This window comes from Streptomyces sp. SP17BM10, assembly GCF_036322405.1.
Classification (GTDB): Bacteria; Actinomycetota; Actinomycetes; order Streptomycetales; family Streptomycetaceae; genus Kitasatospora.
This window is the reverse complement of the sequence record NZ_JAQYXB010000623.1, coordinates 110,886-167,151: the sequence shown is the minus strand read 5'-3', so window position 1 is coordinate 167,151 and position 56,266 is coordinate 110,886. Positions and strand designations below refer to the sequence as shown.

The 56,266-nt window shown below is 73.7% G+C and carries 53 protein-coding genes (2 of these 53 only partly in view); 34 read left to right on the top strand and 19 right to left on the bottom strand.

Annotated features, from left to right (window positions below):
- Together PUR71_RS25235 and PUR71_RS25230 are read left to right on the top strand one after the other, a co-directional pair.
- Positions 1-42: the 3' end of an alpha/beta hydrolase gene (locus PUR71_RS25235; protein ID WP_329929389.1), read on the top strand. Its footprint begins 1,215 nt before the window's first position; the window shows 42 of its 1,257 coding nt (coding positions 1,216-1,257); its start codon lies beyond the left edge, outside the window; it ends in the stop codon at positions 40-42.
- Between the two features lie 232 nt (positions 43-274).
- Positions 275-1,249, top strand: coding sequence for a GNAT family N-acetyltransferase (locus PUR71_RS25230; RefSeq protein ID WP_329929388.1), 975 nt, complete (start codon positions 275-277; stop codon positions 1,247-1,249).
- Positions 1,250-1,327: 78 nt separating this feature from the next.
- Here the strand turns inward: PUR71_RS25230 and PUR71_RS25225 are convergent, their stop codons facing one another.
- On the bottom strand, positions 1,328-1,552 hold the full coding sequence (locus tag PUR71_RS25225) for a hypothetical protein (protein ID WP_329929387.1): 225 nt from the start codon (positions 1,550-1,552) through the stop codon (positions 1,328-1,330).
- Between the two features lie 269 nt (positions 1,553-1,821).
- Between PUR71_RS25225 and PUR71_RS25220 the strand changes: the two genes are divergently transcribed.
- Together PUR71_RS25220 and PUR71_RS25215 are read left to right on the top strand one after the other, a co-directional pair.
- A complete protein-coding gene (locus PUR71_RS25220) occupies positions 1,822-3,051 on the top strand; it encodes a hypothetical protein (RefSeq protein ID WP_329929386.1) in 1,230 nt (409 codons plus the stop codon).
- Complete coding sequence (locus tag PUR71_RS25215) at positions 3,035-3,805, top strand: hypothetical protein (protein ID WP_329929385.1); 771 nt, start codon at positions 3,035-3,037, stop codon at positions 3,803-3,805. Before PUR71_RS25220 ends, PUR71_RS25215 begins: the two co-directional genes overlap by 17 nt.
- Positions 3,806-3,850: 45 nt before the next feature.
- Here PUR71_RS25215 and PUR71_RS25210 read toward each other — a convergent pair whose 3' ends face one another.
- Both PUR71_RS25210 and PUR71_RS25205 read right to left on the bottom strand, forming a co-directional pair.
- The gene (locus PUR71_RS25210; protein ID WP_329929384.1) at positions 3,851-4,042 is read right to left on the bottom strand and encodes a DUF397 domain-containing protein; all 192 of its coding nucleotides are present in this window, start codon (positions 4,040-4,042) and stop codon (positions 3,851-3,853) included.
- Positions 4,039-4,896 carry a helix-turn-helix domain-containing protein gene (locus PUR71_RS25205; protein WP_329929383.1) on the bottom strand — a complete coding sequence of 286 codons (858 nt, stop codon included), beginning with the start codon at positions 4,894-4,896 and terminating at the stop codon, positions 4,039-4,041. The genes PUR71_RS25210 and PUR71_RS25205 overlap by 4 nt, the downstream gene beginning before the upstream one ends.
- 247 nt (positions 4,897-5,143) lie before the next feature.
- Here PUR71_RS25205 and PUR71_RS25200 point away from each other — a divergent pair, with 247 nt between their 5' ends.
- The 6 genes from PUR71_RS25200 (at position 5,144) to PUR71_RS25175 (ending at position 12,076) form a co-directional block, all read left to right on the top strand.
- A complete protein-coding gene (locus PUR71_RS25200) occupies positions 5,144-5,539 on the top strand; it encodes an ATP-binding protein (RefSeq protein WP_329929382.1) in 396 nt (131 codons plus the stop codon).
- A complete protein-coding gene (locus PUR71_RS25195) occupies positions 5,536-5,799 on the top strand; it encodes a hypothetical protein (RefSeq protein ID WP_329929381.1) in 264 nt (87 codons plus the stop codon). The genes PUR71_RS25200 and PUR71_RS25195 overlap by 4 nt, the downstream gene beginning before the upstream one ends.
- A gap of 201 nt (positions 5,800-6,000) precedes the next feature.
- Complete coding sequence (locus PUR71_RS25190; RefSeq protein WP_329929380.1) at positions 6,001-6,567, top strand: hypothetical protein; 567 nt, start codon at positions 6,001-6,003, stop codon at positions 6,565-6,567.
- Positions 6,568-6,862: 295 nt separating this feature from the next.
- A complete protein-coding gene (locus tag PUR71_RS25185) occupies positions 6,863-8,701 on the top strand; it encodes a sialidase family protein (protein ID WP_329929379.1) in 1,839 nt (612 codons plus the stop codon).
- 88 nt (positions 8,702-8,789) lie between these two features.
- Complete coding sequence (locus tag PUR71_RS25180; protein WP_329929378.1) at positions 8,790-9,533, top strand: ABC transporter ATP-binding protein; 744 nt, start codon at positions 8,790-8,792, stop codon at positions 9,531-9,533.
- Positions 9,527-12,076 carry an FtsX-like permease family protein gene (locus PUR71_RS25175; protein WP_329929377.1) on the top strand — a complete coding sequence of 850 codons (2,550 nt, stop codon included), beginning with the start codon at positions 9,527-9,529 and terminating at the stop codon, positions 12,074-12,076. The genes PUR71_RS25180 and PUR71_RS25175 overlap by 7 nt, the downstream gene beginning before the upstream one ends.
- Before the next feature lie 7 nt (positions 12,077-12,083).
- On the opposite strand, the gene PUR71_RS25170 is transcribed toward PUR71_RS25175, so the two are convergent.
- Positions 12,084-12,545: a GNAT family N-acetyltransferase gene (locus PUR71_RS25170; protein ID WP_329929376.1), complete on the bottom strand. Its 462-nt coding sequence runs from the start codon at positions 12,543-12,545 to the stop codon at positions 12,084-12,086.
- A gap of 197 nt (positions 12,546-12,742) precedes the next feature.
- Between PUR71_RS25170 and PUR71_RS25165 the strand changes: the two genes are divergently transcribed.
- Positions 12,743-12,967 carry a heavy-metal-associated domain-containing protein gene (locus PUR71_RS25165; protein WP_329929375.1) on the top strand — a complete coding sequence of 75 codons (225 nt, stop codon included), beginning with the start codon at positions 12,743-12,745 and terminating at the stop codon, positions 12,965-12,967.
- Between the two features lie 53 nt (positions 12,968-13,020).
- Here the strand turns inward: PUR71_RS25165 and PUR71_RS25160 are convergent, their stop codons facing one another.
- Both PUR71_RS25160 and PUR71_RS25155 read right to left on the bottom strand, forming a co-directional pair.
- A complete protein-coding gene (locus PUR71_RS25160) occupies positions 13,021-13,728 on the bottom strand; it encodes a response regulator transcription factor (protein ID WP_329929374.1) in 708 nt (235 codons plus the stop codon).
- Between the two features lie 544 nt (positions 13,729-14,272).
- Positions 14,273-14,971: a DUF3152 domain-containing protein gene (locus PUR71_RS25155; protein ID WP_329929373.1), complete on the bottom strand. Its 699-nt coding sequence runs from the start codon at positions 14,969-14,971 to the stop codon at positions 14,273-14,275.
- A 139-nt stretch (positions 14,972-15,110) separates the two neighbouring features.
- On the opposite strand from PUR71_RS25155, the gene PUR71_RS25150 reads away from it, so the two are divergent.
- The 5 genes from PUR71_RS25150 to PUR71_RS25130 all read left to right on the top strand — a co-directional run bounded on the left by PUR71_RS25150 (position 15,111) and on the right by PUR71_RS25130 (position 20,883).
- Entirely contained in the window at positions 15,111-15,839 is a 729-nt protein-coding gene (locus tag PUR71_RS25150; protein WP_329929372.1) for a rhomboid-like protein, read from the top strand.
- Positions 15,840-15,892: 53 nt separating this feature from the next.
- On the top strand, positions 15,893-16,981 hold the full coding sequence (locus tag PUR71_RS25145; protein ID WP_329929371.1) for a PP2C family protein-serine/threonine phosphatase: 1,089 nt from the start codon (positions 15,893-15,895) through the stop codon (positions 16,979-16,981).
- Between the two features lie 22 nt (positions 16,982-17,003).
- Positions 17,004-17,858 (top strand): NAD-dependent protein deacetylase, encoded by an 855-nt coding sequence (locus PUR71_RS25140; RefSeq protein WP_443077574.1) that lies wholly within the window; start codon positions 17,004-17,006, stop codon positions 17,856-17,858.
- 225 nt (positions 17,859-18,083) lie between these two features.
- A complete protein-coding gene (locus PUR71_RS25135) occupies positions 18,084-19,505 on the top strand; it encodes a family 2B encapsulin nanocompartment shell protein (RefSeq protein ID WP_329929370.1) in 1,422 nt (473 codons plus the stop codon).
- Entirely contained in the window at positions 19,492-20,883 is a 1,392-nt protein-coding gene (locus PUR71_RS25130; RefSeq protein WP_329929369.1) for a SufS family cysteine desulfurase, read from the top strand. The genes PUR71_RS25135 and PUR71_RS25130 overlap by 14 nt, the downstream gene beginning before the upstream one ends.
- A gap of 84 nt (positions 20,884-20,967) precedes the next feature.
- Here the strand turns inward: PUR71_RS25130 and PUR71_RS25125 are convergent, their stop codons facing one another.
- Positions 20,968-21,396 carry a hypothetical protein gene (locus tag PUR71_RS25125; RefSeq protein ID WP_329929368.1) on the bottom strand — a complete coding sequence of 143 codons (429 nt, stop codon included), beginning with the start codon at positions 21,394-21,396 and terminating at the stop codon, positions 20,968-20,970.
- 363 nt (positions 21,397-21,759) lie between these two features.
- On the opposite strand from PUR71_RS25125, the gene cseB reads away from it, so the two are divergent.
- The 4 genes from cseB to PUR71_RS25105 all read left to right on the top strand — a co-directional run bounded on the left by cseB (position 21,760) and on the right by PUR71_RS25105 (position 27,172).
- Positions 21,760-22,422, top strand: a complete 663-nt coding sequence (gene cseB, locus PUR71_RS25120; RefSeq protein ID WP_443077573.1) for a two-component system response regulator CseB — start codon at positions 21,760-21,762, stop codon at positions 22,420-22,422.
- Between the two features lie 5 nt (positions 22,423-22,427).
- Positions 22,428-23,699 (top strand): sensor histidine kinase, encoded by a 1,272-nt coding sequence (locus PUR71_RS25115; RefSeq protein ID WP_329929366.1) that lies wholly within the window; start codon positions 22,428-22,430, stop codon positions 23,697-23,699.
- Positions 23,700-23,818: 119 nt separating this feature from the next.
- Positions 23,819-24,589, top strand: a complete 771-nt coding sequence (locus PUR71_RS25110; protein ID WP_329929365.1) for an ABC transporter ATP-binding protein — start codon at positions 23,819-23,821, stop codon at positions 24,587-24,589.
- Positions 24,590-24,616: 27 nt separating this feature from the next.
- Positions 24,617-27,172: an ABC transporter permease gene (locus tag PUR71_RS25105; RefSeq protein ID WP_329929364.1), complete on the top strand. Its 2,556-nt coding sequence runs from the start codon at positions 24,617-24,619 to the stop codon at positions 27,170-27,172.
- Positions 27,173-27,230: 58 nt separating this feature from the next.
- On the opposite strand, the gene PUR71_RS25100 is transcribed toward PUR71_RS25105, so the two are convergent.
- Positions 27,231-28,025, bottom strand: coding sequence for an amidohydrolase family protein (locus tag PUR71_RS25100; protein WP_329929363.1), 795 nt, complete (start codon positions 28,023-28,025; stop codon positions 27,231-27,233).
- Positions 28,026-28,121: 96 nt separating this feature from the next.
- Here PUR71_RS25100 and PUR71_RS25095 point away from each other — a divergent pair, with 96 nt between their 5' ends.
- The 4 genes from PUR71_RS25095 to PUR71_RS25080 all read left to right on the top strand — a co-directional run bounded on the left by PUR71_RS25095 (position 28,122) and on the right by PUR71_RS25080 (position 32,085).
- Complete coding sequence (locus PUR71_RS25095; protein WP_329929362.1) at positions 28,122-28,490, top strand: MerR family transcriptional regulator; 369 nt, start codon at positions 28,122-28,124, stop codon at positions 28,488-28,490.
- Positions 28,491-28,614: 124 nt separating this feature from the next.
- The gene (locus PUR71_RS25090; protein ID WP_329929361.1) at positions 28,615-29,976 is read left to right on the top strand and encodes an MFS transporter; all 1,362 of its coding nucleotides are present in this window, start codon (positions 28,615-28,617) and stop codon (positions 29,974-29,976) included.
- A 25-nt stretch (positions 29,977-30,001) separates the two neighbouring features.
- Positions 30,002-30,715, top strand: coding sequence for a response regulator transcription factor (locus PUR71_RS25085; protein WP_329929360.1), 714 nt, complete (start codon positions 30,002-30,004; stop codon positions 30,713-30,715).
- A complete protein-coding gene (locus tag PUR71_RS25080) occupies positions 30,712-32,085 on the top strand; it encodes a HAMP domain-containing sensor histidine kinase (RefSeq protein ID WP_329929359.1) in 1,374 nt (457 codons plus the stop codon). Before PUR71_RS25085 ends, PUR71_RS25080 begins: the two co-directional genes overlap by 4 nt.
- 6 nt (positions 32,086-32,091) lie before the next feature.
- Here PUR71_RS25080 and PUR71_RS25075 read toward each other — a convergent pair whose 3' ends face one another.
- From PUR71_RS25075 to PUR71_RS25065, 3 genes are all read right to left on the bottom strand, one after another.
- Positions 32,092-33,054: a TAXI family TRAP transporter solute-binding subunit gene (locus PUR71_RS25075; RefSeq protein WP_329929358.1), complete on the bottom strand. Its 963-nt coding sequence runs from the start codon at positions 33,052-33,054 to the stop codon at positions 32,092-32,094.
- Entirely contained in the window at positions 33,051-33,230 is a 180-nt protein-coding gene (locus tag PUR71_RS25070) for a hypothetical protein (RefSeq protein WP_329929357.1), read from the bottom strand. Before PUR71_RS25070 ends, PUR71_RS25075 begins: the two co-directional genes overlap by 4 nt.
- Before the next feature lie 193 nt (positions 33,231-33,423).
- Positions 33,424-33,804 carry a winged helix-turn-helix transcriptional regulator gene (locus PUR71_RS25065; RefSeq protein ID WP_329929356.1) on the bottom strand — a complete coding sequence of 127 codons (381 nt, stop codon included), beginning with the start codon at positions 33,802-33,804 and terminating at the stop codon, positions 33,424-33,426.
- 145 nt (positions 33,805-33,949) lie between these two features.
- Here PUR71_RS25065 and PUR71_RS25060 point away from each other — a divergent pair, with 145 nt between their 5' ends.
- Entirely contained in the window at positions 33,950-34,918 is a 969-nt protein-coding gene (locus tag PUR71_RS25060) for an NADP-dependent oxidoreductase (protein WP_329929355.1), read from the top strand.
- A gap of 15 nt (positions 34,919-34,933) precedes the next feature.
- On the opposite strand, the gene PUR71_RS25055 is transcribed toward PUR71_RS25060, so the two are convergent.
- From PUR71_RS25055 to bioB, 4 genes are all read right to left on the bottom strand, one after another.
- Positions 34,934-35,392: a hypothetical protein gene (locus tag PUR71_RS25055; protein ID WP_329929354.1), complete on the bottom strand. Its 459-nt coding sequence runs from the start codon at positions 35,390-35,392 to the stop codon at positions 34,934-34,936.
- Between the two features lie 76 nt (positions 35,393-35,468).
- Positions 35,469-36,233, bottom strand: a complete 765-nt coding sequence (gene bioD, locus PUR71_RS25050) for a dethiobiotin synthase (protein WP_329929353.1) — start codon at positions 36,231-36,233, stop codon at positions 35,469-35,471.
- Complete coding sequence (locus PUR71_RS25045; protein WP_329929352.1) at positions 36,230-37,537, bottom strand: adenosylmethionine--8-amino-7-oxononanoate transaminase; 1,308 nt, start codon at positions 37,535-37,537, stop codon at positions 36,230-36,232. Before PUR71_RS25045 ends, bioD begins: the two co-directional genes overlap by 4 nt.
- Before the next feature lie 98 nt (positions 37,538-37,635).
- Positions 37,636-38,901, bottom strand: a complete 1,266-nt coding sequence (bioB, locus tag PUR71_RS25040) for a biotin synthase BioB (RefSeq protein WP_329929351.1) — start codon at positions 38,899-38,901, stop codon at positions 37,636-37,638.
- Positions 38,902-39,172: 271 nt separating this feature from the next.
- Between bioB and PUR71_RS25035 the strand changes: the two genes are divergently transcribed.
- Positions 39,173-40,015, top strand: a complete 843-nt coding sequence (locus tag PUR71_RS25035) for a hypothetical protein (RefSeq protein ID WP_329929350.1) — start codon at positions 39,173-39,175, stop codon at positions 40,013-40,015.
- Positions 40,016-40,089: 74 nt separating this feature from the next.
- Here the strand turns inward: PUR71_RS25035 and PUR71_RS25030 are convergent, their stop codons facing one another.
- Complete coding sequence (locus PUR71_RS25030; protein ID WP_443077572.1) at positions 40,090-42,582, bottom strand: DEAD/DEAH box helicase; 2,493 nt, start codon at positions 42,580-42,582, stop codon at positions 40,090-40,092.
- Between the two features lie 205 nt (positions 42,583-42,787).
- Here PUR71_RS25030 and PUR71_RS25025 point away from each other — a divergent pair, with 205 nt between their 5' ends.
- Together PUR71_RS25025 and PUR71_RS25020 are read left to right on the top strand one after the other, a co-directional pair.
- The gene (locus PUR71_RS25025; RefSeq protein WP_329929348.1) at positions 42,788-43,984 is read left to right on the top strand and encodes an 8-amino-7-oxononanoate synthase; all 1,197 of its coding nucleotides are present in this window, start codon (positions 42,788-42,790) and stop codon (positions 43,982-43,984) included.
- 49 nt (positions 43,985-44,033) lie between these two features.
- Positions 44,034-44,546, top strand: coding sequence for a hypothetical protein (locus PUR71_RS25020; protein WP_329929347.1), 513 nt, complete (start codon positions 44,034-44,036; stop codon positions 44,544-44,546).
- A 139-nt stretch (positions 44,547-44,685) separates the two neighbouring features.
- Here the strand turns inward: PUR71_RS25020 and ligD are convergent, their stop codons facing one another.
- The gene (ligD, locus tag PUR71_RS25015; protein ID WP_329929346.1) at positions 44,686-45,693 is read right to left on the bottom strand and encodes a non-homologous end-joining DNA ligase; all 1,008 of its coding nucleotides are present in this window, start codon (positions 45,691-45,693) and stop codon (positions 44,686-44,688) included.
- 66 nt (positions 45,694-45,759) lie between these two features.
- Here ligD and PUR71_RS25010 point away from each other — a divergent pair, with 66 nt between their 5' ends.
- Positions 45,760-46,821 carry an ATP-dependent DNA ligase gene (locus PUR71_RS25010; protein ID WP_329929345.1) on the top strand — a complete coding sequence of 354 codons (1,062 nt, stop codon included), beginning with the start codon at positions 45,760-45,762 and terminating at the stop codon, positions 46,819-46,821.
- Between the two features lie 57 nt (positions 46,822-46,878).
- Here the strand turns inward: PUR71_RS25010 and PUR71_RS25005 are convergent, their stop codons facing one another.
- Positions 46,879-48,219 carry a serine hydrolase domain-containing protein gene (locus PUR71_RS25005; RefSeq protein ID WP_329929344.1) on the bottom strand — a complete coding sequence of 447 codons (1,341 nt, stop codon included), beginning with the start codon at positions 48,217-48,219 and terminating at the stop codon, positions 46,879-46,881.
- A 623-nt stretch (positions 48,220-48,842) separates the two neighbouring features.
- On the opposite strand from PUR71_RS25005, the gene tdh reads away from it, so the two are divergent.
- The 5 genes from tdh to PUR71_RS24980 all read left to right on the top strand — a co-directional run bounded on the left by tdh (position 48,843) and on the right by PUR71_RS24980 (position 55,339).
- Positions 48,843-49,871: an L-threonine 3-dehydrogenase gene (tdh, locus tag PUR71_RS25000; RefSeq protein WP_329929343.1), complete on the top strand. Its 1,029-nt coding sequence runs from the start codon at positions 48,843-48,845 to the stop codon at positions 49,869-49,871.
- A gap of 95 nt (positions 49,872-49,966) precedes the next feature.
- Positions 49,967-51,160, top strand: a complete 1,194-nt coding sequence (locus tag PUR71_RS24995; protein WP_329929342.1) for a glycine C-acetyltransferase — start codon at positions 49,967-49,969, stop codon at positions 51,158-51,160.
- A gap of 425 nt (positions 51,161-51,585) precedes the next feature.
- On the top strand, positions 51,586-52,497 hold the full coding sequence (locus PUR71_RS24990) for a LysR family transcriptional regulator (protein ID WP_329929341.1): 912 nt from the start codon (positions 51,586-51,588) through the stop codon (positions 52,495-52,497).
- 172 nt (positions 52,498-52,669) lie between these two features.
- The gene (locus PUR71_RS24985; RefSeq protein WP_329929340.1) at positions 52,670-53,599 is read left to right on the top strand and encodes a Gfo/Idh/MocA family protein; all 930 of its coding nucleotides are present in this window, start codon (positions 52,670-52,672) and stop codon (positions 53,597-53,599) included.
- 144 nt (positions 53,600-53,743) lie between these two features.
- A complete protein-coding gene (locus PUR71_RS24980) occupies positions 53,744-55,339 on the top strand; it encodes a CocE/NonD family hydrolase (protein WP_329929339.1) in 1,596 nt (531 codons plus the stop codon).
- Between the two features lie 244 nt (positions 55,340-55,583).
- On the opposite strand, the gene PUR71_RS24975 is transcribed toward PUR71_RS24980, so the two are convergent.
- Positions 55,584-56,266 carry the 3' end of an FAD-dependent oxidoreductase gene (locus tag PUR71_RS24975; protein ID WP_329929338.1) on the bottom strand. It continues 709 nt past the right edge of the window, so 683 of the gene's 1,392 nt are visible here — the last part of the coding sequence; the start codon falls outside the window, past its right edge — the gene reads right to left on this strand; its stop codon occupies positions 55,584-55,586.

The window sequence follows — 56,266 nt, the reverse complement described above, 5'->3', positions numbered from 1 at the left end:
GGCGCCGCGCCGGCGCGCCTCGACGCGGTCCGGCGCGGCTGAGGGGGCGGCGGAGGGGGCGGCGGAGGGGAGCGGTCGGGCTGGGCGGGCACGACGGTGGACGGCCTTGCCGCGTGCTCGGCATCGCGCTCGGCGCCGTCCTGGCGGTGGTCGTCGCCCAGGGCTCGTGGCCGGGTTCTCCACCCACCTCGGCGCGATGCTGCTCCGTCCTCCGGTCCGCCCGGTGAGAGGATGACCGGGACCCGTTGACCGCACAACCGCCGAGGGGGACCGGATGGGCCTGGACGTCGTCCCGTTCGAGGGGCGGTTGGTGGAGCCGGCGGCGGTGCTGCTCGCCGGGGGCCGCCCGGACGGTGCGCCGGACCTCGCCGACCCGGCCGTGGCCCGTCGCCTCGTGGCGGCGTGGCAGGGCACCGGGCCCGCCGTGGCCGCCGTCGAGGGCGGGGAACTCGTCGGGTTCCTGGCGGCGTCGGTCGACGGCGTCCCCGGGCCCCAACGGGCGTCGGTCCGGCTCCAGCAGCACGCCGCCGTCGCCGGCCGGAAGCGCGAGGTCTACCGCCGGCTCTACTCCGCCCTGGCGGGTGAACTCGCCGCCGTGGGGCGGTTCGAGCACACGATCGCCGTCCCGGCCGCCGACGGGGAGGTCACCACGGCGCTGTTCGAACTCGGCTTCGGCATCGACCAGATCAAGGGCCTGCGGTCCGCACGCGCATCCTCGGGAGAGGCCACGCGACTGCGCGAGGCCGGGCCGGCGGACCTCCGCAGACTCCTCGAACTCACCGTGGAACTCCAGCAGTTCCACGCCACCTCGCCGATCCTCCGGCCCGCGCTCCTTGACGTCCCCGCGATCCGTAACGGCTTCCTGGCCGCCCTCGGCGACGACCGGCACCTGATCCTCGTCGCCGAGGAACACGGGCACGTCGTCGGCATGATGCAGGCCGAGCCGGACAAGCGGAACCACTCCGCGGCGGTGATCGGCATCGCCTCGGTCTCCGCGTGCGCCCGGTCGCGGGGCCTGGGCACGGCGCTGCTGGCCGGAGTGTCGGACTGGGCCGCCCGCCGGGGCTTCGCGAACGTCGCCGCCGGCTGGTCGTCCGCGAACCCGGTGAGCGACGCCTTCTGGCGCGGGCGCGGCTTCACCCCGATCGGCTACACACTCACGCGCCTGATCGACGCCCGCGTCGCCTGGGCCGGCAGCGGGCTGAGCTACGCCCACCACCTGCCGGACGGCCCGGCGCTCCCGTCGTGACGAACCCCGTTCGCCCGGAAGGGAATTGGGCTGGCCTGACGGACCGGGTCCGGTCCCAGGTCCGGTCCCAGGTCAGGTTCAGGTCGGCGGATCCCAGCCGGGACCGTCCTCCGTCCCGATCCACACCCGCTGTCCCGCCCCCGAAACGGTGATCCCGAAGCCTTCCTGGTGCGGCTCACCCTCCTTCTGCCACGCCTCGATCGCGCTCTCCACCTGGTCCCAGAGGCGGAACGGGCCGCGCTGTACGACCGTCCAACCACCGTCCGGGGTGGGCATGGTGCGGGCCCGGGAGCCGGTGGCCACGTCGGAGAGGATCCGTTGCCCGGCGACCCCATCCGTTCGGCCGAGGGAGCCGCGAGCTGGGCGACCCGGGCGCCGGTCCACGTGCCGGTGATCTCGAGGTCGATCCGCGTCCGGCGCTCGTCCCCGGGGAGCACCGAGAGGCTCTGGCGAGGCGGCCGGTCGTGCGGCCGGGCGACAGGAGAACGTCGTTGCCCGGCGTCGAGGCTGCGTGAGAGCATCGAGGTTCATTTGATCTATCCGCCGAGATCTGCAGGTGGCAGGTACCGCTGATGTACACAACGGGGCCAATTGAGGCGTGCATCGAGGATGCGGACAACATCCTCGTTGCGCCTTCGACGTTGCACGAGGATGACGTGGTTCGGGACTTCTTCGGATCCGTGATCACACCGGAGGAGCTTGCCGCCGGTTCGCTCGACCTTGCACGGAAGACCGTCTACCTGTGTGGCGACACATCCCGGATCAGTGGAGACCAACTGCGGTCGGCTGCCCGGGTTCTCGTCGTTCGGGAGCTCTCGCAGGTCTTCCGCGAGGATGTCGAGGAGCCTTGGGAGTTCATCGGCCTCGGACGGGTTCCCGTCCGTGTCCATGGTGTCGGCGTGTACTTCCGTCGCTTCTTCGAACTCGACGGGGATCACTTCGGGCGGATCAGTGCGGAGCACGAGTTCCAGTCGCTGACGGAGTCCACCAAACCCGGGTCGGCCCATCGCAGCGGGATCTATCTGACGCCCGTCACGGAGGACGGTGACGAGCTGCACTTCCGGCTGCTCCGGTGCTCCACGAATCTCTCGGGGCCGACCGAGAGCTTCCGCGCGACGGACACGCACATCGTCGAGGCGCTGAACCGTGAGGCCGCCGGCGTCTTCCGGGGCCACGCGCCGCTCAACCACGTCCTCGCGCAGATCTACCACAACACCTCTGCCACGGCGGAGCGCAAGCAGTCCAAGGCCAAGATCTCGTCCCACGCGGACAAGACCAAGGACATGCCCGCCAACGGCATCATGGCCTTCTGCACCTTCTATGACGGGCTCGACCGGCTGCGGCCGCTGGACGAGGACGGCTTCGACTACGGGGTGAAGGGTGTCAGTGGGCTGACCAAGCTTCACTTCCGCCTGAAGGGGGCGGCTGAAGGACGCGACGGGCGCGCGCTGCCCGCGCAGTTCACGGTGACTCTTTATCCCGGGTCCGTGTTCTTCATGCCGCTGTCCACCAACCGCCTTTACACGCACGAGATCCGGCCCTCGGCGTTGTCTGCCGAGCTGCTTCCGACCCGGCTGGGATACGTCGTGCGCTGTTCGAGCGCCGAAGCCGTTCACAAGAACGGGGAGACGTTCCTGAAGAAGGCGGGTGAGCTGGTGAAGTTGGGGCCGGCGACCGAGGAGGGCATGGACGAGCTGCGTAGGCTGTACGCCGAGGAGAACAGGAGCTCGTCGTTCATCGACTACGGCGACCGGTTCCTGTTCAGCATGAATGCGGGGGACTACCGTGCGCCCCGGGTCTAGGATCGCGGACGAGGTTCTCACGGTCGATTTGTCGATCGAGGAGGATCTGTTTGCGGAACTGTCCGCGTCGACTCGTTGGGAGGACGTGGGGAAGGGGCGACGCGGAGCCGTCCTTGCCAGGGTGGATGGGGCTGGCGGTGTGCCGCTGGTGCGGACCACCACTCGGTATGACAGTCCGGCGCAGCGATTCCGGGATGGGCACGAGCGGCTGGCTCAGCGGGTTCAGGAGTGTGTGGGGAGCTCGGTCGGGTTCAACAACGCGCTGATCGAGTGCTACACGAACGCCTATAGGACGATGGGTGGCCATTCGGACCAGGCCCTCGACCTGGACGGTGAGTCGGTGATCGCCGTCTATTCCTGCTATCGGGATCCCGGGGCGGGCTCGCTGAGGAAGCTGATCTTCGAGTCGAAGGGGTCGGGAGGGGAGACGTTCGAGATCCCCTTGGCTCACGACAGTGTCGTCGCGTTCTCTGTTGAAGCCAATCGGCGGCTCAGGCACCGGATTGTCTTGGACGCGAGTGGCGCGGTCGCGGACAACCAGTGGTTGGGCGTGACCTTCCGGACGTCAAAGACCTTGGTGCAGTATCGGGACGGACATGCGTATCTCCCGGAGGGGGAGCGCCTGGCGTTGGCCGACGATGAGCAGCGGAGTGAGTTCTACGGGCTGCGGCGGAGAGAGAACCAGGAGACGGACTTCGTCTATCCGCCGTTGGCGTACACGATCAGCGAGAGTGATCTGATGCCGCCCGTGTGAGCGGGAGGGGCCGCCCCGCGAGTCTCGCAGGGCGGCCCGAGGTTTTCAGGGAGTGGTGGGGAAGTCGCCCGCCTGGATACCTGCGACGAACGCCTGCCACGCCTCGGGGCTGAAACCGAGGGCCGGCCCGTGGGGGTCCTTGCTGTCCCGGACGGCGATGGCGCCCTTGTGAGCCTCGGCGATCTCGACGCAGTCACCGCCCGTGGTGTTGCTGTAGCTGCTCTTGCGCCACTTCATGCTGTGTACTCCTTTGCGGCGAGTGTGTGCAGCCAGGCCATGGAGTCTTCTGGAGTCAGTGCCAGCGTGGTGAGCTGGTCGAAAACTGACTCATGCCAGGAGATGTCCGACTGCTTTTCTAGATAGAGGCTGCTGGTGAGCGCTTCGGAGAAGACGATGTCTCCAGGTACCTCCGAGAAGGACAGGATGCGGAAGTTCGTGCCCATCGCCGGGTGAGCACCCGCACTGAAGGGGAGTACCTGGATGGTGACGTTTGATTGTTGAGCCACTTCGATCAGATGGTTGACCTGCTGGCCCATGACATCCGCTCCGCCTACTGGGCGACGAAGAACTGCCTCGGAGACAACAGCGTGCACGGTCAGTGCTGCTGGGTCACGGACGATTTCCTGGCGTTGCATCCTGAGCTTGATTCGGCGCTCGATGGCATCGTCGTCCAGTTGTTTCCACTGGGCGGTGCGGAAGATCTCGCGTGCGTAGCTCGCGGTTTGGAACAGTCCGGGGACCAGCTCGGACTCGTAGGACCGAATCTGGGACGCGTCGGCCTCCAGGCCCACGTACGTCTGGAACCACTCCGGCAAAGTGTCGCCGTAGTCGTGCCACCAGCCACGCTGTGTGCTGCGGCGAGTGAGGGTGATGAACTGGCGCAGTTCGGCCTCATCCGTAACGCCGTACAGTTCGAGCATCGCGCGGACGTCCGATTCCTTCAGCGTCGTCTGACCCGACTCGATGCGCGACACCTTGGTTGCGCTGAACCCGAGTGAGTCCGCTGCCGACTTGGCCTGGAGCTTGGCCCCTTCGCGCAATCGCCGCAGCTCGGAGCCGAGCCTACGGCGCAGCACGGTTGGACTGTCCACTCTCGTCGCTCCCTGTCGGTTGACGTCGAGTCACAGTCTGCCACCTCCCTCCGTGATCACAAGAGTCTTGCGGTTCGGCGCAATTGCGCGGAGATGCGCTTGCGCGACGGGGTCATTGCGGAGCACTCTACAGGGAGTAGTCCGACGGTTCGCCTGAGTGATCAAGGTGGGCTTATTGCCGGGCATTCCTTTGCCTTCGCCCGGGCGCCACCTTCCTCAACCTCTCCTCCCAGAAGGTGACTTCGCCATGTCCATCCACGTGTCCTCCATCTGGCTGCCGCGCAGCCGACGAGCGCCGGCCGAGGCACGGCGGCGGCTCTCCTCGCTGCTCGCCGACGTCCCGAACGGCACCTGCTTCCTCGAACCGGGGCTCCTCGCCGTGTCCGAGCTCGTCACCAACGCCGTCCTCCACGGCACCCCCACCGGCTACCTCATCTACCTCGCGCTGGACGTCTCCCCGTCCCGTCTCCGCATCGAGGTCCACGACGCCCGGGGCGACCACGAGCCCGTCCTCTCCCCGCCCGGCCTCGACGACGAGGCCGGGCGGGGGCTCCAGCTCGTCAAATCCGTCACCGACACGTGGGGTTGCCGCGCCCGCGAGCCCATCGGAAAGATCGTCTGGTGCGAGGTCCTCGCCCGATGAGAGCCGACCACCTCATCGCGGTCGAGATCACCGGCATCCACCGCCCGCCGGTCACCTTCGACCTCACCGCCGCGAACCTCGCCGCCGTCTGGGACGCGATCCGCTTCCTCCCCATGCCCCGCGACCGGCACCAGTTCCTGGAGCGCTACCTCCTCGGCCCCTGCGCCGAGCGCTCCCTCTCCACCTACCTCGCCACCCACTCCGTCTTCTCGATCCCCCTCGGCGCCCACGAGGTCCGCATCCGCTGGGCCACGGCGTAACGATCGCGGAGTCCGGGGCCGGGGACCGGCCGAGGTGCCACCGGTGGTGGGCGAGGCGTGACCCGCTTCGTGCGCCGACCCGGGTTCGTCCCGGGCCGGCGTACGGCGTTGGCGCACGGCGTCCTACGGGTGGTCCGTGTCCGCGCGATCTGAGTAGCCGTACTCATGACACGGCCCGGGACGGCGGGAGATGATCGTCGGATGACCATGATCAAGACGACAGGCGGCCGGTTCGCACTCCCGGCCCTGGTGGGGCTGGCGCTGCTGATCACGGGGTGCGGGACGAAGCACGTGGGGAGCACCACCGCCGGGACGGCCGTGGAGTCCCCGGCGAAGCCGCCCGCCCCCACCGTCCCCGCGGACTTCCCCTGCCCCGGCGAGAGCCCGCGCCCGACGCCCACCGCCGCGACCACCTCCGGCCCGCCCGACAAGTGGACGGAGAACAACGGCTTCAAGATCCCCATCCCCCTCCACGGCCAGGCCCGTTGCGACGGCCTCGCAGCCGTGAAGAAGATCCAGGATGCGCTCGAACCGCAGCGCAAGCGCGGCGACTTCGCCCCCGAGACGGCCCGCACCACGCTCACCGGGCTCGGCTACGCGAAGGTGCGGACGTACCAGAACGGCCCGACCGGCGTCGGCTTCCTCATCGCCGCCGGTCCCAGCCTCTGTCTCGAAGGCACGATGGGCGCGGCCACCACCAGCGGGGAGGCGTTCGCCGGCTACCCCGAGGGCAGCATCGACTGCGAGCGCCCGCGCGGCGGCCACTGACGGTCACCGCCACCGGGCGGGGGCGCCCTTGGTCCGTACCGGTCGAACGGTGGGTCCCGACCCGGGGGCCAACGGGCCCCCTCCGCCTCGGTGTTCGCTGCCGGTCGAGGTGCCGGACCTGGGGAAAGACGCGGTCAACGGGCCGTCAAGTTCGCGCGAACGACCTTGTTGGCGTGGCCCCGGCCACCTACCGTCATCACGCCGAGTCGCCGGGCGGCCGTTCCAGGACCCGGCCGACCCGTCGTTTCCGGACGCAGTGCCCCAGGTTCACCCCAGACCGTAGGAGGCCCTTCCGTTGCGTACCCGCACCCGCACCAGCACCCGCAGAAGACTCGCCCTGCTCCTCGGCCCGGCCCTGCTCGGCCTCTCCCTCCTCTCCCCGTTCTCCTCCTCGGCGGCTACGACCCCCGCACTCCCTCAGGGCACCCAGACCGACGCCGCCTACGCCGCGAGCCAGGCCGCCGCCCACGTGACCAACGTCCTCGCCACCGCCCAGCAGACGAGCTGCTACCGCCCCGAGGTGCCGTACACCGTGAACAGCGGCCCCGCCGGGGCCTACAGCGGCATGACGCCCTGCCCGGCCTCCGGTGCGACGACCGGCGAGGACACGGGAGCCGCCGGCCCGTACGCGACGCAGGCGGGCAGCAACCCGGGCTATCCGGCCGCCACGCCGATGCTCGTCAAGGGCCACTCGGAGTCAGACCTGCGCGTCGACCCGACCGACCCCAACCACCTCATCGGCGCGTCCAAGTGGGTCGTCAGCGCCGAGGGATACAACCACCTGCTGGGCTTCTTCGAGTCCCACGACGGCGGCCGCACCTGGCCGGTCCAGGGCCACATCCCCGGCTACGAGGGCTGGACCGACAACACCGACCCCGTCGGTGCGTTCGACACGTGGGGCAACTACTACTCGCTGCTGCTGCCCTACCAGTTCTTCTACAACGCCGACGGTTCGCACGACTTCAGCGTCGGAACCGCCCGGGAGGCCAACCCGGCCGTCCCGTCGCAGGCCATCTCCCTCGCCGTGCGCCCGCACGGCGCGACCGCCGCGACCCAGTGGACCACCACCCACAACGGCCGGCCGGACTACCTCGCGACGTACGACAGCATCGGCAACGGCCCCGACAAGCAGTGGATCACCATCGACACCACGCCGGGCAGCCCGCACCTCAACCGCGTCTACGCGATGTGGGTGGACTTCCACGACCTCACCCCCGTCCCGTACGTGTCGTACGCCGACGCCCGCCCCGACGGCACGCACACCGACTGGTCCGCCCCGCAGGCGCTCCCCGAGCCGCCGTCCACACCGCAGGGCGCCACCTACCTGCTGCCGCACGTGGCCCCCGACGGCACGGTGTACACGACGCTGACCAACTCCGACCCGGCGCACAAGTTCTGCTGCACCACGATCTTCCTGGACGCCTCGCACGACGGCGGGCGGACGTGGTCCACCGTCTCGACCGTCCGGAGCGGCATCACGCCGCCGCCCGGCTCGTACGCCAACACCACGTTCCGCGACGGCATCGAGGACACCTTCACCCTCGGCACGCAGCCGGTGAACGGCCACTACCCGCTCTACTCCGCGTACGAGGACTACGGCACGGGCGTCGTCAACGTCCTCCTGACCGCCTCCTACGACGGCGGCGCGAGCTGGTCGGCCCCGATCCGGGTCAACGACAACGCCGCGCCCGCCGACGAGTTCCAGCCCAACCTGACGACCGGCCCCGACGGCACCGTCAGCGTCGCCTTCTACGACCGCCGCCTCCCGTGCCCGGCCGCCGGTACCCCCGAGGCGGCGGCAGCCGGGCTCGCGCTCGACACCGCCAACGCCAAGAGCCCCGGCGTCGCGCCCTACGGCGCCGCCGACTACTGCGTCAACACGAGCATCCAGTTCTACGACCCGACGCTGAACCCCGTCGGCCACAACATCCGCCTGAGCGCCCACGCCTTCGACCCGCAGCTCGACTCCCCGGTCGAGGGCTCGTCGACGTTCATCGGCGACTACTTCGGCAACACGATCGCCGGTACGGCGGACTACACCACCTCCGTCAGCACCTACGACGACGGCACCAACCCTAACCACCTCCAGCAGCAGCTCGTCACCTCGATCCGGGTGCCGCGCACACAGTCCTGAGCCGGTTCTGGGGGTGTAGCCAGCTACACCCCCAGAACTGAACCCCCGGTCATTGAGCCGCGTCCACCCCCGCTGGTGGAATTGGATCATGAACGCCTCGCACTTCGCCGTCGAACTCCGGGCGGTCCGCCGCACCTACCGCCGCGGACCCGAACCGGTCGTCGGCCTGGACGAGGTGAGTGTCGGGTTCCCCTTCGGCACCTTCACCGCCGTCATGGGCCCGTCCGGCTCCGGCAAGTCGACCCTCCTGCGGTCGGCCGCCGGCCTGGAGCCCATCGACGGCGGCGACGTGCTCGTCGACGGAAGGGCCCTGAACGGCCTGCGCGACAACGAGCTGACGGTGCTGCGCCGCGAGCGGATCGGCTTCGTCTTCCAGTCCTTCAACCTGCTCCCCGCCCTCACCGCCGCCCAGAACGTGGCGCTCCCCGCCAAGCTGGCGGGCCGCCGCCCCGCCGTGGCGGAGGTCGCCGCCGCCCTGGCCGCCGTCGGCCTCGCCGAGCGCGCCGGGCACCGGCCGGGCGAGCTCTCCGGCGGCCAGCAGCAGCGGGTGGCCATCGCCCGCGCGCTGATCACCCGCCCCGCCGTCCTGCTGGCCGACGAGCCCACCGGCGCGCTCGACACCAAGAGCGGCCGTGAGGTCCTCGGCCTGCTGCGCACCATGGCGGACGATCCGAGCCGGGCCGTCGTGATGGTCAGCCACGACCCGGTCGCCGCCGCCCACGCCGACCGCGTCGTCTTCCTGCGCGACGGACGACTCGCCGGCGCGCTGGAGCAGCCGACCGCCGAGCAGGTCGCCGCCCGGATGACGGCCCTGGAGGCCGTGGCATGCTGAGCCTCGCCGTCGCCACCGTCCGCCTGCGCTGGGCCTCGTTCGTCGGCAGCTTCGTCGCGCTGGCCTGCGGCGTCGCCCTGATCGCCACCTCCATCCTGGTCATCGCCGCCACGGCCGGGGTGCCCGAGCAGGCCCGCCAGCGCTTCGCCGGGGCCCCGGTCCTGGTGACCGCAGCGCAGAGCGTCGACTTCACGAGCGTCCACGGCGACACCCAGCCGACGCCCGTCCCTCTCCAGCCGGGCCTGCCGGCCGCCGTGATCGCCGCCGTCGCCGCGACCGGACGGACCGTCGAGGACCACACCTGCTACGCCCAACTGGCCGACGGCCCGCGTGACCAGGTCGGACGCGCCTGGTCGAGCGCGGCCCTCGGCGGCTACCGGCTGAGCGCCGGCACGGCGCCGACCGCCGACGACCAGGTCGTCATCGGCGGGGGCCGCCCCGAGCAGATCGGGCAGCGGGTCCGGTTCGCCACCGCCGACGGCCCGCACGCCGCGACCGTCTCCGGCGTGACCGAGGCGGAGCCCTTCGAGCACGCCGTCTTCTTCACCGACGCCCGGGCCGCCCGGTCCTGCCCCGCGGTCGGTGTGCTGGCCGCCTTCGGCGACGCCGACGCCGTCCGCGCGGCCGTGGCCGCCACCGGCGGCGCCGACGTCGCCACGGTGCTCACCGGCGCCGACCGCCGCCAGGCCGACCCGCACTACGCCGAGGTCAGCAGCCGGCTGGACGACGTCCAGACCCCGCTCGGCCTCTCCGCCGCGGTCTCCGGCGGCACCGCCGTGTTCGTCGTCGGCGCCACCTTCGCGCTGTCGATCGCCCAGCGCCGCCGCGAACTCGCCCTCCTGCGGCTGATCGGCGCCACCCGCAAGCAGCTGCGCCGCCTGGTCCACCGCGAGGCCCTCGTGGTCGGCGTGCTCGCCTCCGCCGCCGGATGCGCGCTCGGCGCGGCCGGGGCGCCGCCGGCCGGTCACTGGCTGATCGGGCACGGCATGGTCCCGGGCGACTTCACCGTGCCGATCACCTGGTGGGCGCTGCTCGTCGCGGGGCTGATCGGGCTGCTCACCGCGATGAGCGGAGTCCTGTTCTCCTCGCTGAAGGCGGGCCTGGTCAGCCCCGGCGAGGCGCTGGCGCAGGCGGACGTCGAACGGCACTCCCGCGGTGCGCGGGCCTTCCGCTGGGCCGGCGGTCTGCTCGTCCTCGGCGGCGCCGTCGCGGCCCTCGTGATCACCGCCCGGCAGTGGCCCGACGCCGCCGCCAACGCCGCCGACTCGCTCTCCCTGCTGCTGGCCGTCGTCGCCGGGTGCGTCCTGCTGGCGGGCGTGCTCGCCGGGCCGGTGCTCCGGCTGCTCACCGCGCTGCCCGGTGTCGCGTCCCGGCTGCGCGGCCGGCCCGCCGGGGACGGCGGCGGCATCGTCTGGGCCACCGCCCGCCAGGGCGCGCTCACCGCCTTCCGTCGCACCGCCGCGACCACCACCCCGGTGGTGCTGATCGTCGCCTTCGCCGGGTGCCTGCTCGGCAGCCTCGACACCATCGACCGGGCGCAGGCCACCGAGGTCCGCAACCAGCTCGCCGCCACCGACCTCGTCGTCACGCCCGCCGGGGCTCCCGGGCTGAACCGGGCCGTGGTGGACCGCGTCCGTGCCGTGCCCGGCGTGCAGGCCCTCGTCATCACCCCGACCTCCGTCATGGCCGAGCAGGACGGCGAGTCCCTCGCCCCCTTCCGCGCCGCCGCGGCCGACCCCGCCGCACTCGCCGCCGTCGACCGCCTGCCGGTGACCGCGGGCTCCGTCGCCGACCTCGGCCCCGAGACGATCGTGCTCTGCCGCACCTGGCCCGGTTCGCCCGCGGTCGGGCAGCGGGTGGCCGTCCGCCTCGCCGACGGCACCCCCAGGACGCTGCGGGTCGCCGCCGTCCTCGGCACCGGCGCCGAGACCGTCCAGGCCTGGGTCACCGGCCCGAACGCCGTCACCGACGGCGTCGGCGGGCCCGCCCTCGCGAGCCGGATCGACCTGCGGCTGCCGTCCGGCACCGACCGGCAGCGGGCGCAGGCGGCCCTGGCGGAGGCCGTCCACGGGCTCGGGGCGCGGCTCGCCACCCCGCAGGACGTCTGGACCTCCGCCACCAACGCCGACGCGGACGCCGCCTGGAACGCCCTGCTGATGATCCTCGGCCTCGCGATCGCCTACGCGGCCATCGCCCTCGCCAACTCGCTCGTCATGACCGTCACCGACCGCCGGCGCGAACTCGCCCTGCTGCGCCTCGCGGGTGCCACCAAGGCGCAGGTGCTGCGGACCGTCGCCGTCGAGACGCTGATGTGCGTGGCGGCGGGCACGGTGATGGGCCTGCTCGGCACGGCCATCAGCGTCGGTGGCTCCTGGTCGGCCCTCACCCACCTCCTCGGCCCGACGCCCGCCGTCGTGCCCTGGGCCACGCTGGGCGCCCTCGCCGCCGCCTGTGCGGCCGTCGCCCTCACGGCGGCCGTCGTCCCGGCCGCACTCGCCCTGCGGGGCCGGGAGGGCGAGGACATCCTGCGCGGCGCGGCGTGAGGGGGGCTCAGGCGGCGGACGGCCGCAGGGGCTTGCGGACGAGGTACGTGAGGCCGAACCCGGATTCGCTCTCCCGGACGTCCTGGTACCCCCGCCGCAGGTAGAACCGGTGGGCGGTGATGGAGGCACCCGCCTCCATGTGCTCGTGCCCGTCGGCCGCCGCCAGCGCCTCGACGTGGTCCATGAGCAGCCGCCCGATCCCGCGCCCGGCCGCGTCCGGATCGACGAACATGCTGTGGACCTTGTTCCCGTCCCGGGAGACCGTCCCCACGACCCCGCCCTCGTCGGCTATGTAGATGTCGCGCCCGGCGGACAACTCGACGAAGCGCGCGGCCGTGAAGTGCCCGCACATCCGGTCGATGACCTCCACCGGATAGTCCTGGCTGTTCACCTCCCGCAGACAGCGCCGCACGATCTCCGCCACCTGCGGAGCATCGTCGGAGCGGAAGGGCCGGATGGCGATCACCACTGCGCCTCCAGGCAGTCGACCGGACGGAAGTCCCTGCCGAGGGTACGCGGCCGGCCCCGTCGGGCGGGTGGGGGTTTCGGTTCCCGGAACCACTCGATGGTGCCATCCGGGCGGCGTGTCCCTGGGATGCGGGTCCGCTTTGGGGTGGGGTGGTCGGCGTCGCCCACCGACCCGCATCCGATACCGGAGGTACCCGCATGTCCACGTCCACCGTCACCACCGTCCTGACCGTCGACGGCATGAGCTGCGGCCACTGCGAGAAGACGGTCAGCGCCGGGCTGTCGGCCCTGCCCGGTGTCACCGACGTCGTCGCCGACGCGCCCTCGGGCCGCGTCACCGTGGCGTCGGCCGAGCCGCTCGACGAGGCGGCGCTGCGCAGTGCGGTCGACGAGGCCGGGTTCACCTTCGTCAGCCGCGTCTGAGCCCTGCTCCGGCTACCGGCCGTGCCGCCGGTAGCCGGGTCGGAACCGCCGGATCAGCCCGCCTCGGCGTCGGGCAGGGTGCGGCTCGTGTAGACGTGGCCCATCCGGAAGCCGACGCCGCGGACCGTGACGATCCAGCCGCTGTGGCCCAACTTGCCGCGCAGCGAGCTCACGTGGGTGTCGAGCGTGCGGCTGGCGCGCGGGCCGAGCGCGTGGGCGGAGGTGTCGTCCCAGATCTCGCTCATCAGGCGGCGGCGCGAGACGACCGTTCCGGGGTGCCGGGCCAGGTAGTACAGGAGGTCGAACTCCTTGCGCGTGAGCTGGACCGGCCGCCCCCGCAGCCGCACCTCGCGGGTGGCGCCGTCGATGGCGACGTCCCCGACGGTCAGCACCCGCGCCGGGACGCCCGGCACGCCGAGGGCCCGGCCGACGCGCCGCATGATCGCTTCGATCCGGGCGAGCAACTCGTGGAACTCGTACGGCTTGTCGAGGCAGTCGTCCGCACCGGCCCGCAGGCCGCGCACCCGGCCGAGGTCGGCCGTCCGGTCGGTGAAGGCGACGATGGGGGTGTCGCTGATGGTGCGGATGCGCCGGCAGACCTCCAGGCCGTCGATGTCGGGGAGCTCCATGTTGAGCAGCATGATGTCCGTGTCGTCGCAGGACTCCAGTGCCGCTGCGCCGCTGGGGGCGGTCGCGACGTCGTAGCCGTGCCGCTCCAGTCTGGCCGCGAGCGCCCGGGAGACGTTTTCCTGGCCTTCCACGATGAGCACCTGCATGATGCCTTCCAAGGTCGGTGGCGTGGTCGTCGAGTTCGCCGGGAACGTGGTGGGGGAATGCCCGGGAAGCGTCAGCCCGTTCGTGGGCAGGCGTGTCCGCAGGGCCGCCGACGCTACGACGGACCTGCGCGGGACACGTGTCGACGTGCCAAGTCCACGATTCCCCCGTTTCGTGTACTCATCACTTGCGCGGGGCGTGTCCGATCACGTCGACCCGCCGGTGCCAATTCGGCCTGGATCGCGGGAAATCGCTACGCCCTGTAGCCATCCTCCCTGTGTCCTGCCACTGCTGACAACACCCCTGTTACGGGTGTCACACAGGGGGTGTCGTCGATCGGCCGCGATGGCGCGCTTTTCGGTCAGCCTCGGAGGAGCGGCCGAGAGGCACGCCGCGCTCGGGACGGCCCTCGGCCCGCAGACGCGCGCCCGGGCCGCCGCCGTCGCGGGCACGGTCCGTGCGGACGGTGCCCGCGGTGGCGGCGGAGCACCTGGGGGAGCTGGTGAGCGGGGGCGCTGAGCGCGCAGGCGATTACGGCGCCGGAGAGGCCGTGGACGCCGGGACGGGCGGGCCGGTGAGCAGGGTGCCCGCCTCGGAGTAGGGCCAGCCGTTCGGCACACAGCCGTGCATGCCCTTGATCTGCTGCATCATCACGGGCGCGGGCGCGCCGGGCGCGGGGCAGTCGACGTGCCCGTTCCCGAGGATGTGGCCGACCTCGTGGTTGATGGCGAGCGCGTGGTAGAGCTCGGGGCGTCCCGCGTAGAACTGCGTGAGGTCCGTCCAGCGCTTGGCGTTGATGACGACCTGCTTGCCCGCCGCGCAGTTGACCGTGCCGCCGGTGTCCAGCCCGTACTGGCCGCAGATCCGGTCCGTGGACCGCGGGGTGGCCAGGTACACCGTGAAGTCCACCGGGTCGGCGCCCATCCGCTGGAAGGACACGGCGCCGCCCGCCGCCCAGCCCTGCCGGACGTCGTCGAGGACGGCGTCCACGTCGGCCGCGAACTGCTCGGGACGCTGCGGCAACCCGTTCTCGACCCGCACCTTGTAGCGGTACAGGCGCTCGCCGGTGCCGGCGCGGTCGGTGCCGCCGGCGGCCGTGGTGAACGCGAGCGGCTTCGGCTCGTGGTGCCACGGCTGCCACCACAGCAGCCCGCCGGTGAGCGCCGCGACCACCACGAGGGCGAGCAGGCCGGTGCGTATTCGGCCGGGAGTCAGGCGGACGGTTGGCATGGACGGAGACCTCCTGGACGTGTGGTTCTGTCACAGAGGACGCTCTCCGTGACGCTCCCGGTTCACCCGGACGGCCCACCGCACCGGCGGGGTGCGGCGGGCCTGCGCGAGGCTGGTGCGAACCGAGGAGGACCCCCTGATGACCCAGGTCCGCGTGCCGGGCCGCACCGCAGCGCTGGCGCGGGCTGTCGGATCGTACGCGTGGCGCTACGTCCGGAGCGCGCCGGGCACGTTCGTGTGGCTGGCGATCCTGCTGTTCAACTCGCTGCTGCTGGAGCGGGTGAGCCCGACGGTCGCCCACCACATCCTGGAGCGGCGCTCGACCAACCTGCACCACCTGGAGGTCTCGCCGGTGCGGGTGCTGCTCACCAGCGCCCTGTGGATCGCGAGCGGCGGCTGGTGGTTCTACTTCCTGCTGTACAACGTCTTCCACGCCCCCGCCGAACGCTGGCTCGGCACCCTGCGCTGGCTCGGCATCGCCCTGGTCGCGCACATCGGCGCGACGTACATCAGCGAGGGCGCGCTGTACTGGGCGATCCAGAACGGGCTGGCACCGCACAGGGCCGTCTACACCCTCGACTACGGCGTGAGCTACGCCCTCGCGGGCATCGTCGCGGTGCTCACCTACGCCCTCGTGCGGCCGTGGCGCCACGTCTACGGGGCGGGCGTGCTCCTCTTCTACGGCTACGGGATGCTGCACGCCCGGGACTTCACCAGCGTCGGGCACTTCACCGCCGTCCTCATCGGCCTCGCCTGCTACCCGTTCACCCGGGACCGCCCCGCCGCGTTCGACCCGGTCGCGGCCGTCCGCACCGCCTGGCGGCGGGTCCGCGCCCACGGGAGCCCCGGCAGGGCCCGGAGCTTCTAGGATCGGAAACGAGACCGCCTCCGCGAGCGCAGCCAGGAAGGCGGGTGGCGCCGATGACACCGAGGGACGGCCCGTGGCCGCGCTACCTGCGCGTGCTGCCGTGGCTGCTGGTCGGCGGTGGCCTGCTGTGGAACGCCATCGACACGACGAACTACTGGGGCGACCCGATGGTGGCCGCCGCGGCCGTCCTGGCGGGGGCGCTGCTGCCCCTGCGGGACACGCTCGCCGTCGCCGCCGCCAATGTCGCGGGCATCGTCCTGCTGTCCTTCCGCGACGGCACGGCGGGTACCGAGGGCGGCTACCTGGAGCTCACGAACACCGTGTTCGCCGCGCTGCTGGGCGTGTGGATCAACCGGGTCGTCGCCCGCCAGGGGCGGCGGCTGGCGACGGTGCGCAGCGTCGCCGAGGCGGCCCAGCTGGCCGTCCTGCCCGCGCCGCCGGAGCGGGCCGGGGAGCTGGCGATGGCCGCGTGTTACCGGGCGGCCGAGACGGAGGCGCTGATCGGCGGCGACGCGTACGCCGTCCAGGAGACCCCGTACGGCGTGCGGCTGATGATCGCGGACGTGCGGGGCAAGGGCCTGCCGGCGGTCGCGACGATGTCGGTGCTGCTCGGGGCGTTCCGGGAGAACGCCTCGCGCGCCCCGGACCTGGTCGCTCTCGCGGACGCGCTGGAGCTGTCGCTGGCCCGTGAGGGCGCGCACCGCGACGACGAGGTGCGGACGGAGGGGTTCAGCACGGCGCTGCTCGTGGAGTTCCCGGCCGGCGCGGACGCCGTGCACGTGCTGAGCTGCGGCCACCCCGGGCCGTACCTGCTGGGCGACCGGGCCGGCCCCGGTGGCGTGCGGCGCCTGGACGCGGCCGATCCCGGCCTGCCGCTCGGCATGGGTGCGCTGGGCCCGGTCCGCTCCGCGCCGGACCGGTGGCCGTTGCCGGCCGGGCACACGCTGCTCCTGGTCACGGACGGCGTCACCGAGGCCAGGGACGGCGCCGGGCGGTTCTACGACCCGGTGGAGGGCCTCGCCCCGCTGGGCCCGTTCGCCGGCCCGGGGGAGGTGCTGGACGCCCTGGCGCGCGACGTGACGGCCTGGACGGGAGGCCCGCGGGACGACGACATGGCCGTCCTCGCCGTCACTCGTCCATGAGTTCTACCCTGGCCCCGTGAGTGTGCACACGACGCTCGACGACGCCACGGCGGCCGACCACGAAGGCCTGGCGACGCTGGTCCGGCTGCTGGCCGGGCGGGGCGTCGTGGTGCTCAGCGGCGCGGGGCTGTCCACCGAGTCCGGCATCCCCGACTACCGGGGCCCCACCGGCAGCCGGCGCCACCGCGCGCCGATGACGTACCAGGAGTTCACCGGCGGCGAGGCGGCCCGCCGCCGGTACTGGGCGCGCAGCCACACCGGCTGGCGCACGATCGCGGCGGCCGAGCCCAACGCCGGCCACCGGGCGGTGGAGCGGCTGCGCCGTTCGGGCCACGTGGCGGCGGTGATCACCCAGAACGTCGACGGCCTGCACCGCGCCGCCGGCACCCGGGCGGCCGTCGAGCTGCACGGCGGCCTGCACCGGGTGGTGTGCCTGGCGTGCGGGCGCACCAGTGCGCGCGAGGAGCTGGACGGGCGGCTGGAGGAGCTGAACCCGGGCTTCCGCGCGGCGGGGGCGGAGGCCCGCCCGGACGGTGACGCCGAGTTGCCGCAGGAGCTGGTCGACGCGTTCCGGGTAGCGCCCTGCGGGGCGTGCGGCGGGGTGCTCAAACCCGATGTCGTGTTCTTCGGCGAGAGCGTGCCCAAACCCCGGGTCGAGCGCTGCTTCGGGCTGGTCGACGCGGGTCAGGCGCTGGTCGTGCTCGGCTCGTCCCTCACCGTGATGTCGGGCCTGCGCTTCGTGCGGCACGCGGCCCGTGCGGGCACCCCGGTGGCGATCGTCAACCAGGGGCCGACCCGCGGCGACGACCTGGCCGCGGCCAGGATCGGCCTGCCGCTGGGCGGCGTCCTGACGGAGGCCGCGAACCGGGTGGGCTGAACCCGGGGCCGTACTTCGTCCTGTTCGCCAAAAGCCCTGCTTGGGGAGACATCGGCGGCGCTTATGGCCTAACCCACTCCTTCGAGTGAGTTTGTCGGTGTGCAGTTGCCCTGCGTACTGGCGCGTTCACCGATCGGTGACCTCAAACGTCCTCACGCGAACCCGAATCGGCGGCAAGAATCTGACGCATCGTCGGATCAACCGATATTCGGGAGGGGACCGCACGTGACCATCGAGGCCGTCCAGCAGAGTCAGCAGAGTCAGCAGAGCCTCAGCACCTCCGCCGCCCGCAACCTCGCCACCACCACCAAGACCGTGCCGCAGATGCTCGGGATCACCCCGCGCTACCTGCTGCGCGCGCTGCCCTGGGTGGACCTGGAGGCCGGGGTCTTCCGCGTCAACCGCCGCCGAGGCTTCATCCTCGGCGACGGGCTGATCAGCACCTACGTCGACGGCTCCGGCGCCAACCGGGTCATCGCCGAGGACCTGCGCGAACTGGCCTTCCTCAGCCAGGTGGACAGTCCGCTGCTCGCCGCGCTCGCCAGCGCCTTCGTCGAGCGCGAGGTCGCGCCCGGCGAGCTCATCGTCGAGGCGGGCGCCCCGGCCGACCAGCTGCACATCATCGCGTTCGGTCGCGCCGAGAAGCGCGCCACCAACGAGTACGGCGCGGACGCCCTGCTGGCCGTCCTCGGCGAGGGCGACTTCTTCGACGGCGCCGAGTGGGCCAACGGCGCCGACACGACCTACCGGGTCAAGGCCGTCAGCGCGTGCACCGTGCTCTCCGTCGACCGCCGCACGCTCGTCGAACTCGCGGACCGGGAGCCCTCGTTGCGCGCCCAGCTGGACGAGTTCGCCGCCGCGTCGGTGCGGCCGTCGACCGACCGCGAGCACCCGATCGACCTCCAGTCGGGCCACGTCGGCGAGCCGTACCTGCCGGAGACCTTCGTGGACTACGAGGAGAGCCCGCGCGAGTACGAGCTCAGCATCGCGCAGACCGTCCTGCGCGTGCACACCCGTGTCGCGGACGTGTACAACTCCGGCATCGACCAGGTCCAGGCGCAGTTGCGGCTGACCGTCGAGGCGCTGCGCGAGCGCCAGGAGTGGGAGATGCTCAACAACGCCGAGTACGGCCTGCTCAACAACGTCGCCGCGAGCCAGCGCGTGCGCACCCGCAAGGGCGCGCCGACGCCGGACGACATGGACGAACTGCTCGCCCGGGTCTGGAAGCAACCCGCGTTCTTCCTCGCGCACCCGCGCGCCATCGCCGCGTTCGGCCGCGAGTGCACCCGGCGCGGGGTGCCGCCGCAGATCGTCGAGCTGTTCGGCAGCCCGTTCCTCACCTGGCGCGGCGTGCCGCTGCTGCCCTCCGACAAGCTCGACCTCAAGGGCTCGGCGAACTCGGCGCCCGGCACCACCAACATCCTGCTGATGCGCGTCGGCGAGGACCGCCAGGGCGTCGTCGGCCTGCGCCCGGCGAAGGTGCCGGACGAGGTCGAGCCGGGCCTCGCGGTGCGGGCGATGGGCGTCGACCGGCAGGCCATCACCTCGTACCTGGTGACGAGTTACTTCTCCACCGCCGCCCTGGTGGACGACGCGGTCGCGGTGCTCCAGAACGTCGAGGTGTCCACCTACCATGACTACTCCTGACGGATCCGGGCGCGGCTCCGGGGCCCACGGACTGGCGGGGCGGCCGCCGTCGGCGAGCGGCAGGACGGGCACGCGGCTCTACTGGGTGCCGGCCGCCGCGAGCCCGTCCACCGCGGCCGCGCCCGCGATGCCGAGCGCGCCCGTGGTGCCCACCGGCGGGTTCGACGTCGAGGCCGTGCGCCGCGAATTCCCGCAGCTGCACCGGGAGGTGAACGGCCACCCGCTCGTCTGGCTGGACAACGGGGCGACCACCCTCAAGCCCCGCCAGGTCGTCGAGGCCGTCGGCGAGCACTACGCGACGAGCACCTCCAACGTCCACCGCGGCGCCCACACCCTCGCCAGGCAGGCCACCCGGATCTACGAGGAGGGCCGCGCCGAGGCCGCCGAGCTGCTCGGCACCCCGGACCCGGACGAGGTCGTCTTCGTCCGCGGCACCACCGAGGCCGTCAACCTCGTGGCGCAGAGCTGGGGCCGGGCCAACCTCGGCGTCGGCGACGAGATCCTCGTCTCGGCCGCCGAGCACCACTCCAACCTGGTGCCCTGGCAGCTGATCGCGAAGGAGAAGCGGGCCCGGGTCGTGCCCGTCCCGCTGCTCCCCGACGGGCAGCTCGACCAGGACGCCTACCGGGACCTGCTGAGCCACCGCACCAAGTTGGTGGCGCTCACCCACGCGTCCAACGTGCTGGGCACCGTCCCGCCGGTCGCGGAGATGACGGCGCTGGCGCACCGGTACGGCGCGCGGGTGCTGGTCGACGGCGCCCAGGCCGTCAGCCACTTCCCGGTCGACGTCAAGGCGCTGGACGCCGACTTCTACGCCTTCTCGGGGCACAAGGTCTTCGCCCCGACCGGCATCGGCGTCCTCTACGGCAAGCGCGACCTGCTGGAGGCCATGCCCCCGTGGCAGGGTGGCGGTAACATGATCGACTCGGTCTCCTTCGACGAGACGACCTACGCGCCCGTCCCGCACCGCCTGGAGGCCGGCACCGGACACATCGCCGGCGTCGCCGGGCTGCGGGCCGCGCTGCGCTACCTGTCCGGCCTCGACCGGCAGGCCGCCACCGCGCACGAGGAGCAGCTCACCGCCTACGCCACGGCCGCGCTGGCCACCGTGCCGGGGCTCCGGCTGATCGGCGACGCGCCGGGGAAGATCGGCGTGCTGACCTTCCTGCTCGCCGGCGTCGACCCGATGGCCGTCGCGGCGCAGCTCGACCAGCAGGGCATCGCCGTCCGCGCCGGCCACCACTGCGCCCAGCCCGCCCTCGCCGCCTACGGGCTGCAGAGCGCGGTCCGCGCGTCGCTGGCCCTCTACAACACCGTCCAGGACGTGGACAGCCTGGTCGGCGCCCTCCAGGGCGTCCAGGCCACCACGGCCGCCTGACCCGCGAACGGGCGGGCACCACCCCTCCGGTGGTGCCCGCCCGTTCGCCGTGCCCCGACGTGATCGCCGCCCGTCAGCCGCCCGTCAGCCGCCCGAGAGCCCCGGCTCCCGGTGCGGGCGGGCCGGGTTGGCGGCGGTCGTATAGAGGATGCAGAGGAGGAACAGTCCGCCGCCCAGGTGCCAGCCCCCGCAGAAGGCGCTGAAGACCCCGCCCAGGAAGTGCGCCACCGCGACGACGGTCAGCCCCGACACCGCACCGCGCTCCCCGGAGCGCGACCGCAGCACGGACGCGACGACGCCCCACGCGCAGAGCCCCGCCCACAGCAGGCCCAGCACGGGGAAGAGCGCGGTGCCGTAGCGCGCGAAGTCGGTCCCGTCGTCGTCCAGGTAGTCCACGCCGCGCATGCTCCACGCCGAGTACGCGATCCAGAGGCTCAGCAGGATCTCGGCGACCAGCGCGACACGGGCCGCGCCGACGGCGAGCCGCACGGCGCCGGGACGGGGAACTCTCACGGGGCGGTGCGCCTCCTGCGGTCGGGTGGGGGGATCGGCCCGGGGAGCGTAGTGGATATCCAAGTCCAAGTAAAGAAAAGTCCTTCGGTCGGCAATGCCGGCCCGGCGGGCCGGCCCCTCCACGGCGCCAGGACGATCCGCAGTCCCGCGGCGGCCGGAATCGGCAGAGGCACGTTTGTATCCGCCGTGTATCGACGGGCGCGTGATCCGGCATCGGTGCCGGTGCTGCGGCCGGGGTGTCCGATGTCTGCGGTATCGTCCCTTTCACGTCCCCGTCCCCGCCCCGCCGACCGTGAAGGAGGCCTCCGTCCCGTGTCCGACGTCCCCCCGGTCCGGGTGCTGCTGGTCGAGGACGACGAGTTGATGCGGCGGGCGTTCACCGTCGCGCTGGAGCGGTACGGGTACGCGATGACGGCGGCGGCGGACGGGCTGACCGGGCTGGAGCTGTTCCGCGAGCGGGAGTTCGACCTGCTGATCCTGGACGTCATGCTGCCCGGACTGGACGGGATCGGCCTGTGCCGCAGGGTGCGGGAGGCGAGTCTGGTGCCCGTGCTGATGATGTCCGCCCGCGGCGACGGGCTCGACGTCGTCGCGGGGCTGGAGGCCGGGGCGGACGACTACGTGGTCAAGCCCGTCGACACGTACGTGCTCGTCGCGCGCATCCGCTCGCTGCTGCGGCGGGCGACGTACGCGCCGGTGTCGGGGCCGCAGTCGCAGCCGGCATCGGTCGAGCCGGCCGACGAGGTGCTCACCTTCGGGGACCTCGCCATCGACACCGCCGGGATGGTCGTGTCCGTCGCCGGGCGGCCCGTCGCGCTGACGCCGACGGAGCTGAAGGTGCTCCTGGAGTTCGCCGCCCGTCCGGGCGTCGTGCTGGAGCGGCACACCCTGCTGCGCGACGTGTGGGACTACGGCTGGGACGGCGACAGCCGGGTGGTCGACCTGTGCGTGCAGCGGCTGCGCCGCAAGCTGGGGCGGGACCGGATCGAGACCGTCCGGGGCTTCGGCTACAAGCTCAGGCGCTGAGCCCGGTGCACCCGCCCCGACGCCCGGGCCCACGCCGGCCCCGACGCCCGCGCCGTACGTCCCTGCGCTGGAAGATCGCGGCGCTGGCCGCCCTCACCGCCTGCCTGGTCGCGGCGGCCGTCGGTGTGCTGGTGCACGTGTGGACCGCGCAGGACATCCGCGACCGCGCCGACGCGCAGGCCTTCAACACCGTCTACTCCGCCATGGACGTCTACCGCCGCACCGGCGCGCTCGCGGACGGCGCCGAGCTCGACCCCGCCGACCTGCCCGCCCCGCTGCGCGACCCGGCCGACGGCGATCGGCACACGGCCTACGACGGGCGCGTCGACGGCAACCTCGGCCCGAGCGTCTGGGGCGCCCAACGCACCGCCGGGCCGGGCAGCCCGCTGCTCGCCGTGCGCATCAACATGAGCTCCGACCTCCACACCCTGGGCCGCCTCGACGTGACTGTCACGGTCGCCTCGCTGATCGCCCTCGCCGCCGCCGTGCCCGTCGCGGTCTACGGCGCCGGGCTGCTCGGCCGCCGCCTGCACCACGTCTCCGAGACCGCGGGCCGGATCACCGCAGGGGACCTCGACGCCCGCACCGGGCCGGCCGGCGGCCGCGACGAGGTCGCCGACATCGCCGTCGCGGTCGACCTCATGGCCGACAGCCTCGGCCGACGCCTGCGCGCCGAACGGCAGTTCACCGCAGACGTGGCCCACGAACTGCGCACCCCGGTGGGCGGCCTGCTCGCCGCCGCCGACCTCCTGCCGCCCGGCGAGACCGAGGACCTGCTGCGCGCCCGCGTGCGCGACCTGCGCGGCCTGGTCGAGGACCTCCTGGAGATCTCCCGCCTCGACGCGGGCGCCGAACTCCCCGTCCGCACCTCGGTGCCGCTCGGCGCCGTCGTCGCGGAGGCGGTCACGCGCACCGGCCTGGACGCCGAAGTCACCCTGGCGGACCGGGAGTTCCGGGTGGAGACCGATCCGCGCCGACTGGAGCGCATCGTCGGCAACCTCGTCGTCAACGCCCACCGCCACGGCGCCGCCCCGGTGCGCGTCCACGTCGACGGCCGGACGGTCACCGTGCGCGACCACGGCCCCGGCTACCCGCCCGATCTGCTGCTCCACGGCCCGCGCCGCTTCCACACCGGCGCCCGCGAACGCGGCACCGGCCACGGCCTCGGCCTGACCATCGCCCTCGGCCAGGCCCGCCTCCTCGGCGCCGACCTCCGCCTGGACAACGCCCCGGACGGCGGCGCCCTCGCGACCCTCCGCCTGCCGCCGCCCGACTGAGGGCCGGCTACGCGATCGCTACAAACGGGCGCGGCCGTCGATACACGACGGCCCAGGGCTCCGATACGTTCCCCGGACATCCTCTGACGTGCACGTCCCCGCACCGAAGAGGAGCCCCCGTGACACCCGACCCCCTCGCCCCGCACCACGCCCCCGGCCTCGCCGCCACCACCACGGGCCTGACCAAGGTCTACGGCTCCGGCGACACCCGGGTCACCGCCCTCGACGGCGTCAGCATCGGCTTCCGGGAGGGCGAGTTCACCGCGATCATGGGCCCGTCCGGCTGCGGCAAGTCGACCCTGCTGCACTGCGCCGCCGGGCTCGACACCCCCACCTCCGGTTCGGTGCGCATCGGCACCACCGAACTCGGCACGCTCGACGACCGGCAGCTCACCCGGCTGCGCCGGGACCGGATCGGCTTCGTCTTCCAGGCCTTCAACCTCCTGCCGACGCTCACCGCGCTGGAGAACATCACGCTGCCCCTGGCCATCGCCGGGCGCGGCCCCGACCAGCGCTGGTTGGACCGGGTGATCGCCATGGTCGGCCTCGCCGAACGGCTCGGCCACCGGCCCGCGCAGCTGTCCGGCGGGCAGCAGCAGCGCGTCGCGGTCGCCCGCGCCCTGGCCGGGCGGCCCGCCGTGGTGTTCGCGGACGAGCCGACCGGCAACCTCGACTCCCGCGCCGGCACGGAGGTCCTCGGCTTCCTGCGGGACTCCGTCCGCGAACTGGGCCAGACGGTCGTCATGGTCACCCACGACCCGGTCGCCGCCGCCTTCGCGGACCGCGCGGTGTTCCTCTCCGACGGCCGGCTGGTCGACGAGATGGTGCGCCCCACGCCCGACCGCGTGCTGGACGTCATGCAGAGCTTCGACGCGCGCGCCGCCCGCTGACGCCGCCGACCGCCCAGGAAGACACCCATGTTGACTACAGCCCTGCGCAACGTCCTGGCGCACAAGGCCCGGCTGGCCATGACCGTGCTCGCGGTCTGCCTCGGGGTCGCGTTCGTGTCCGGCACCCTCGTGTTCGCGGACTCCACCACCGCGGCCCACCGCGCCGCCGCCACGAAGAACTTCGCCGGCATCGCGCTCACCGTCACCGCCAAGGAACCCGCGCCCGCAAGCGGCGCCGACCAGGGCGGCGGCGTGCTCGACGACGCCCTCGTGCGGACGCTGGCCGACGTGCCCGGCGTCGCCGCCGTCCGCCCGTCCGCCGAAGGCTCGGCCGTCCTGAACGCGGCGGACGGCTCCCCGCTGCGGGTCGGCGCGCGCTGGGCGAACCAGGCCGCCGCCTACGTCCCCGGCAAGGACGGCACGGACGCGCGCTACCCGCTGGCCGAGGGCCGCGCCCCGGCGAACGGCGACGAACTCGCCGTGGACCGCGGCACCGCCGCCGCCGGCCGCCTGAGGATCGGTGACCAGGTCACCGTCGCCACCGACGGGCCGGCCATGACCAAGCGGCTCGTCGGCACCGTCACCACCGACGACACCCGGGTGACGGCCGGCGGCACGCTCGTCCTGTTCGACCGGGCCACGGCCCAGCACCTGTTCGCCACCCCCGGCCACTACACCGGGATCGACCTGGCCGCCGCACCCGGCACCGAGCCGGCCGAACTCGCCCGCCGGGTCTCCGCCGTGCTCCCCGCCGACCGGGCCGAGACCACCACCGGCGCCGCCCAGGCCGCCCAGCAGACGATCCTCGTCGACACCCTCACCCGCGGCTACGAGAAGCTGCCGCTGGTCTTCGCCGGGGTCTCGCTCTTCATCGCCTCGTTCCTCATCGTCAACACCTTCACCATGCTGGTCGCCCGGCGCACCCGCGAGATCGCGCTCCTGCGGGCGATCGGCGCGCAGCGCCGCCAGGTGGCGCGGTCCGTCCTGCTGGAGGCCCTCGTGGTCGGGCTCGCCGCATCGGCGGCCGGGTTCGTGCTGGGTCTCGGCATCGCCGCCGCGCTGCCCGGCCTCCTCGGCGACGGGCTGCCCCGCGGGCCCCTCGTGATCGGCCCGGGGCCCGTCGTGGCGGCACTCGCCGTGGGCGTGGGCGTCACCGTGCTCGCCGCGTGGCTGCCGTCCCGCCGGGCGGCGAGGGTCGCGCCGATCGAGGCGCTGCGGACGGCCGAACAGCCGCCGCCCGCCCACCGGTTGCACCTCCGCGCCGCGGCGGGCCTCGTGCTGGTCGCGCTCGCCGCGGCCCTGCTGGTGTCGCTGCGCGGGGCGAAGGACGCCTCGGAGGCGAACCTGCAGAGCGCGATGCTCGGCTGCGCCGTGCTGGTCTGCGGCCTGATCGCGCTCGCGCCGGTGCTCGCCGCCCCGGTGATCCGGACGTTCGGCCGGCTCACCGGCCGCCTCGGCGTCGCCGGGCGCCTCGCCCGGGAGAACGCGCTGCGCGACCCCCGGCGCACCGCCGCGACCGCCGCCACCCTCATGATCAGCACCGCGCTCGTCACCGGCCTCGCCACCGTCGGGCACAGCGCCGAGCAGGCCCTCGACCGCCGGGCCGCGGCCGGGCTCGCCGCCGACTACGTGATCGGCTCCCGCTCCACCATGGACGGCCTCGACCCGGCCGCCGTCGGGCGGATCGCCGCCACCCCGGGCGTGCGGACGGCGAGCGCCGTCACGGACTCCACCCTGGTGGCCGGCGGCGCGGTCCTGGAGGTCGCGGGCATCGACCCCGACGGCGCGGCCGCCGTCCTGAAGCTGGACGTGACCGGCGGGTCCGTGGCGGACCTCGGCCCGGGCCGGATCGCCGTCTCCGCGACCGTCGCCCGCGAGCACCACCTCGCCCCGGGTGACCGCCTCGACGCCCGCCTGGGCCGCACCCGGGAGGCCCGCCCGTACACCGTCGTGGCCGTCTACCGGGACAACCCGACGGCCCGGGACGTGCTCGCCGCCCGCGCCGAAGTGGCGCGGAACAGCTATCTGCCCGACTCCGTCCAGCGCGTCCTCGTCCGCACCGCCGACGGCACCGCCTCCCCGGCCGTCGAACAGCGGCTGCGCGCGGCCGTCGGCAACAGCCCGCTGGTGAAGGTGCAGGACCGGGCGCAGCTCGTCCGGGAGGCGTCCGGGGTCATGGGCGACCTGCTGGCCGTCCTGTACGGGCTGCTCGCCGTCGGCGCGCTGATCGGCGCGCTCGGCATCGTCAACACGCTGGCCGTGTCCGTCGCCGAACGCACCCGCGAGATCGGCGTCCTGCGCGCCGTCGGCCTGGACCGCGCGGGCGTCCGGCGGATGATCCGCCTGGAGGCGGTGACCGTCGCCGCGTACGGCACCCTCCTCGGACTGGCGGCCGGACTGGCGGGCGCGTGGGCGGTCGGCCCGCTGGCCACCGGCGCGGTGGAGCACTACGAGCCCGCCCTGCCGTGGGGCACGCTGCTCCTCGTGTGCGCGGTCTCGCTCGCGATCGGCGCCCTCGCCTCCGCCGTCCCCGCCCGCAGGGCGGCCTCCCTGGGCCCGCTGGCGGCCGCCGCCGAGGCGTGAGACACGGGTTCCGCCCGCCCCCACCCCCGTCGGGGGCGGGCGGAAGTCTCGACTCCGCTCAGAGGCCCAGGAGTTCGGCGAACGTCCCGCCCAGCACGCGGTCCCGCGGTTCGCCGGGCGGCGTCGCGCGCTCGATCATCGTGCGAGTGACGACCGGGTCGCCGTAGGGGGCGTCCGAGCCGAAGAGCGTCCGGTCGGGCACCTCGCGGATCGCCAGCCGCACCGCGAACACGACGCTCGCCGTGGAAAGCTCGAGGTAGAGGTTCGGCGTCTCCCGGGCCAGCTCGATCGCCTGGAGCCAGTGCAGCCCGCCGAGCTGGCCGAGCACGACCGGCACGCGCGGGTGGCGGCGGGCGAGGTCGGCGAGCGTCGCGATGTCGCCGGCGGTGGTCGGCGCGAAGCCGTGGACGACGACCGGCAGCCCGCCGTGGTCGGAGGCGGCGCGCAGCACCGGCTCGATCAGGCCCGCGCCGTCCGGCGGCGGGGTCAGCTCGCCGATGCCCCGGAAGCCGCGCGCGACGACGTCCCGCTGCACCTCCTCGGCGATCCGCTCGGCGGGCACGTCCAACCGCACCTTGCCGAAGCCGATGAACCGGTCCGGGTGCGCCGCGCACACGGCGGAGAGCTCGTCGACCGCCGCCGCGTGCGCGGCTGCCGCCGAGGCCCCGGCGGACCGCCCGCCGAGCGTGTCGTGCAGGACGCCCATCTCCCGCTTGAAGCCGGCCAGGTCGGTGGCGCGCTCCGGGTGCGGCCGGGTGCCGAAGAGCACGGCGCGGTCGACGCCCGCCTCGTCGAGCAGGGCGAGGTGGCCGTCCACCGGGTCGTGGACATGGCTGTGCGCGTCGATGATCAACGGATTCTCCTGGTCGGTGCCGCCGTGCGGGGACGGGCACTAGTGTTCAAGGCTGACACGGTGGCAAGGTCAAGCCGGACGGGGGAGCGGGGCACGATGAGGATCGGCGAACTGGCGGCGCGCAGCGGTACGAGCGAGCGCCTGATCCGCTACTACGAGCGGGTCGGCCTGCTCACCTCGACCCGCCTCCCCAACGGCTACCGCGACTTCGACCCGTCCGCCGAGCGGACCGTCCGCCAGATCCGTGCCCTCCTCGCGGCCGGCCTCCCGACGCGGACGATCCAGCAGCTCCTGCCCTGCGGCGAACCCGACGGCCCCTTGCGCGCGTGCCCGGGCGTGCTGCGCAAGCTCCGCACCCAGCTCACCGAACTGGACCGCCGAGCAGAGGAGTTGGACCAGGCCCGGCGGGCCCTGCGGCAGGCCATCGCGGCCACCGAGGCAGTCGGCCCGCCCCCGGCGGCGTGACGCGCGGGCGCGGAGCGGTTCCTTAGCGGGACGTTAGATCCCGGCCGCACGCCTTGTCGCCGGTCCCCGCCCGGCTGCACGCTCTGGGGCACCTCACCCGCCCTGGAACACCCGTGGAGTCGCCATGTCGTCATCCGGAACGTCCGCCGTCCCTCCGAAGCCCTCGCGCGAGGAGCGGGCCCGGCGGCGGCTCGCGCTCGTCGGCGGGTCGCTGGGGAACCTCGTCGAGTGGTACGACTGGTTCGTCTACGCCAGCTTCGCGGTGTACTTCGCCGACGACTTCTTCCCCGGCTCGAACTCCACCGCCAAGCTGATGAACACCGCGGGGATCTTCGCCGTCGGCTTCCTGATGCGGCCGGTCGGCGGCTGGCTGCTCGGCCGGGCGGCCGACCGGCGCGGGCGCAAGAGCGCGCTGACGCTGACGGTCACGATGATGTCGGCGGCGGCGGTGCTGATCGCGCTCGCGCCGACGTACGGGCAGGCCGGGTACCTCGGCGCGGCCGTCCTGCTGGTGGCGCGGCTGTTGCAGGGCCTGAGCATCGGCGGCGAGTACGCGGCGAGCGCGACCTACCTGACGGAGGCGTCGGCGCCGAACCGCCGGGGGCTCGGCTCGTCGTTCCAGTACGTGTCGATGACGGTCGGCCAGCTGCTCGGCCTCGGCATCCTCATCGTCATGCAACACACCCTCACCACCAAGGAGTTGCACGCCTGGGGCTGGCGCGTGCCGTTCCTCCTCGGTGCCGTCTTCGCGCTCGTGGTGTTCTGGCTGCGCCGCCGGCTGCCGGAGACGGACGCCTTCACCAAGGAGACCGCCGGCCGGGCGGCCGAGGGCGCCCGGGGCACCCTGCGGGGGCTGTGGGAGCACCGCCGCCAGGCCGCCCTCGTCATGGCGCTGACGCTCGGTGGCACCGTCGCCTACTACACGTACACCACGTACCTCACCAAGTACCTGATCGGCAGCGCCGGTCTGTCCAAGAACACCGCGACGCTGGTCAGCTTCACCGCGCTCGCGGTGTTCGCCGCCGTGCAGCCGCTCGCCGGGCTGCTCTCCGACCGGATCGGGCGCCGGCCGCTGCTCATCACCTTCGCGGTCGGCTGCACCGTGGGCACCTACCCGCTCATGTCCGCGCTCGGCTCGGCGTCGTCGTACTGGTCGGCCCTCGGCCTGTCCGTCGTGGCCCTGCTGATCGTCACCGGCTACACGTCGATCAACGCGGCCGTGAAGGCGGAGCTGTTCCCGACCCGCATCCGCGCCCTCGGCGTGGCCCTCCCGTACGCGCTCGCCAACGCGCTGTTCGGCGGCACGGCCGAGTACGTGGCGCTGTGGTTCAAGAACGGCGGCCACGAGTCCGGGTTCTTCTGGTACGTCTCGGCCTGCGCCCTGGTGTCGCTCGTGACCTACGTCTTCATGCCCGACACCCGCGACGCCGAGCTCGACCCGGCCGGGGCCCAGGGGGCGGACCCGGTCGCCGAGGCCGTACGGTAGTCACCTCACAGGTGGGGAGGACCGCGTGCACGTGCTTCTCGTCGAGGACGACGACCGCATGGCCCAGGCCCTCGCCACCGCCCTCGCGCGGCGCGGCCACACCGTGCGCCGCGTGGTGCGGGCGGCCGACGCGCTGCGGCACGTCCGGGAGGCCGGGTTCGTCCTGCTCGACCTCGGCCTGCCCGACCTGGACGGGCTCGACCTGCTGCGCAAGCTGCGCACGGTCTGCCAGGTGCCGCTGATCGTCGTCACCGCCCGCAGCGAGGAGCGCGACATCGTCCGGGGCCTGCGGGCGGGCGCCGACGACTACGTCATCAAACCGTTCCGGACGGCCGAACTCATGGCCCGCGTCGACACCGTGCGCCGCCGGCTCGGGCGGCCCGCGCCCGCCGACGGCGACGGCGCGCCGGACGGCGCCGGCGACGGGCGGCAGGTGCGCACCGGGGACGTCGAGGTCGACCTCGCGGGCCGGACGGTCACCGTCGGAGGCGCCGAAGTCCGGCTGACCAGGCGTGAGTTCGACGTCCTCGCGCTGCTCGCCGCGCAGCCCGGGGACGTCCGCTCGCGCGAGGAGATCCTCGACCGCATCTGGGGCGACGCCTTCCTCGGCTCCTCGCGCTCCCTGGACGTCCACGTCGCCGGGATCCGCGCCAAGACCGGGCGCGCCGGGCTGGTCCGCACGATCCGCGGCTACGGCTACCAGCTCGGCGACCTGGGGCAGGAACGCGGCACCGGATGAGGCGCCGCCTGCTGGCCGTCCTGACCGCGCTCATCGGAACGGCCGTGCTGCTCCTGTCGCTGCCCCTGGCCGACTCCTACGCCCGCGGCCGGACGGAGCACCTCCTGCTCCAGCGCCGCGCCGACGCCGTCCGTTTCGCCGACCTCGCCAACCGGATCCGCTCCGACGCCGACCGCCACGAGCTGGCCGCCGAACTCACCCGCTACGCCGAGCTCTACGGCGCCGCCGTGACCGTCGTCGACACCTCCGGCGGCATCCTCGGCCGAGCCGGCGCGAGCCCTTCGGGCGCCACCGCGGAGGCGGCGCGCAGCCGGGCCCTCACCGGCCGCTCCACCGAGGCGCTGCCCACGATCCTCCCGTGGGGTCCGGACACCGTGGTGCTCGCGGAACCCCTCGGCCAGGACGAACGCGTCAACGGCGCCGTCCTGTTGAGCGTCCCCACCGCAGCCGCACGCCACGACGTGCTCGTCCGCTGGGCCCTCATCGCCGCGGGCGCCGGCACCGCGTTCGTCGCCGCCGCCCTCGTGGCGGCGGGGCTGGCCCGCTGGCTGCTGCGGCCCGTCGACGAACTCGACCGCGCGGTGGCCGGGTTGGCGGACGGGCGGCTGGAGGCGCGGGCGGTTCTGGACGGTGGGCCGCCCGAACTGCGCAGGGTGCGCCTGCACTTCAACGGCATGGCCCAGGCGGTCGCCGACGCGCTGCGCCGCCAGCGCGACTTCGTCGCCGACGCCTCCCACCAACTCCGCAACCCGCTGGCCACGTTGGTCCTGCAACTGGAGAACGCCGAACCGCACGTGCCGCCCGGCCCCGGCCTCGCGGCGCATGCCCTGGCCCTGGACGAGGCCGACCGGCTGACCGAACTCCTCGACGGCCTGCTCGCGTTGGCGCGGATGGAGTCCGCGTCCGAGCCGCTCGCCGAGCACGACGTGTCGGCGGCGGTGACCGACCGGGTGGCGGCCTGGGCACCGGTGTTCCGCGCCGGCGGCCAGGAGCTGACGGCGGACGTCACCCCCGGCCTGCGCGCGCTCGCCCTGCCCGACGCGGCCGGGCGGGTGCTGGACGCGCTGCTGGACAACGCGGGCAAGTTCGTCCCCGAGGGGGAGCGGATCCACGTCGTGGCCGAGGCCGCGCCCGACGGCCACGGCACGGTCGTCGTGCGGGTGTCCGACACGGGGCCGGGCGTCTCCACCGAGCAACTCCCGCTGCTGTTGCGGCGGTTCACCAGGGCCCCCGAGCACCAGAACGTCCCCGGCACCGGCCTCGGCCTGGCCATCGCCGACGAGCTGGCACGGGCGTGCGGCGGCACCCTGAGCGTCGCGCCGGCGAGCCCGCACGGGCTGAGCGTCGAGTTCCGGCTCCCCGGGGCATGAACGCCCTCAGCCGTAGACCGACCGGTAGTACGCCGCCGCCCCAGGGTGCAGCGGCACCGCCCCGGTGGAGACGGCGAACCTGGGCTCCAGCCGGGCCCCCGCCGTCACGGCCCGCAGCAGCGTCGCCCACCGGTCGAACAGGATCCGCAGCAACTCGCGCACGGCGTCCTCCGGGACCCCCGGCCGGGCCGTCAGGTAGTTGCCGACACCGACCGTGCCGATCGGGCTCCGCAGGCCGTACGCCCCGGCCGGGAGCGTGACCGCCGCGTACACCGGGCCGTACCGCTCGCGCAGCGTTCCGGCGACGTCGTCCAGCGGCACGAACCGCACGGGCAGCTGCGCCGAGAGCCCGGCCACGGCGGGCGTCGGCACGCCGCCGGACCAGAACACCGCGTCCACCTCGCCCGCGCGGAGCGCCGCCAGTGACTCGGCCAGCCCGAGCGTCTCCTCCTGCACCGGCGCCGCGCCGCCGGTGAGCGCCGCCTGCTGGAGCAGCCGTTTCGCCGTCACCTGCAGCCCGGAGCCCGCCGCGCCGGTCGCGACGCGCCGCCCGGCGAGGTCGGCGAGTGCGTGCACGGGCCCGTCGGCGGGCGCGATGAGGTGGATGTAGTTGACGTAGACCCGCGCGAGCGCCGTCACGGCGAGCGGCCGGGCGAAGGTGTCGCGGCCGAGCACCGCGTCCTCGGCGGCGTCCGCGGTGGCGAGCGCGAGGTCGACGGACCCGCCGTCGAGCCGCCGCAGGTTGTCCACGCTGGCCGCGGTGCTCACCGGGGTGACGGACAGCCGCCGGCGGCCGGCCGCCACCGCGTCGGTGAAGGACCGTCCGAAGGCGTTGTACGGCCCGCCCTCGGGCCCGCTCGCCAGCTGCAGCGCCGCCGCCGGGCCGCCCCCGTCCGAGCACCCGGCGAGGACGGCGGCGGCCCCGCCGAGCAGCGCTGCCCGGCGGGTGACGAGCGGCCGGCCGGTCACGGCGTCACGAACGCGTCGCCCTCGGCCCTGAGCGCCGGCAGTACCGGGCGCAGGGCTTCGAGCGGCTGCGAGCGGTCGCCGCCGCCGTCGTGGCGGCGCAGGATGTCGCCGGGCTCCGCGGCCGGCCGCGCCAACGCCCGTCCGTCGCCGGCCCGCTCCGGTCGCCGCATCCCCATGAGCCGTCTCCCCGCGTCCTCGTGCCGGTCCTGCCCCTCGGACGCGACGGCGGCCCGGACCGGTTGCAGTGGTCGCCGTGCGGCCGGGGCGCGTGGACGCGAACCAGGCGCGAGCGGCAGCGTACTCCTGGCGACGATCGGGAAGCCGGCGGGTCCGACTTCCCACGCAGCGCCGTCGCCGCGCACGGCCGTCCTACCCCGCGACGACCGGCTCCGCGCGGAAGGCCTGGTCCAGGTTCTGCTCCACCCACCTGCGCAGGTGGTCGAGCGGGACGGCGGCGCTGCGCCCGAGCTCGGTGAGGGAGTATTCGACGTGCAGCGGGACGGCCGGGTAGACGGTGCGGTCGAGGATGCCGAAGTCCTCCAGGCGGCGCAGCGTCTGGGTCAGCACCTTCGGGCTGATGCCGCCGAGCCGGCGCTGGAGCACGCCGAAGCGCTGCGGGCCGTCCTCCAGGGCGCCGATGGCGAGCGCGGACCACTTGTTGGCCAGCAGGTCGAGCAGGGGGCGGCAGGGGCACTGGGCGGCATAGACGTCATGGTGGTCGTGCTGGCCGCTCGGGCAGGTGGTCGCCATGCTTCGTACTCTCCTCACCTGGATGCTTTCCAAAGGGAAGCAGTGTCCCTTGAAGGTAACCATATCCCTGCGGATAGCGTCCACGACGTCAGGGGGAGGGCCGCCAGCGGCCTCCCCGGGAACGTTTCGCCTCAGGAGTTTTCACATGTCCGCAGACACGATGCGCGCGGTGGTCCAGGACACCTTCGGTGGTCCGGAGGTGCTGCGGGTCCAGCGGGTGCCGCGGCCGGTGCCGCTGCCGACCGAGGTGCTGGTGCGGGTGCACGCGGCCGGGATCAATCCGGTGGACTGGAAGACCCGCGGCGGCACCGGCATGGCCGGCGTGCTCGGTGAGCCGCCGTTCACCCTCGGCTGGGACGTGTCCGGCGTGGTGGAGGAGGTCGGCTTCGGTGTGACCACCCTGGAGCCCGGCGACGAGGTGTACGGCATGCCGTGGTTCCCGCGCGCCGCGGGCGGCTACTCCGAGTACGTCACCGCCCCGGCCCGGCAGTTCGCCCGCAAGCCCGCGACGCTCGACCACGTGCACGCCGCCGCCGTGCCGCTCGCCGCGCTGACCGCCTGGCAGGCCGTCGTCGACACCGCCCGCGTCACGGCCGGGCAGCGCGTCCTGGTGCACGCCGCCGCCGGCGGGGTCGGCCACTTCGCCGTCCAGTTCGCCCGCCACCTCGGCGCCCACGTGATCGCCACCGCGAGCGCCGCCCGCCACGCCTGGCTCGAGCGACTCGGCGCCGCCGAGACCGTCGACTACACGACCACCCGCTTCGAGGACGTCGTCGCGGACGTCGACGTCGTCATCGACCTGGTCGGCGACGGGCACGACGCCACCAGCACCCGCTCCCTCGCGGTGCTGCGCCCCGGGGGGCTGCTGGTCGCCGTCCCGTCCGGCGTCTCCCCGGAGCTGGCGCGGGCCGGCGAGGCGGCGGGCGTGCGCGTGACCCCGTTCCTGGTCGAGCCGGACGGCACCGCGCTGACCGCGATCGCCGGCCTGATCGACGCCGGCGAGGTCGCCGTCGAGGTCGAGGCCACCTACCCGCTGGAGCGCGCCGGCGAGGCGCACACCCGCGGCGAGGCCGGGCGCACCCGCGGCAAGCTCGTGCTGACCGTCACGGACTGACCGCCAGGGCCGCGATCAGGGGTTGTTCAGCGCGTACGAGCGGAAGGTCGCGAGCAGCGGCAGGACCTCGGTCTTGTTCGGGTCCTCCGTGACCGCCCGCATCGCGTCGATCACCACGTGGGCGATGGCCTTCGTCACCACCAGGTCGTCCGGCGGGGCCACCGCGCCCCACACCTTCAGCGCCCGGGTGAGCAGCGCGCTCATCCGGGCGCCGATGTTGGCGCTCACGGCGTCCGACAGCTCGGCGATCTCCTCGTCGCTCATCGTCGAGCGCAGACCGAAGGCGAGCGCCATGAGGGTGTCCATCGCGTGCTCGCCGTACGCGGCCACCAGCGCCGGCAGGGTCCGCTCGTCCGGCCCGCCCGCGGAGAGGGCGGACAGGGCCTCGTCGTCGTCCTTCCACGCCGCCTCCAGGGCGGCCAAGGCCCGGAGGGCCTCGTCTACCGTCAGCCCGCCTGTCATGCCGTCTGTCATGGGGAGAACGGTATTGAGCCGCACCGGCCGGTACGCGGTTCGAGGGCCGACATCACACCTTCGAGCGAAGCCCGGCTCATTTCGGCCAGTGGGCCCGGGTGAAGTGCTCCGCGTCCCACGTGCCGCCCAGTTCCGGGGCCAGCGCGGCGAGCGCCAGCGCGGCGAAGTCGGGGGCGCCACCGGCGCGTTCGGGGAGCGCGCCGAGGAGCGGTGCGCCGGCCGAGCGCGGCAGGTCGGCGAGGTTGCAGCGTTCGGCGAGGCCGGGGTCGGCGGGCCAGGCGCCGACGACGACGCCCGCGAGCGGCAGTGCGCGCGCCGCGAGGGCCTCGGCCGTCAGCGCGACGATGTTGAGCGTGCCGAGCCCGGCCGACGCGATCAGCAGCACCTCGGCGGGCAGGCCGGCGTCCAGCACGGCCCTGGCCTGGTCGGCGAGCGTCCGGCCCTCGTCGTCGTAGCGCACCAGCAGCCCGCCCGCGCCCTCCACCAGGACGAGGTCGTGCTCGGCCGCCAGCTCGCGGACGGCGGCGACGACGTCCGCCGGAGCCAGGCGCGGCATCCCGGCCCGGCGGGCGGCCGTGTCGGGGGCCAGCGGCTCGGGGTAGCGGACGAGCTCACGGACCGTCAGTTCGCCCGCCAGGCGCCGGACTTCGGCCGCGTCCCCGGGCTCGCCGGGCGCGACGCCGGTCTGTCCGGGCTTGAGCACGGCGACGCGCAGGCCGCCGCGCAGGGCCGCCGACGCGACGGCCGCCGTGGCGATCGTCTTGCCGACGTCGGTGTTCGTCCCGGTGACGAACAGGATCCGGGCGCTCATCCCGCCACCGCCGCGGCGACGGACGCTCATCCCGCCACCGCCGCGGCGGTCACGGCGGCCGCGATGCGGGCCACGTCCTCGTCCTGCGTCACGTAGGGGGGCATGGTGTAGATCAGGTCCCGGAAGGGGCGCAGCCAGACGCCCTCGCGGGCGGCGGCCTCGGTGGCGGCGGCGACGTCGACCGGGTGGTCCAACTGCACGACGCCGATGGCGCCCTGGACGCGCACGTCGTGCACGCCGGGCACGTCGGCGGCGGCCGCGAGCCCGTCCTCCAGCCCGGTGCCGATGCGCTTCACCTCGGTCTCCCAGTCCTGGCCGAGCAGCAGGTCGATGGAGGCGTTGGCGACGGCGCAGGCGAGCGGGTTGCCCATGAACGTCGGCCCGTGGGCCAGCACCGGCACCTCGCCGCGGCTGATCCCGTCGGCGACCTCGCTCGTGCACAGCGCGGCGGCCAGCGTCAGGTACCCGCCGGTGATCGCCTTGCCGAGGCACATGACGTCGGGGGAGACGCCCGCGTGGTCGGCGGCGAACAGGGCGCCGCTGCGGCCGAACCCGGTCGCGATCTCGTCGAAGACGAGCAGCACGCCGTGGCGGTCGCAGACGTCGCGCAGCATCCGCAGGTAGGCGGGGGAGTGGAAGCGCATCCCGCCCGCGCCCTGGACGACCGGCTCGACGATGACGGCGGCGAGCTCGTCCGCGTGCCGCTCCACGAGAGCCTCGAACTCCTGGGCGTACGCGGCATCGAGCGGCGCGTCGAACCCCGCCGGCGGCTGCGGCGCGAAGAGCTGTCCGGGCAGCACCCCGCCCCACAGGTGGTGCATGCCGCCGTCGGGGTCGCAGACGGACATCGGGTGGAAGGTGTCCCCGTGGTAGCCGCCGCGCCAGGTCAGCAGCCGGCGCTTCCCGGGGCGGCCGGTGGAGCGCCAGTACTGGAGGCACATCTTCATCGCGACCTCGACCGAGACGGACCCGGAGTCGGCGAGGAAGACGTGCCGCAGCGGCTCGGGCGTGATCTCCACCAGCCGGGCCGCGAGCCGGACGGCGGGCTCGTGGGTGAGCCCGCCGAACATCACGTGGCTCATCCGCCCCAGCTGGTCCCGGACGGCCTCGTCGAGCACCGGGTGCCGGTACCCGTGGACGGCCGCCCACCAGGAGGACATCCCGTCGACGAGCTCCCGGCGCCCGCCCGCGACCGGTTCGGCGAGCCGCAGCCGGACGCCCGAGGCGGACTCCACCACGAACGGGGTGGCGGTGCCGGGCATCGGCCCGTACGGGTGCCAGACGTGGGCGCGGTCGAGCGAGAGCAGCGTGTCCGGGGACAGCTGGGACGACATGACGGGGGTTCTCCTGGGCTGTCGGGCGTGGAGCGTGGGTCCGGCGCCGGCCGGGCGGCCGCGCGGCAGGTGCGCGCGGCCCCGGTGGCGGTGAACCGTCAGGCGTTGGGGGCGAGTTCGGTGCCGGCGCCGCGGCGGCGGACCTTGACCAGGTCGCTGCGCAGGCCGTCCGCGGACTCGGTGGCGGTCTCGGTCGCGACGGCCGTCGCGACGGGCTCCGCGTGGCCGTGCCCGCCGCACGGGCCGCAGCCGCCGCCGCTGCCGCAGGCCGACGCGGCCGAGCCGCAGCCGGAGGCGGCGGGGGTGCTCGTGCCACAGCCCGAGGCGGCCGAGCCGCAGCCGGAGGCGGCGGCGACGTCGGCCCGGTGGCGCGGCAGGGTGGCCTCGCCCGCGCCCTCGACCTCGAAGCCCGCGTCCTTGATCATGTCGAGGTCGGCCTGCCCGGCCTGCCCCTCGCTGGTCAGGTAGTCGCCGAGGAAGATGGAGTTGGCGACGTGCAGGCCGAGCGGCTGCATCGAGCGCAGGTGCACCTCGCGCCCGCCGGCGATCCGCACCTCGGTGTCCGGGTTGACGAAGCGGACCATCGCGAGGATGCGCAGGCAGCGCTGCGGGGTGAGGTTCCACTCCTGGGCGAGCGGCGTGCCCTCGAACGGGATGAGGAAGTTGACCGGGACGGAGTCCGAGCCCAGCTCGCGCAGCGCGAACACCACGTCGACCAGGTCCTCGTCGCTCTCGCCCATGCCCGCGATCAGGCCCGAGCAGGCGGAGAGCCCGGCGCCGTGCGCCTTCTGCACGGTGTCCACCCGGTCCGCGTAGGTGTGGGTGGTGGTGATGTCGCCGTAGGTGCTCTCGGAGGTGTTGAGGTTGTGGTTGTAGGCGTCGGCGCCGGCCGCCTTCAGGCGCTCCGCCTGGTTGTCGGAGAGCAGACCCAGGCAGACGCAGATCTCGACCTCGGGGTCGGCGTCCTTGATGGCCGCCATGGTGTCGGTGACGCGGTCGATGTCGCGGTCCGTCGGGCCGCGGCCGCTGGCCACCAGGCACACGCGCTTGGCGCCGCCCGCCACACCGGCGCGCGCCGCGTCCGCGGCCTGCTCCGGCTTCAGCCAGGTGTACTTGAGGATCTCGGCCTTGGAGCCCAGCCGCTGCGAACAGTAGCTGCAGTCCTCGGGGCAGAGCCCGCTCTTGAGGTTCACCAGGTAGTTGAGCTTCACCCGGCGGCCGAACCACCTGCGGCGGACCTTGCCGGCGGCGGCGACGACGTCCAGCAGTTCGTCGTCGGTGGTGGCGAGGACGGCCAGCGCCTCCTCGCGGGTCGGGACTTCGCCGCGCAGGCCCTTGGCGGTGAGGGTATCGAGCAGATCCATGGGCCTGATCCTGCCTGCTGGTGTTCGGCCGACGCCAGAGCAAACCCACCAGAAGATCGGCGGGAGGATGTGCGAGTTGTCACAGTGTCGGAGCCCACGGTAGTGAGGCCGGTCACGTCCTCGGCGCTCCGGCCGCCCGGACGGCCCGCGGACGGCTGGTTCGCCACCGAACGCACTGCGTGGCGGGCCGTTACCCGGCAGTAGCGGGCGATGATCCACAAGCGCCGACCCCGTGATCTGGGCCACTGGGCCGTTGCTTAGAATCTGCGCCATGACCACGCAGGGGGAGCGCACCCCGACTCCGGGAGACGGCCAGGCAGGCAGGGCGGGACAGCGGTTCGGCGGCGGCGCCGGCGCGTACCGGGGCAGGAGGCCGTCCGCCCGGCGGCTGGTCGGCTGGACGGTCGTCGTGGGCGTGGTCGTGGCCGGCGGCTGGATCATCACCCGGCCCACGCCCGGCGACTACATACCCGGGCTCGGCCCCTCCAGCAAGGACACGGCCAGGACCCCGCCGGTCGTCGGCGCCGCGCCGGCCCCCACCGACCCCGAGGCCCTCAACGTCGAGACGTACTTCCCGTCCCAGCGGCTGATCGAGCTCGGCGCCTACAAGGGCAAGCGCAACGGCGCGCGGCGCGGCGAGAACTGCGTCGAGGCGCAGCAGGACCGCGCCCAGGACCTGCTCAAGGACAGCGGCTGCCAGGCCTACCTGACCGTGAGCGTCACCGGCCAGGACAAGCCGGTGCTCAGCAGCGTCACCATCCTGCGCTTCGCCGACCAGGCCGCCGCCGGCCGGGCCGCGGAGGCGCTGCGCGCCAAGCCCGGCGCGCTGGCCTTCATCCTCCCCAACGCCGAGGTGGACAACTCCCCGGCCGCCGCGGCCAAGCCCGGCACCGAGCCGCGGGTCGAGGCCGTCGGGCACTACGTGACGGTGACCAGCTCGCGCTTGCCCGCGGAGGCCCGCACGCCGGGCGCGACGCCCGGCACCGCGTCCGGCTCCGCGCCGGCGGTGAGCCCGTCGGCGACGGGGGCCCCGGCACCGACCCCCGAGCAGGTCCTCGACGAGGCCACGCGCGCGGTGTCGTACTCGGCGGGCGCGCAGTTCGTCTGGATGTAGCCCGGCGCCGCACGACGACGCCGAAGGGGGCCCGCTCGAGCGAGCGGGCCCCTTCTCGAGGTCTTGACGGGCCGTCAGCCGCCCAGTCGGTCGACCGCGGTCACGCGCACCACCGCGCGGCCCTCCTCGTCCGAGCCGTACAGGTCGACCTCCGCGCTGATCCCCCAGTCGTGGTCGCCCGCCGGGTCGTCGAAGATCTGCCGGACCCGCCAGGCGGAGTCCTCCTCCTCGATGATCAGCATCTTCGGGCCGCGCGCGTCCGGGCCGGTGCCGAGGTCGTCGTACTCGTCCCAGTACCCGTCCATGGCGTCCGCCCAGCGGTCCGCGTCCCAGCCGTACTCGCCGTCCAGCGCGCCGAGTTCGTCCCAGTGCTCCAGCGCGCACAGCTCCACGCGGCGGAACATCTCGTTGCGCACCAGCACCCGGAACGCCCGCGCGTTGGCCGTCACCGGCGCCGGCTTGTCGTCCAGCGTCACCTCGGCGGCCTGCGGCTCGGTCGGGTTGGCGAGCTGCTCCCACTCGTCGAGCAGGCTGGAGTCGACCTGGCGGACCAGCTCGCCCAGCCACGCGATGACGTCCTTGAGGTCGTCGGTCTTCACGTCCTCGGGGACGGTCTGCTCCAGCGCCTTGTACGCGCCGGCCAGGTAGCGCAGCACGATGCCCTCGGTGCGGGCCAGCTCGTAGTGGCCGACGTAGTCCGAGAACGTCATCGCCCGCTCGTACAGGTCGCGGACCACGGACTTCGGCGCCAGCTGGTGGTCGCCGATCCACGGGTGCGCCCGGCGGTACACCTCGTAGGCGTGGGTGAGCAGCTCCTCCAGCGGCTTCGGGTACGTGATCTCCTGGAGGCGCTCCATGCGCTCCTCGTACTCGATGCCGTCGCGCTTCATCTCGCCGACGGCCTCGCCGCGCGCCTTGTTCTGCTGCGAGGCGAGGATCTGGCGCGGGTCGTCCAGCGTGGCCTCCACGACGGAGATCACGTCCATCGCGTACGACGGGGAGGCCGGGTCGAGCAGCTCGAAGGAGGCCAGCGCGAAGGTGGACAGCGGCTGGTTGAGCGCGAAGTTCTCCTGGAGGTCCAGGGTCAGGCGCACGATCCGGCCCTCGGCGTCCGGCTCCGGCAGCCGCTCGACCACGCCGCCCTCCAGCAGCGAGCGGTAGATCGCGATCGCGGTGCGGATGTGCCGGCGCTGCGCCGACCTGTCCTCGTGGTTGTCGGTCAGCAGCTTGCGCATCGCCTCGAAGGCGTTGCCCGGGCGGCCGATCACCGACAGCAGCATCGCGTGGCTCACCTTGAACCGCGACACCAGCGGCTCCGGGTCGGCGGCGATCAGCTTCTCGAAGGTCTCCTCGGTCCAGCCGACGAAGCCCTCCGGGGCCTTCTTCCGGACGACCTTGCGCTTCTTCTTCGGGTCGTCCCCGGCCTTCGCGATCGCCTTGTCGTTCTCGATCACGTGCTCCGGCGCCTGCGCCACCACCTGGCCGACCGTGTCGAACCCGGCCCGTCCGGCCCGCCCGGCGATCTGGTGGAACTCGCGGGCGCGCAGGATCCGCACCCGGGTGCCGTCGTACTTCGACAGCGCGGTGAACAGCACCGTGCGGATCGGCACGTTGACGCCGACGCCGAGCGTGTCCGTCCCGCAGATGACCTTCAGCAGGCCCGCCTGGGCCAGGCGCTCCACCAGCCGGCGGTACTTCGGCAGCATGCCCGCGTGGTGCACGCCGATGCCGTGCCGCACGAACCGCGACAGGTTGCGGCCGAACTTGGTGGTGAAGCGGAAGTTGCCGATCAGGTCGGCGATGGCGTCCTTCTCCGCCTTCGAGCACATGTTGATGCTCATCAGCGACTGCGCCCGCTCCACCGCCTCCTTCTGCGTGAAGTGCACGACGTAGACCGGCGCCTGGCCGGTCTTCAGCAGCTCCTCCAGGGTGTCGTGCATCGTCGTGCGGCGGTACTCGTAGAACAGCGGTACCGGACGCGTCGCGTTGCGCACCACCGTGGTGGGCCGCCCGGTGCGCCGGTTCAGGTCCTCCTCGAACCGGCGCACGTCGCCGAGCGTCGCCGACATCAGCAGGAACTGCGCCTGCGGCAGCTCCAGCAGCGGGATCTGCCACGCCCACCCGCGGTCGGGCTCCGCGTAGAAGTGGAACTCGTCCATCACGACCTGCCCGATGTCCGCCCGGGCGCCGTCGCGCAGCGCGATCTGCGCCAGCACCTCGGCCGTGCAGCAGATGATCGGCGCGGTCGGGTTCACGCTCGCGTCGCCGGTCATCATGCCGACCTGCTCGGTGCCGAACATCTTCACCAGGTCGAAGAACTTCTCCGACACCAGCGCCTTGATCGGCGCGGTGTAGAACGTCCGCTGCCCCTGCGCCAGCGCGGCGAAGTGCGCCCCCGCCGCCACCAGGCTCTTGCCGGACCCGGTCGGCGTCGCGAGGATGACGTTGTTCCCCGACACCAGCTCGATCAGCGCCTCCTCCTGCGCCGGGTACAGCGTGATCCCCCGCTCCTGCGCCCAGGCTGCGAAGGTCTCGAACAGCGCATCGGGCGTGGCGGGCTTCGGCATCAGATCAAGGAGGCTCACCCGGCTATCTTGCCTGCTGGCCGCCACCCCGGGCAAAGCCCGGTCCCGGCCCGACCCCTGCACGGGCGCGCCGTCGGCGCACGAGCGGCGCGCCGGACGTCCTGCACGACCCGCACAGGCGCGGGCGCCGATCATGTGCCGAGTCGCACATTGCCCGGTCGTCGGGGCGCGTGCCAGAGTGCCGGGCATGGCCCACCCTCTCGCGTCCGACGCCCCCGAATCGCCCTCGACCGCCCCCGCCCCGGCCGGGGTCTTCGACTGGCTGGACGAGGCCGCCGCGCTGCGCGCCGACGCCGGGCTCACGCGGACGCTGCGCAGCCGGGAGGCCGGAGAGGGGCTGCTCGACCTCGCGGGGAACGACTACCTCGGACTCACCCGGCACCCGGTGGTCACCCGGGGCGCGGCGGACGCGGCGCTGCGCTGGGGCGGCGGGTCGACGGGCTCGCGGCTGGTGACGGGCACGACGGCGCTGCACACCGAACTGGAGGAGGAACTGGCCGCGTTCTGCGGGGTGGAGGCCGCGCTGGTCTTCTCCTCCGGGTACACCGCCAACCTCGCCGCGCTCACCGCGCTCACCGACCCGGACACCGTCATCGTGTCCGACGCCTACAACCACGCCTCCCTCATCGACGGCTGCCGCCTCGCGCGCGCCGACGTCCACCGCGCCCCCCACAGCGACCCGGAGGCCGTCCGGCGGGCGCTCGGCGTGCGCACGCAGCGGCGGGCGCTCGTCGTCACCGACTCCGTGTTCTCGGTGGACGGCGACGCCGCCCCGCTGCCCGCCCTCTCCGCCGCCGCCCGCGCCCACGGCGCCGCGCTGCTCGTCGACGACGCCCACGGGCTCGGCGTCCTCGGCCCCGGCGGCCGCGGCGCCCTCGCCGCGGCGGGCCTGGCCGGACAGCCCGACACCGTCGCCACGGTGACGCTCTCCAAGTCCCTCGGCTCCCAGGGCGGCGCCGTCCTCGGCCCGCGCCGCGTCATCCGCCACCTGACCGAGACCGCCCGCACCTTCATCTTCGACACCGGCCTCGCCCCCGCCGCCGCCGGCGCGGCCCTCGCCGCGCTGCGCCTCCTGCGCGCCGAACCCCACCGCGCCGACCGCGCCCGCGAGGTGGCCCGCACCCTCGCCGCCCGCCTCACCGCCGCCGGCCTGCACGCCTGCGAGCCGGACGCCGCCGTGGTCTCCGTGCGCGCCCCGGGCCCCGAGGCCGCCGTCGCCTGGGCCGCCGACTGCCGCCGCGCCGGCCTCGCCGTCGGCTGCTTCCGCCCCCCGTCCGTCCCGGACGGCATCTCCCGCCTGCGCCTCACCGCCCGCGGCGACCTGACGGACGCTCAGATCACCGAAGCCGTCCGCACCATCGCCGACCTGGCCCCGCGGGTCTGACCGCAACCGGTCACTCGTCGCGGGGCGTCCACCTCCGCGGAGGTGGGCCATGGCGGGTCGGCTGTCGGTGGGCGTGGCCGTCGGGGTGCTGCTGCTCTGGTTGTCCGGGTGGCTGGTGGGCGGGCCGGTGCGGCAGTTCGAGCGTGCGGCCGGGCTGGTGGGGATGTCCGGGGAGTTCACGGCGGACAGGTGCGTGATCTCCGCCTACGAGGACGGGCCGCCGCCCGCGGACTGCCGGGGCGTCTTCCGGCCGGACGGCGGCGGTGCGGCGAACGGGCGGGCGCGGATCTGGTCCGGGGCGTCGGTGGGGCTGGGCGTGCGGGCGGTGTGCGAGGGCGACGAGTGCTTCGTCGTCTCGGCCGCCGAGGTCGCGCGGTCGATCACGTTGATCTCGCTGACCCTGCTGCCCGGCGCGCTCGGGCTGCTGGTGATGACGGGGCTGGGGCTGGGCGCGGCCGGGGAGAAGGCGATGATCGTGCCGGGGGTGGCGGCGGCGGTGCTGGTGCTGGTGCTGTCGCTCGCCGGGATCTCGTGGTTCGTGCTGGCCGTCAGCGGGTTCTGAGGCCGCCGGGGCCGGTGCGGGATCAGGGTGTGAGCCCGGTGATCCGCGGGGGCTGCCCCGGCCCGGCGCTCGGGCTCGGGCGGCGACGACCGCACCGGCCGGGCGGTCCGCCCACGGCGCCGAGCCTGGCCGCGCTGCGTCACTTCTTCTTCGCCCGGCTCGGCTGCACCCGCGTCGGCTCGCCCTCGGCCTTCGGATGGTCGGGCGGGTACGGGAGTTCGCCGAGGCCCTCGTCGTGCAGCTGCTTGTCGTACAGCTCCAGCAGCGCCTCCAGGCGGAACGCCTCGCCCTCCATCCCGGCGTTCGGATCGCCGAGTTCGGCGAAGCGGGCGGGGACGGTCCGCAGGTCGAAGTCCTCGGGGGAGGCGTCGTCGAGTTCGTCCCAGCGCAGTGGGGTGGAGGCGGTGGCGCGGGGCCGGGCGCGCAGGGAGTAGGCGGAGGCGATCGTGCGGTCGCGGGCCATCTGGTTGTAGTCGACGAAGATGCGCTCGCCGCGCTCCTCCTTCCACCACGCGGTGGTGACCTTCCCGGCCATGCGCTGCTCCAGCACCCGGCCGAGCGCGATCACCGCGTGCCGTCCGTCGGTGAACGTCCACTGCGGCTCCAGCGGGACGTAGACGTGCAGGCCCCGCCCGCCGGAGGACTTGGGCCAGCCGCGCAGCCCGTACTCCTCCAGGAGCGCCCGCAGCTCGTGGGCGGCGCGGACGGCGTCGTGGAAGTCGGTGCCGGGCTGCGGGTCGAGGTCGATGCGCAGTTCGTCGATGTGGTCGGTGTCGGCGCGGCGGACCGGCCAGGGGTGGAAGGTGAGGCAGCCGAGGTTCGCGGCCCACAGGACGGCGGCGGGTTCGGTGGGACAGATCTCGTCGGCGGAGCGCCCGCTGGGGAAGCCGATGCGGGCGGTCGGCAGCCACTCGGGCAGACCCTTGGGGGCGCGCTTCTGGTAGAAGAACTCGCCCTCGACGCCGTCCGGGAAGCGCTGAAGCGTGGTCGGCCGGTCGCGCAGCCCGCGCAGCACGCCGTCGGCGACGGCCAGGTAGTACTGCGCGACGTCGAGCTTGGTGAACCCGCGCTCCGGGTAGTAGACCTTGTCCGGGTTCGACAGGCGGACGGTGCGCCCGGCGACCTCCAGTTCCACGGCTGAGCCCATGCCTCTCACGCTAAGCGCGCCGCGCCCGCCGCGCGCCTTTTGGCGGCGCGCGCGAGGATCGGAGCCATGGACCTGCCCGTGATGCCGCCGGTGGCGCCGATGCTGGCCACGTCGGTGGCGAAGATCCCGCCGGGGATGCAGTACGAGGCCAAGTGGGACGGCTTCCGCACGATCGTGTTCCGCGACGGCGCCGACGTCGAGCTCGGCAGCCGCACCGGCAAGCCGCTGACCAGGTACTTCCCCGAACTGGTCGAGGCCTTCCGGCGGGAGCTGCCGGAGCGCTGCGTGGTCGACGGCGAGGTGGTGATCGCCCGGGACGGGCGGCTGCGGTTCGAGGAACTGCTGGAGCGCATCCACCCGGCTGCCAGCCGGGTGAAGCTGCTGGCCGAGAAGACGCCCGCCTCGTTCGTCGCGTTCGACCTGCTCGCGCTCGGCGACGACTCGCTGCTGGACGAGCCGCTGTCGGCGCGCCGCGCGGCACTGGAGTCGGCGCTCGACGGCGCCGCCGACCCGGTGTTCACCGCGCCCGCCTCGACCGACCGCGACCTCGCCCGGACCTGGTTCGCCGAGTACGAGGGCGCGGGGCTGGACGGGGTGGTCGCCAAGCCGCTGGACCAGCCGTACCGCCCGGGGGAGCGGACCATGTTCAAGATCAAGCACGAGCGCACCGCCGACTGCGTCGTGGCCGGCTACCGCGAGCACAAGAGCGGCCCGGTCGTCGGCTCGCTGCTGCTGGGCATCAACGACGCCGCGGGCCGGCTCCAGCACGTCGGCGTGTGCGCCGCCTTCTCGATGGCCCGGCGCCGCGAACTGGCCGAGGAACTGGCGCCGCTGCGCATGACGGACCTGTCCGGGCACCCGTGGGGCGCCTGGGCCGACGAGGCCGCGCACGCGGAGGGCAGGCTGCCGGGGGCGGTCAGCCGCTGGACCGGCACCAAGGACCTCTCGTGGGTGGCGCTGCGCCCGGAGCGGGTGGTCGAGGTCGCGTACGACCACATGGAGGGCACGCGCTTCCGGCACACCGCGCAGTTCCGCCGGTGGCGCCCGGACCGCGCGCCGGAGAGCTGCACGTACGAACAGCTGGAGGAGCCGGTGTCGTACGACCTGGCGCGGGTGCTCGGCAGGTGACGAAGCCCGGGAAGGAGGCCCGACCCCGGAAGGGTCGGGCCTCCTCTGGTGCTGCGCTCAAGTCGCCACGTTGGAGGGCGGGTTGCCCGCCGGGAGCGACGGCGAGCTCTCGGTGGACGCCGAACCCGACGGAGAGCCGGACGGCGAACCCGACCCCGGCGCCGACGACGCTGCCGTCGCGGGCGGGATCGAGTAGACGTACTTCGGCGAGAGGATCTTGGTGATCTCGTTCGCGAACAGCGACGACGGTTCCGAACCCTGGTAGAGCACATCGGTGTTGAGCAGCAGCGCCAGCGTGCTCTGCGCCTGCGGCAGGTACACCGCGACGCTCTCGTAGCCCGGCAGCGAGCCGTTGTGCCCGATCCACCCGTTGTTGTTGAACAGCCCGAAGCCGTAGCCGACGCCCGGGTCCCCGGTCGGCAGCGTCTTGAGGCGTTCTGCCTGGGTGGCCGGGCTCACGAGGGTGCCGGTGGCCATGGTCTTGGCCCAGCTCTGCAGGTCGGCGATGGTGCTGATGATCGCGCCCGCGGTCCAGGCCCAGGACGGGTTCCAGTTGGTGGAGTCCGTGATCGCCCCGTTGGGCGTCTGGTCGGTGTAGCCGTGCGCGTACGGGGAGGGCATGGTCCCGTTGATGGGGAAGCTGGTCTGCCCCAGCGAGGCCGGTGTGATCACCTGGTCCGTGAGGAACCGGCCGGCCGGCTGCCCGCCGAGCCTCTCGACCAGCTTGCCGAGGATGATGTAGTTGCTGTTGTTGTACTGGAACTGCGTGCCGGGCGGGGACACGGCCGGGTGCCTGTACCCGTAGGAGAGCAACTGGTCGGGGGTGAAGACCCGGTTCGGGTCGCTGATCAGGTCGTTGACGAACTGCGGGTCGGAGCTGTACGGGAACAGCCCGCTGCGCATCTCGCCGAGTTGGCGCACGGTGATCCCGTCGCCGCCGGGGACGCCGTCGACGTACTTGGAGATCGGGTCGTCCAGGCCCACCTTGCCCTGGTCGACCAGGCGCAGCACGGCGGTCGCCGTGAAGGTCTTGGTCTCACTGCCGATCCGCAGGTGGAGCGAGGGGTCCATGGCCGTGCCGGCGGTCTTGTCGGCGACGCCGAAGGACTTCTGGTACGTCCCGCCGGGCGTGATGATCCCGACGTTGATGCCGGGCACGCCGGTCTGGCTCAGCACCCGCTGGATCGCCGAGTCGAGCTCGGCGGTGACGTCCGGGGTGAGCGCCACGACGCCGTTCGCGGACGTGCTCCCCGACGGGGACGCGTAGGACGGGCTGAGCGCGGCCGGTTCGGCGGTGATCGCCGGTTCGGAGGCCTGCCGGTCGGAGGACGAGCCGGAGCAGGCGGTGGCGGACAGCAGACCGGTCAGCGCGAGCGCGGCGGCCCCCGCCCGGCGCACGGAGCGGGGTGTGCCGGTCCGGGGTGTGGCGGTGCGGTCCCCGTCGGCGCGATCCGTGTCGGTGCACCGGGGAACGGCTATGGACCGGGGAACGGCCGGGCGCGGCCGTCGGGTCTTGGTCATGGGACGAGGCGCCTCTCTGGGGCCAGGATCACCGGGGTCGGATCCATGGGCCGGATCTGTAGGGGCGGAGGGCCCCGGAGCGCTGCTCCACGGGGCCGCACGGGAGCAGCGCCACCGTAAGCACCGCGGCCGGTCGGCCGCGCGCGGGCCGACTTCCGGCTGATCCGAACGGGCCCGCCGTCAGCCGAGCGCCCCAATCCGACTGGCGGCCCGCTGTCAAGTACCCCGTGCGGCCGCCCGGTTGGTGTCGCCGCGGCCGCCGCACGCTCCGCCGAACGGGTGGCCGACGGCACGCCGCACCCGCACCGGGGCCCAGCTCGGGCACGATCGTTTAGCCCAGCTGTGGCCGCCCTTAAGAATTCCTCGATGGACCGCACCCCCTCCCACCAGGCAGATTTCTGCCTGCCCGGAGGAGCGGTCGCCAGCAACGGCCGCCGCGGGCCGCCTCGGCCTGCCCACGTCCGCAGGCCCGCCCACTCGCACGTCAGGAGCCGAAGCCCGTGAAGGCACTCGTCAAGCACAGGAACGAGCCCGGTCTCTGGCTGATGGACGTCCCGAAGCCCGAGATCGGCCCCGGCGAGGTGCTGATCAAGGTCCTGCGGACCGGCATCTGCGGCACGGACCTGCACATCCGCAAGTGGGACGGCTGGGCGCAGCAGACCATCAGGACCCCGATGGTGATCGGCCACGAGTTCGTCGGCGAGGTCGCCGAGATCGGCGCCGGCGTCGCGGACATCGCGGTCGGCGACCTCGTCAGCGGCGAGGGCCACCTGGTCTGCGGCAAGTGCCGCAACTGCCTGGCCGGCCGCCGCCACCTGTGCCGCAACACGATCGGCCTGGGCGTCAACCGCGACGGCGCGTTCGCCGAGTACGTCGCCCTGCCCGCCTCCAACGTCTGGGTGCACCGGGTGCCGGTCGACCTCGACGTGGCCGCGATCTTCGACCCGTTCGGCAACGCCGTGCACACCGCGCTGTCCTTCCCGCTGGTCGGCGAGGACGTGCTGGTCACCGGCGCCGGCCCGATCGGCATCATGGCCGCCGCCGTCGCCAAGCACGCCGGCGCGCGCAACGTGATGATCACCGACGTCTCCCCGTACCGCCTGGACCTGGCCCGCGAGGTCGGCGTGACGCTGGCGCTCAACGTCGCCGAGCACACCATCGAGGAGGGCCAGCAGAAGCTCGGCCTGCGCGAGGGCTTCGACGTCGGCCTGGAGATGTCCGGTCGCCCCGAGGCGATGCAGTCGATGATCGCCAACATGACGCACGGCGGCAAGATCGCCATGCTGGGCCTGCCCGCGGACGACTTCCCGGTGGACTGGGCCCGCGTCGTCACCTCGATGATCACCATCAAGGGCATCTACGGCCGCGAGATGTTCGAGACCTGGTACGCGATGTCCGTGCTGCTGGAGGGCGGGCTGGACCTCAGCCCGGTGATCACCGGCCGCTACGCCGCCGACGACTTCGAGGCCGCCTTCGACGACGCGGCCGGCGGCAACTGCGGCAAGATCATCCTCGACTGGACCGCCTGAGCCCCGCCGCAGCGCCGACCCCGGACCGCTTGAGCCCCGCCGGACCGCCTGCCCCGCTGGACCGCCGGACCGACGAATCGACTAGGAGACTGCTCGTGTTCGACAACGTGCGCGCCGACCTCGCCACCACCCTCGACGAGATCCGCGAGGCCGGCCTGTTCAAGCCGGAGCGGGTGATCGGCACCCCGCAGAGCGCCGCCGTCACCGTCACCGGCGGCGGCCGCCCCGGCGAGGTGCTCAACTTCTGCGCCAACAACTACCTCGGCCTGGCCGACCACCCCGAGGTGCTCGCCGCCGCCAAGGACGCGCTGGACCGCTGGGGCTACGGCATGGCCTCGGTGCGCTTCATCTGCGGCACGCAGGACGTCCACAAGCAGCTGGAGAACCGCCTCTCGGCGTTCCTCGGCCAGGAGGACACCATCCTGTACTCCTCCTGCTTCGACGCCAACGGCGGCGTCTTCGAGACCCTGCTCGGCGCCGAGGACGCGGTCATCTCCGACGCGCTCAACCACGCGAGCATCATCGACGGCATCCGGCTCAGCAAGGCCCGCCGCCACCGCTACGCCAACCGCGACATGGCCGACCTCGAGCAGCAGCTCAAGGAGACCCAGGACGCCCGCCGCCGCCTGATCGTCACCGACGGCGTCTTCTCCATGGACGGCTACGTCGCCCCGCTGCGCGAGATCTGCGACCTCGCCGACCGCTACGACGCGATGGTCATGGTCGACGACTCGCACGCCGTCGGCTTCGTCGGCGCCGGCGGCCGCGGCACCCCCGAACTCCACGGCGTGATGGACCGCGTGGACATCATCACCGGCACCCTGGGCAAGGCCCTCGGCGGCGCCTCCGGCGGCTACGTCGCCGCCCGCCGCGAGATCGTCGCCCTGCTGCGCCAGCGCTCGCGCCCGTACCTGTTCTCCAACTCGCTCGCCCCGGTGATCGCGGCGGCCTCGCTCAAGGTGCTCGACCTGGTCGAGAACTCGAACGAGCTGCGCGAGCGGCTCGCGGCCAACACCGCGCTGTTCCGCACGAAGATGACCGAGGCCGGCTTCGAGATCCTGCCGGGCGACCACGCGATCGCCCCGGTGATGATCGGCGACGCGGCCAAGGCGGGCCGGCTCGCCGAACTCCTGCTGGAGCGCGGCGTGTACGTGATCGGGTTCTCCTACCCGGTCGTGCCGCACGGCCAGGCCCGGATCCGGGTGCAGCTGTCGGCCGCGCACTCCACCGAGGACGTCGAGCGCGCCGTGGCGGCCTTCGTCGACGCGCGCGCCGCGCTGGGAGAGTAGTCCCGCCGGGGGCTCAGCCCCCCATGAACCGCCCGTGGCCGGTCCGCTCGGAACCGGACCGGCCACGGGCTCCAAGAGCCACCTGCCCCACCCTCCCGCCCGGGAGTGGGAAGCCGTCCCCCCGCGGCTTCCCACTCCCGTTCGCGGTTTCTGTATCCCTGGCGGTTCCGCCGGCCCTGGCGGTTCCGGCGGGCGGGTCGCGGCGGCGAGGGGTGCGGGTCGCCGGCCGTCCTGTGCACCCCCCGGCCCGCCGTGGACGAGCCGACCGGGCTTCAGGCGGAAGGTCAACGTCCGAGCGTGAAGATCGGCGCAGAAGTGCCACCATCCTCACCGCGCAACGCAATCCGTGCTGTCGCCGGGCGGTGTCCGGTGAGCTCCCGGCCGCCCGGCCGGGATCGCCCCGCCACGCTGGCAGAATTGGGGGTGTGATCGACGCACGACGGCTGCGGACCCTGCGGGCCGTGGCGGACCACCGCACCGTGACCGCCGCCGCGGCGGCCCTCTACCTGACCCCCTCCGCGGTCTCCCAGCAGCTGGCCGCCCTGGAGCAGGAGACCGGCCACCACCTGCTGGCCCGCGAGGGACGGGGGGTGCGCCTCACCGCCGCCGGGGAGATCCTGCTCGGCCACGCCGACGCCGTCCTCGCCCAGCTCGAACGGGCCGAGGCCGACCTCGCCGCGTACAGCGCGGGCGCCGCCGGCGAGGTCACCGTCGCCTCCTTCGCGACCGGCATCGCCCTCGTCCTCGCCCCCGCCATCGGCCTGCTCGCCGAGCGCGCCCCCGGCGTGCGCCTCAAGGTGCTGGACGCCGAGGGCGACGCCAGCCTCCCGATGGTCCTGGACGGGCGCGCCGACCTCGCGGTGGCCGTCGAGTACCGCGGCGCCCCGCGTGCCGACGACGCCCGGCTCAGGCGCGTGCCGCTGTACGCCGAGCCGTTCGAGGCCGTCCTCCCGCTCGGCCACCCGCTGGCCGCCGACGACGGCCCGATCGCCGTCGCCGACCTCGCCGCCGAACCCTGGATCGGCCCCTACCCCGGCAACCCCTGCCACGACGTCGTCCTGCTGGCCTGCGAGCACGCCGGCTTCCAGCCCCGTCTGGTGCACTCCTCGGACGACTTCCGGGCCGTCGTCGCCCTCGCCTCCGCCGGCGCGGGCGTGGCCCTGGTCCCGCGCTCGGCCCTGCGCGGCGTCGACCTCGGCCACGTCGCCGTCCGCCCGGTCGACAGCGAACTCGCCACCCGTCGCGTCTTCGCCGCCGTCCGCGCCGGCGCCGACGGCCACCCACTGATCCGCCCGGTCCTGGACGCCCTGGCGGCGGCCGCCGCAACCGAGGCCTGACGCCGGACTCCCGCTCCACGTCGCCGAATCGGCGAGTTCGCGCCGGTGTGCGCGGCGGGCGTCGACCTTCCGGTGCACGGGCGTCGGCTCGGCGCCCGCCGACCGTCCGGTCCTGTCCCGGTCTGTTCGCGCCTAGGCTGGGGCCGATGATCGTCCACCGAACGGAGACTTCGTGAGCAGGCCCGACGCCCTCGAAACCGCACTCCCCGTCGGCGTGGTCGGCCTCGGCGACATCGCGCAGAAGGCCTACCTGCCCGTCCTCACCGCCCTGCCCGGCCTCGACCTGCGCCTGATGACCCGCGACCGCGCCAAGCTCGACCGCATCGGCGACACCCACCGCATCGACCCCGCCCACCGCCACACCGACCTCGGCGAACTGATCAAGGGCGGCATCCGCGCCGCCTTCGTGCACGCGGCCACCGACCAGCACGTCCCCATCGTCGAGGAACTGCTCACCGCCGGCGTGGACGTGTACGTCGACAAGCCGCTCGACTACACCCTCGACGGCGCCCGCCGCCTCGTCGACCTGGCCGACCGCACCGGCCGGTCGCTCATGGTGGGCTTCAACCGCCGCCACGCCCCCGGCTACGCCCAGGCCCTGGAGCGCCCGCGCGACCTGATCGTCCTCCAGAAGAACCGCGAGGGCCTGCCCGAGGCCGCCCGGACGCTGGTCTACGACGACTTCATCCACGTCGTCGACACCCTGCGCTTCCTCGTGCCCGGCGAGGTCGAGCACGTCGACGTTCGCGCCCGCCGCGTCGACGCTCTCGTCGACCACGTCGTGCTCACCCTGGCCGGGGACGGCTTCACGGCTCTCGGGGTCATGAACCGCCGCAGCGGCTCGGCGGAGGAGGTGTTGGAGGTCTCCGGCGGCGACTCCAAGCGCGAGGTCCACAACCTCGCCGAGGTGATCGACCACCGCGGCCAGCCCACCGTCCGCCGCCGCGGCGACTGGGTCTCGGTGGCCCGCCAGCGCGGCATCGAGCAGTGCGTCCTCGCCTTCCTCGACGCCCACCGCGCCGGCAGGACCCTGGACGCCCACGACGCCCTGCGCACCCACGAGCTGTGCGAACTGATCGTGGAGCGCATCGAGGGCTCCTGAGCTGCGCGGCTCGACGGTGGAGGGAAGGTTACCGGCCAGTAGTTTGGCTGATCATCGTCTCGTCTGATGCTGTGTCAGATCGCTAGGCTCCCCGCGACCGGATCTCGTGAGCAGAGATCGTGCGAGCAGCAGAGGAGCAGCGTGATGGCACGACCCCACCGCAGTGGCGGACACCGGGCGGTGAGCGTCGCGCTCGTCGTGGCGCTCGGGCTCGGGGCGGGGGCCGCGGTGGCACCGTCCGCCGTCGCGGCCCCCCGCGCCGTGACCGCCGAGGCCTCGGCGTTCGGCTCGTTCCGCCTGGCGAGCATCACCGCCTCGGACGGGGTCGTGCTCAAGGCCGACGTGTTCACCCCGCCGGCCGGCACGCCGGGGGCGGACGCGCAGGGGCGGTACCCGGTCGTCGTGCAGCCGGCGAGCTGGGGGCAGAACGACCTGGAGTACGTCGCCCAGGGGCACAAGTTCGCCGCCGCCGGGTACGTCGTCGTGACGTACACCGTGCGCGGGTTCTGGGGTTCGGGCGGGGAGGTGGACGTCGCCGGGCCCAAGGACGTCGCCGACATCTCGACGGTGATCGACTGGGCACTCGCCAACACCTCCGCCGACCCCCGGCGGGTCGGCATGATCGGGCTGTCGCTCGGCGGCGGACTCACCCTCCTCGGCGCCGCGTTCGACCCGCGGATCAAGGCCGTCGCCTCGCTGAGCGGCTGGGCCGACCTGACCGACGCGCTGTACAGCGGGCAGACCCGGCACACCGCCGCCGCCACCCGGCTGGAGAACATCGAGCACCTGACCGGCCGCAAGAGCCCGGAGTTCGCCACCGCCCTGGACGACCTGTTCGGCGACCACGACCTGCCGGACGTGATCACGTGGGCGGGCGTCCGCTCCCCGGCCACCTACCTGGACCGGATCAACGCCAACGGCGCCGCGATCTACCTCGCCAACGGCTGGAACGACAGCTTCTTCAACCCCGGCCAGATGGCCGACTTCTACCAGCGGCTGACCGTCCCCAAGCGCCTCGAACTGCGCCCGGGCGACCACGCGAGCCAGGAGTTCACCGGCCTGCTCGGCTTCTCCAACGCCACCTGGGACAACGCCCGCGGCTGGCTCGACCACTACCTGATGGGCCCGGTGGGCGGGCGCGCCGCGGACCGGCCGCAGGGCGGCGTCGACCTGGAGGTCCGGCCGGGCGGCGCCCACGAGGCGTACCCGGACTGGAGCTCCGTCAGCTCCCGCACCGAGCGGCTGAGCCTCGGCGGCGATGCCACGGTGCGCGGCGACGAGTCCTCGGGCGCGAGCGCCGGCGTCGTCCTGCTCTCCGGCATGATCGACCAGTGGCTGCACCAGCCGCCGACCGTCGTGGTGCCGTTCCTCGACCGCTCGGCCGCCGCCGTCCGCCAGTCGGAGCCGTACGGCTCGGGCCTGCGGGTGCGCGGCGCGGTCCGCGTACGGACCACCGTCACCAGCTCCGCGCCGCAGGGCACGGCCGTCGCGTACCTCTACGACGTGGACGCGCTCGGCGTCGGCCGCCTGGTCGCGCACGCCCCGCAGAGCTGGACCGGACGCCCGGCCGGGCAGTCCTTCCCGCTCGACGTCACGCTGTTCCCCACCGCCTACGACGTCCCGGCGGGCCACCGCCTCGCGCTCGTGCTCGGCACCCGGGACGACCTGTACGGCGGCGAGACGCCCAAGGGCAGCACGGTGACCTTCGGCCCGGCGGACGTCTCCGTGCCGACCCGCTGACCGGCCTTCCGTCTCACCCGCCGCCCGGCACGATCCGGGCGGCGGGCTCTCGCCGGCCTTGGCGAACACCGACGTGAGGTGGTCCCGCACGGTGTCGGCGCCGTCGCGAGCGTCCGCGCCCCTCACGGGTGTCGCAGCCGCGCGCGACGGTCCGGCCGACGTCACCGCCACCGCCCGGGCCGCCTCCATCGGCCTCGACGCGGACCGGGCGGTGGTCGGTGCGGGTCCCGCCGAACGGGCGGGCTCAGGCCGGGATCAGCGCGTCCCACTCGGCGCGGGTCGGGCCGTCGTGGGTCGGGGTGAAGTCGGGGCGGGCGGCGAGCCAGGCGGCGAGGTGGCGGTCCACCTCGTCGGTGGCGTAGGCGGTGTCAGGAGTCTGGACGAGGTGGCGGACATTGGCCCGGGCGCGCATGACGACGGGGTCCTCGAAGGCGCACGCGGCCAGGGCGGCGGCCCGGACGTCGGTGGCGGGCGCGGCGTCGGCGAGGCGTTGGGCGGCGGTCCGGTCGGCCTTCACCTGGGCGTCGAACCAAGGGCGGAGGGTGCGGGTGGTCCAGGCGTGGTAGCCGGCGGGGTCGGCGGCGACCTCGTCGGCGTGCGCGGCGAGGTACTGGCCGGCCTGGAGGCCGAGGGCGACGCCGTGGCCCAGGGTGGGGTTGGTGTGGACGAGGCTGTCCCCGGCGTTGACCAGGCCGGTGACGACGGGCCCGGCCGGGTCGGTGAGGGAGCTCCAGCGATTGTCCAGGCCGGCCATCGCGAGGACGGGCGACTGCGCTTCGCCGGCGAGGTCCAGCCAGGCGGCGCAGGCGGGGAAGGTGCGGGCGACGGCCTCGAAGACGGCGGGGTCGGTGAGCGCGCCGCGGGTCGGGTCGGCGGTGGAGAGCACCATGCTGACCGCGAAGGTGTCGTTGTCGGACGGGAAGACGC

Bases quoted from the DNA above. Each gene is read 5' to 3' on its own strand.
- PUR71_RS25230 (WP_329929388.1), top strand. From the start codon at position 275: ATGGGCCTGGACGTCGTCCCGTTCGAGGGGCGGTTGGTGGAGCCGGCG.
- PUR71_RS25220 (WP_329929386.1), top strand. From the start codon at position 1,822: ATGTACACAACGGGGCCAATTGAGGCGTGCATCGAGGATGCGGACAAC.
- PUR71_RS25210 (WP_329929384.1), bottom strand. From the start codon at position 4,042: ATGAAGTGGCGCAAGAGCAGCTACAGCAACACCACGGGCGGTGACTGC.
- PUR71_RS25200 (WP_329929382.1), top strand. From the start codon at position 5,144: ATGTCCATCCACGTGTCCTCCATCTGGCTGCCGCGCAGCCGACGAGCG.
- PUR71_RS25195 (WP_329929381.1), top strand. From the start codon at position 5,536: ATGAGAGCCGACCACCTCATCGCGGTCGAGATCACCGGCATCCACCGC.
- PUR71_RS25190 (WP_329929380.1), top strand. From the start codon at position 6,001: ATGACCATGATCAAGACGACAGGCGGCCGGTTCGCACTCCCGGCCCTG.
- PUR71_RS25180 (WP_329929378.1), top strand. From the start codon at position 8,790: ATGAACGCCTCGCACTTCGCCGTCGAACTCCGGGCGGTCCGCCGCACC.
- PUR71_RS25175 (WP_329929377.1), top strand. From the start codon at position 9,527: ATGCTGAGCCTCGCCGTCGCCACCGTCCGCCTGCGCTGGGCCTCGTTC.
- PUR71_RS25165 (WP_329929375.1), top strand. From the start codon at position 12,743: ATGTCCACGTCCACCGTCACCACCGTCCTGACCGTCGACGGCATGAGC.
- PUR71_RS25155 (WP_329929373.1), bottom strand. From the start codon at position 14,971: ATGCCAACCGTCCGCCTGACTCCCGGCCGAATACGCACCGGCCTGCTC.
- PUR71_RS25150 (WP_329929372.1), top strand. From the start codon at position 15,111: ATGACCCAGGTCCGCGTGCCGGGCCGCACCGCAGCGCTGGCGCGGGCT.
- PUR71_RS25145 (WP_329929371.1), top strand. From the start codon at position 15,893: ATGACACCGAGGGACGGCCCGTGGCCGCGCTACCTGCGCGTGCTGCCG.
- PUR71_RS25130 (WP_329929369.1), top strand. From the start codon at position 19,492: ATGACTACTCCTGACGGATCCGGGCGCGGCTCCGGGGCCCACGGACTG.
- cseB (WP_443077573.1), top strand. From the start codon at position 21,760: ATGCGGCGGGCGTTCACCGTCGCGCTGGAGCGGTACGGGTACGCGATG.
- PUR71_RS25105 (WP_329929364.1), top strand. From the start codon at position 24,617: ATGTTGACTACAGCCCTGCGCAACGTCCTGGCGCACAAGGCCCGGCTG.
- PUR71_RS25095 (WP_329929362.1), top strand. From the start codon at position 28,122: ATGAGGATCGGCGAACTGGCGGCGCGCAGCGGTACGAGCGAGCGCCTG.
- PUR71_RS25090 (WP_329929361.1), top strand. From the start codon at position 28,615: ATGTCGTCATCCGGAACGTCCGCCGTCCCTCCGAAGCCCTCGCGCGAG.
- PUR71_RS25080 (WP_329929359.1), top strand. From the start codon at position 30,712: ATGAGGCGCCGCCTGCTGGCCGTCCTGACCGCGCTCATCGGAACGGCC.
- PUR71_RS25070 (WP_329929357.1), bottom strand. From the start codon at position 33,230: ATGGGGATGCGGCGACCGGAGCGGGCCGGCGACGGACGGGCGTTGGCG.
- PUR71_RS25065 (WP_329929356.1), bottom strand. From the start codon at position 33,804: ATGGCGACCACCTGCCCGAGCGGCCAGCACGACCACCATGACGTCTAT.
- PUR71_RS25060 (WP_329929355.1), top strand. From the start codon at position 33,950: ATGTCCGCAGACACGATGCGCGCGGTGGTCCAGGACACCTTCGGTGGT.
- PUR71_RS25055 (WP_329929354.1), bottom strand. From the start codon at position 35,392: ATGACAGACGGCATGACAGGCGGGCTGACGGTAGACGAGGCCCTCCGG.
- bioD (WP_329929353.1), bottom strand. From the start codon at position 36,233: ATGAGCGTCCGTCGCCGCGGCGGTGGCGGGATGAGCGCCCGGATCCTG.
- PUR71_RS25045 (WP_329929352.1), bottom strand. From the start codon at position 37,537: ATGTCGTCCCAGCTGTCCCCGGACACGCTGCTCTCGCTCGACCGCGCC.
- bioB (WP_329929351.1), bottom strand. From the start codon at position 38,901: ATGGATCTGCTCGATACCCTCACCGCCAAGGGCCTGCGCGGCGAAGTC.
- PUR71_RS25035 (WP_329929350.1), top strand. From the start codon at position 39,173: ATGACCACGCAGGGGGAGCGCACCCCGACTCCGGGAGACGGCCAGGCA.
- PUR71_RS25030 (WP_443077572.1), bottom strand. From the start codon at position 42,582: ATGCCGAAGCCCGCCACGCCCGATGCGCTGTTCGAGACCTTCGCAGCC.
- PUR71_RS25025 (WP_329929348.1), top strand. From the start codon at position 42,788: ATGGCCCACCCTCTCGCGTCCGACGCCCCCGAATCGCCCTCGACCGCC.
- PUR71_RS25020 (WP_329929347.1), top strand. From the start codon at position 44,034: ATGGCGGGTCGGCTGTCGGTGGGCGTGGCCGTCGGGGTGCTGCTGCTC.
- ligD (WP_329929346.1), bottom strand. From the start codon at position 45,693: ATGGGCTCAGCCGTGGAACTGGAGGTCGCCGGGCGCACCGTCCGCCTG.
- PUR71_RS25010 (WP_329929345.1), top strand. From the start codon at position 45,760: ATGGACCTGCCCGTGATGCCGCCGGTGGCGCCGATGCTGGCCACGTCG.
- PUR71_RS24980 (WP_329929339.1), top strand. From the start codon at position 53,744: ATGGCACGACCCCACCGCAGTGGCGGACACCGGGCGGTGAGCGTCGCG.